Source organism: Acidobacteriota bacterium (assembly GCA_040754075.1).
In the GTDB taxonomy this organism is placed as follows: Bacteria; Acidobacteriota; Blastocatellia; order UBA7656; family UBA7656; genus JBFMDH01.
The window spans coordinates 346,029-403,699 of sequence record JBFMDH010000002.1 but is presented as its reverse complement, the minus strand read 5'-3'; the positions used below and the strand labels follow the sequence as shown (position 1 = coordinate 403,699).

Annotated in this window: 48 protein-coding genes and 1 pseudogene (2 of these 49 cut by a window edge); 17 read left to right on the top strand and 32 right to left on the bottom strand. The window is 49.7% G+C overall.

Annotation, left to right across the window (positions count from 1 at the left end):
• The 5 genes from AB1757_03725 to AB1757_03705 all read left to right on the top strand — a co-directional run.
• Positions 1–9, top strand: the 3' end of a protein-coding gene (locus AB1757_03725) for a carboxypeptidase-like regulatory domain-containing protein (protein ID MEW6126149.1). The gene continues 3,561 nt to the left of window position 1, outside the view; 9 of the gene's 3,570 nt are visible here — the last part of the coding sequence; its start codon lies off the left edge, out of view; the stop codon is at positions 7–9.
• Between the two features lie 81 nt (positions 10–90).
• On the top strand, positions 91–3,363 hold the full coding sequence (locus AB1757_03720; GenBank protein MEW6126148.1) for a caspase family protein: 3,273 nt from the start codon (positions 91–93) through the stop codon (positions 3,361–3,363).
• A gap of 402 nt (positions 3,364–3,765) precedes the next feature.
• Positions 3,766–4,200 (top strand): hypothetical protein, encoded by a 435-nt coding sequence (locus AB1757_03715; GenBank protein ID MEW6126147.1) that lies wholly within the window; start codon positions 3,766–3,768, stop codon positions 4,198–4,200.
• Positions 4,201–4,254: 54 nt separating this feature from the next.
• A complete protein-coding gene (pdxA, locus tag AB1757_03710; GenBank protein MEW6126146.1) occupies positions 4,255–5,280 on the top strand; it encodes a 4-hydroxythreonine-4-phosphate dehydrogenase PdxA in 1,026 nt (341 codons plus the stop codon).
• A 78-nt stretch (positions 5,281–5,358) separates the two neighbouring features.
• Complete coding sequence (locus AB1757_03705) at positions 5,359–6,426, top strand: hypothetical protein (GenBank protein ID MEW6126145.1); 1,068 nt, start codon at positions 5,359–5,361, stop codon at positions 6,424–6,426.
• 160 nt (positions 6,427–6,586) lie between these two features.
• On the opposite strand, the gene AB1757_03700 is transcribed toward AB1757_03705, so the two are convergent.
• The 9 genes from AB1757_03700 to AB1757_03660 form a co-directional block, all read right to left on the bottom strand.
• Positions 6,587–7,639 (bottom strand): trypsin-like peptidase domain-containing protein, encoded by a 1,053-nt coding sequence (locus AB1757_03700; GenBank protein MEW6126144.1) that lies wholly within the window; start codon positions 7,637–7,639, stop codon positions 6,587–6,589.
• A gap of 126 nt (positions 7,640–7,765) precedes the next feature.
• Positions 7,766–8,110, bottom strand: a complete 345-nt coding sequence (trxA, locus tag AB1757_03695) for a thioredoxin (GenBank protein MEW6126143.1) — start codon at positions 8,108–8,110, stop codon at positions 7,766–7,768.
• Between the two features lie 98 nt (positions 8,111–8,208).
• Positions 8,209–9,213 carry an NAD(P)-dependent alcohol dehydrogenase gene (locus tag AB1757_03690; protein MEW6126142.1) on the bottom strand — a complete coding sequence of 335 codons (1,005 nt, stop codon included), beginning with the start codon at positions 9,211–9,213 and terminating at the stop codon, positions 8,209–8,211.
• A 33-nt stretch (positions 9,214–9,246) separates the two neighbouring features.
• Entirely contained in the window at positions 9,247–10,563 is a 1,317-nt protein-coding gene (locus AB1757_03685) for an MFS transporter (GenBank protein ID MEW6126141.1), read from the bottom strand.
• Positions 10,564–10,577: 14 nt separating this feature from the next.
• On the bottom strand, positions 10,578–11,612 hold the full coding sequence (locus AB1757_03680; GenBank protein ID MEW6126140.1) for an aldo/keto reductase: 1,035 nt from the start codon (positions 11,610–11,612) through the stop codon (positions 10,578–10,580).
• A 30-nt stretch (positions 11,613–11,642) separates the two neighbouring features.
• Positions 11,643–12,377, bottom strand: a complete 735-nt coding sequence (locus tag AB1757_03675; protein MEW6126139.1) for an SDR family oxidoreductase — start codon at positions 12,375–12,377, stop codon at positions 11,643–11,645.
• A gap of 81 nt (positions 12,378–12,458) precedes the next feature.
• On the bottom strand, positions 12,459–13,352 hold the full coding sequence (locus tag AB1757_03670) for an aldo/keto reductase (GenBank protein MEW6126138.1): 894 nt from the start codon (positions 13,350–13,352) through the stop codon (positions 12,459–12,461).
• A 98-nt stretch (positions 13,353–13,450) separates the two neighbouring features.
• Positions 13,451–14,389 carry an NADP-dependent oxidoreductase gene (locus AB1757_03665; protein ID MEW6126137.1) on the bottom strand — a complete coding sequence of 313 codons (939 nt, stop codon included), beginning with the start codon at positions 14,387–14,389 and terminating at the stop codon, positions 13,451–13,453.
• 170 nt (positions 14,390–14,559) lie between these two features.
• Positions 14,560–14,985 (bottom strand): OsmC family protein, encoded by a 426-nt coding sequence (locus AB1757_03660; protein MEW6126136.1) that lies wholly within the window; start codon positions 14,983–14,985, stop codon positions 14,560–14,562.
• Between the two features lie 125 nt (positions 14,986–15,110).
• Between AB1757_03660 and AB1757_03655 the strand changes: the two are divergent.
• Positions 15,111–15,413: pseudogene (locus tag AB1757_03655) on the top strand (helix-turn-helix domain-containing protein).
• A 310-nt stretch (positions 15,414–15,723) separates the two neighbouring features.
• Entirely contained in the window at positions 15,724–17,571 is a 1,848-nt protein-coding gene (locus AB1757_03650; GenBank protein ID MEW6126135.1) for a radical SAM protein, read from the top strand.
• A gap of 170 nt (positions 17,572–17,741) precedes the next feature.
• Here the strand turns inward: AB1757_03650 and holB are convergent, their stop codons facing one another.
• Positions 17,742–18,722 (bottom strand): DNA polymerase III subunit delta', encoded by a 981-nt coding sequence (gene holB, locus AB1757_03645; GenBank protein ID MEW6126134.1) that lies wholly within the window; start codon positions 18,720–18,722, stop codon positions 17,742–17,744.
• A 159-nt stretch (positions 18,723–18,881) separates the two neighbouring features.
• On the opposite strand from holB, the gene AB1757_03640 reads away from it, so the two are divergent.
• The 4 genes from AB1757_03640 (at position 18,882) to AB1757_03625 (ending at position 21,897) form a co-directional block, all read left to right on the top strand.
• A complete protein-coding gene (locus tag AB1757_03640; GenBank protein ID MEW6126133.1) occupies positions 18,882–19,850 on the top strand; it encodes a stage II sporulation protein M in 969 nt (322 codons plus the stop codon).
• Between the two features lie 68 nt (positions 19,851–19,918).
• Positions 19,919–20,428 carry a transposase gene (locus tag AB1757_03635; GenBank protein ID MEW6126132.1) on the top strand — a complete coding sequence of 170 codons (510 nt, stop codon included), beginning with the start codon at positions 19,919–19,921 and terminating at the stop codon, positions 20,426–20,428.
• Between the two features lie 84 nt (positions 20,429–20,512).
• Entirely contained in the window at positions 20,513–21,283 is a 771-nt protein-coding gene (locus tag AB1757_03630) for a crotonase/enoyl-CoA hydratase family protein (protein MEW6126131.1), read from the top strand.
• Positions 21,284–21,474: 191 nt separating this feature from the next.
• Positions 21,475–21,897: a PaaI family thioesterase gene (locus tag AB1757_03625; protein MEW6126130.1), complete on the top strand. Its 423-nt coding sequence runs from the start codon at positions 21,475–21,477 to the stop codon at positions 21,895–21,897.
• 129 nt (positions 21,898–22,026) lie between these two features.
• Here the strand turns inward: AB1757_03625 and AB1757_03620 are convergent, their stop codons facing one another.
• The 5 genes from AB1757_03620 to AB1757_03600 all read right to left on the bottom strand — a co-directional run bounded on the left by AB1757_03620 (position 22,027) and on the right by AB1757_03600 (position 26,027).
• Positions 22,027–22,356, bottom strand: coding sequence for a hypothetical protein (locus AB1757_03620; GenBank protein ID MEW6126129.1), 330 nt, complete (start codon positions 22,354–22,356; stop codon positions 22,027–22,029).
• Positions 22,357–22,438: 82 nt separating this feature from the next.
• Positions 22,439–22,837, bottom strand: a complete 399-nt coding sequence (locus tag AB1757_03615) for a hypothetical protein (protein MEW6126128.1) — start codon at positions 22,835–22,837, stop codon at positions 22,439–22,441.
• Positions 22,838–22,910: 73 nt separating this feature from the next.
• Positions 22,911–24,233 (bottom strand): DUF58 domain-containing protein, encoded by a 1,323-nt coding sequence (locus AB1757_03610; protein MEW6126127.1) that lies wholly within the window; start codon positions 24,231–24,233, stop codon positions 22,911–22,913.
• Between the two features lie 133 nt (positions 24,234–24,366).
• Entirely contained in the window at positions 24,367–24,963 is a 597-nt protein-coding gene (locus AB1757_03605) for an NUDIX domain-containing protein (GenBank protein MEW6126126.1), read from the bottom strand.
• A gap of 116 nt (positions 24,964–25,079) precedes the next feature.
• Positions 25,080–26,027, bottom strand: a complete 948-nt coding sequence (locus AB1757_03600; protein ID MEW6126125.1) for a MoxR family ATPase — start codon at positions 26,025–26,027, stop codon at positions 25,080–25,082.
• 662 nt (positions 26,028–26,689) lie between these two features.
• Here AB1757_03600 and AB1757_03595 point away from each other — a divergent pair.
• Together AB1757_03595 and AB1757_03590 are read left to right on the top strand one after the other, a co-directional pair.
• Positions 26,690–28,078: a phosphoglucomutase/phosphomannomutase family protein gene (locus AB1757_03595; protein ID MEW6126124.1), complete on the top strand. Its 1,389-nt coding sequence runs from the start codon at positions 26,690–26,692 to the stop codon at positions 28,076–28,078.
• Positions 28,047–28,397 (top strand): septum formation initiator family protein, encoded by a 351-nt coding sequence (locus AB1757_03590; protein ID MEW6126123.1) that lies wholly within the window; start codon positions 28,047–28,049, stop codon positions 28,395–28,397. Before AB1757_03595 ends, AB1757_03590 begins: the two co-directional genes overlap by 32 nt.
• Positions 28,398–28,431: 34 nt before the next feature.
• On the opposite strand, the gene AB1757_03585 is transcribed toward AB1757_03590, so the two are convergent.
• Together AB1757_03585 and AB1757_03580 are read right to left on the bottom strand one after the other, a co-directional pair.
• Complete coding sequence (locus tag AB1757_03585; protein ID MEW6126122.1) at positions 28,432–29,220, bottom strand: alpha/beta fold hydrolase; 789 nt, start codon at positions 29,218–29,220, stop codon at positions 28,432–28,434.
• A 217-nt stretch (positions 29,221–29,437) separates the two neighbouring features.
• Entirely contained in the window at positions 29,438–30,079 is a 642-nt protein-coding gene (locus AB1757_03580; protein MEW6126121.1) for an MOSC domain-containing protein, read from the bottom strand.
• 116 nt (positions 30,080–30,195) lie between these two features.
• Between AB1757_03580 and AB1757_03575 the strand changes: the two genes are divergently transcribed.
• The 4 genes from AB1757_03575 to AB1757_03560 all read left to right on the top strand — a co-directional run bounded on the left by AB1757_03575 (position 30,196) and on the right by AB1757_03560 (position 35,186).
• Positions 30,196–31,425: a glycine C-acetyltransferase gene (locus AB1757_03575; GenBank protein MEW6126120.1), complete on the top strand. Its 1,230-nt coding sequence runs from the start codon at positions 30,196–30,198 to the stop codon at positions 31,423–31,425.
• Between the two features lie 18 nt (positions 31,426–31,443).
• Positions 31,444–32,853: a pitrilysin family protein gene (locus AB1757_03570; GenBank protein MEW6126119.1), complete on the top strand. Its 1,410-nt coding sequence runs from the start codon at positions 31,444–31,446 to the stop codon at positions 32,851–32,853.
• Positions 32,854–32,922: 69 nt separating this feature from the next.
• Positions 32,923–33,669, top strand: coding sequence for a Uma2 family endonuclease (locus tag AB1757_03565; protein ID MEW6126118.1), 747 nt, complete (start codon positions 32,923–32,925; stop codon positions 33,667–33,669).
• Positions 33,669–35,186 (top strand): pitrilysin family protein, encoded by a 1,518-nt coding sequence (locus AB1757_03560; GenBank protein ID MEW6126117.1) that lies wholly within the window; start codon positions 33,669–33,671, stop codon positions 35,184–35,186. Before AB1757_03565 ends, AB1757_03560 begins: the two co-directional genes overlap by 1 nt.
• On the opposite strand, the gene AB1757_03555 is transcribed toward AB1757_03560, so the two are convergent.
• From AB1757_03555 to alaS, 15 genes are all read right to left on the bottom strand, one after another.
• Positions 35,178–36,650 (bottom strand): glycosyltransferase, encoded by a 1,473-nt coding sequence (locus tag AB1757_03555; GenBank protein MEW6126116.1) that lies wholly within the window; start codon positions 36,648–36,650, stop codon positions 35,178–35,180. The genes AB1757_03560 and AB1757_03555 overlap by 9 nt on opposite strands.
• The gene (locus tag AB1757_03550) at positions 36,647–37,828 is read right to left on the bottom strand and encodes a HEAT repeat domain-containing protein (protein ID MEW6126115.1); all 1,182 of its coding nucleotides are present in this window, start codon (positions 37,826–37,828) and stop codon (positions 36,647–36,649) included. The genes AB1757_03555 and AB1757_03550 overlap by 4 nt, the downstream gene beginning before the upstream one ends.
• Before the next feature lie 35 nt (positions 37,829–37,863).
• Positions 37,864–38,811, bottom strand: a complete 948-nt coding sequence (locus AB1757_03545; protein MEW6126114.1) for a response regulator — start codon at positions 38,809–38,811, stop codon at positions 37,864–37,866.
• 142 nt (positions 38,812–38,953) lie between these two features.
• Positions 38,954–40,186 carry a YaiO family outer membrane beta-barrel protein gene (locus AB1757_03540; protein ID MEW6126113.1) on the bottom strand — a complete coding sequence of 411 codons (1,233 nt, stop codon included), beginning with the start codon at positions 40,184–40,186 and terminating at the stop codon, positions 38,954–38,956.
• 191 nt (positions 40,187–40,377) lie between these two features.
• Positions 40,378–42,891 (bottom strand): sulfatase-like hydrolase/transferase, encoded by a 2,514-nt coding sequence (locus AB1757_03535; protein MEW6126112.1) that lies wholly within the window; start codon positions 42,889–42,891, stop codon positions 40,378–40,380.
• 2 nt (positions 42,892–42,893) lie between these two features.
• Complete coding sequence (locus AB1757_03530; protein ID MEW6126111.1) at positions 42,894–43,769, bottom strand: tetratricopeptide repeat protein; 876 nt, start codon at positions 43,767–43,769, stop codon at positions 42,894–42,896.
• Between the two features lie 96 nt (positions 43,770–43,865).
• Entirely contained in the window at positions 43,866–44,057 is a 192-nt protein-coding gene (locus AB1757_03525; protein ID MEW6126110.1) for a type II toxin-antitoxin system PemK/MazF family toxin, read from the bottom strand.
• Positions 44,054–44,296, bottom strand: coding sequence for a hypothetical protein (locus AB1757_03520; GenBank protein ID MEW6126109.1), 243 nt, complete (start codon positions 44,294–44,296; stop codon positions 44,054–44,056). Before AB1757_03520 ends, AB1757_03525 begins: the two co-directional genes overlap by 4 nt.
• A gap of 80 nt (positions 44,297–44,376) precedes the next feature.
• Positions 44,377–46,575, bottom strand: a complete 2,199-nt coding sequence (locus AB1757_03515) for an SPFH domain-containing protein (GenBank protein ID MEW6126108.1) — start codon at positions 46,573–46,575, stop codon at positions 44,377–44,379.
• 73 nt (positions 46,576–46,648) lie between these two features.
• Entirely contained in the window at positions 46,649–47,197 is a 549-nt protein-coding gene (locus AB1757_03510; GenBank protein MEW6126107.1) for a hypothetical protein, read from the bottom strand.
• Positions 47,198–47,481: 284 nt separating this feature from the next.
• The gene (locus AB1757_03505; protein ID MEW6126106.1) at positions 47,482–49,278 is read right to left on the bottom strand and encodes a PfkB family carbohydrate kinase; all 1,797 of its coding nucleotides are present in this window, start codon (positions 49,276–49,278) and stop codon (positions 47,482–47,484) included.
• Between the two features lie 7 nt (positions 49,279–49,285).
• Positions 49,286–50,908: a nucleoside transporter C-terminal domain-containing protein gene (locus AB1757_03500; GenBank protein ID MEW6126105.1), complete on the bottom strand. Its 1,623-nt coding sequence runs from the start codon at positions 50,906–50,908 to the stop codon at positions 49,286–49,288.
• Between the two features lie 143 nt (positions 50,909–51,051).
• A complete protein-coding gene (locus AB1757_03495; GenBank protein MEW6126104.1) occupies positions 51,052–54,057 on the bottom strand; it encodes a TonB-dependent receptor in 3,006 nt (1,001 codons plus the stop codon).
• A 312-nt stretch (positions 54,058–54,369) separates the two neighbouring features.
• Entirely contained in the window at positions 54,370–55,002 is a 633-nt protein-coding gene (pdxH, locus tag AB1757_03490; protein ID MEW6126103.1) for a pyridoxamine 5'-phosphate oxidase, read from the bottom strand.
• Positions 55,003–55,023: 21 nt separating this feature from the next.
• On the bottom strand, positions 55,024–57,671 hold the 3' portion of the coding sequence (gene alaS / locus AB1757_03485) for an alanine--tRNA ligase (GenBank protein MEW6126102.1). Its footprint extends 115 nt past the window's final position; the window shows 2,648 of its 2,763 coding nt (coding positions 116–2,763); its start codon lies beyond the right edge, outside the window — the gene reads right to left on this strand; it ends in the stop codon at positions 55,024–55,026.

The window sequence follows — 57,671 nt, the reverse complement described above, 5'->3', positions numbered from 1 at the left end:
ATTTTTTAGTTTCCTAGCCTGAGCGTTGCCAAAGGCTGTGGGTTTTTGAAAAACCCACAGCCTTTCATTGCCCATCGACGGAAGTTGATTATGAAAACAGCTCTTTTGCGTTTGTCCATCCTTACGACGGCTTTGCTCTTGTCCGCCTCGTTGATTGCTGTCCTGCCAAGCTGGTTTAACGGTGTTCTTGCTCAAACCAATAAGCCGACTTCCAGAACTTCTCTGACGCCGCAAAGCAAATCCAAGCCAACGAATCAGCAGCGCGCCATCAAAATCGAGCCGGAATCTTCATCCCCGGATATATTCGCGAAACTCACCAAAGAAGATGAACACCGTTTCGCGTTAATTGTCGGGGTGAATGATTACGAACCGCCGATTCGTCAACTTTCGGCTCCCAATGAAGATGCCAATCGACTTGCAGAGGCGCTCGTCAAATTTGCCGCATTTCCCAAACGCAATATCACGTTGCTGACCTCCAATCAGATCAACCCGGCGCTGAGACCGACAAAAAATAACATCATCAGACAAATCGTCGCTTTCCAAAAAAATCTTCAAGGAAACGATCTGTTACTGATTGCCTTCATCGGTCACGGGTATGAGATGAACAATCGCGGTTACATTCTGCCGATGGATGGAATCGTGGCAAACCTGCCGACCCTCGAACAAACCGCTTTGAGTCGTGATTACATACAAGAACAAATCGGCATGATGCAGCCCAAACAAATCATCTTCATTATGGATGCCTGCCGCAATTCTCCTGAAAGTCGAGGACTGCGAGTCAATCAGGACGCTAAAGTTTACATGCCGAATTTGTACGCCAGAGACCGCATCACCAAAGTCGGATTATATGCGCAGATGTTTGCCGCAAGTCCCGGACAGGAAGCGATGGAAGCCAATGGTGAAGGCTTTTTCACCTCCGCTCTGGTACAGGGTTTGGAAGAAGCCACCAATGAGGATGGCGACGTCACTTTGGGCGAATTGAAAAGATTTATTGAACGGCGGGTTCCGCAGATTGCGCAAAGTCAATTATTAGATAAACGCATAGAAGTACAGAAACCGGAAATTACCATCGGGCCATCCGAACTATCGAGTAAATTCATTATCGCCCATAACCCTTCGCGAGTGATGATGGGATATTTGCAAGTCATCTCGAATATCCCGGCTCCTACAATTCTGGTCAAAGCCAATGGCAAACCCATCCTTGAAGAAACCCTGACCGGAAATCGTCTGGAAAAAAACCTCAATCCGGGAACCTATCAAATTGAATTGACCGCAAAAGGCTACCGCAAATGGACAAGCAACCTGACCCTGAAACGCGGCAGCAATAATCCTGTGGAAGTCAATCTCGAATCGGCGCTCGGTTCCGTGCAAATCGACCTCGGCGAGTTGAAAGCCACCGATAAAAGCTTGCAGATTTTCATCGACGAACAAAACGTCAAGTTTGCCGCCGTCAGCGATACGCCCAATCAATGTCGCATCAGAGATATTGAAGAAGGCACCCGCAAATTAAAAATCATGCGCGGCAGTGAAGTGGTTTTGGAAAGAAGCCTGACAGTTGAAGGCGGCGAAATCAAAATGCTATCGCTTGCGGCAAAAACCACGAATCTGCTCAATGTTCCGACCACCGGAATGCTGGTGCTCACAACGAATGTGCCGACCGCACAGGTCATCATCAAAGCGCAAGGCAAAGAGGCATTGAGCAAAACCATTCAAAATCGACGGCTGGAATTACAACTTGCGCCGGGCGAATATGAAATCGAAATAACCGCGGGCGGGAAATATAAAAGCTGGAAGCGCCCCATCTCCATCCGTCAGGGAACGCTGATTGACCGGGATGCCGAATTGGTATCTTCGCTTGGAACCATCTCCATTGATTTAGGTTCACTGAGCGCCGACGATAAGCAATTGCAAATCACTCTGGATGAGCGTCCGGTGACGCCGATAAAAGTGACCGCCAATAAAGTCGAATTACGCGATGTTGACGAAGCCGCACATAAAGTCAAAATCAAACATCCCAGTTTTGCCGAATCCACTTATCCGGTGAATGTCTACGGCGGTCAGTATTCGTCGATTTCCATAGCTGTCAAATCATTGGCGATTTCTCTCACGATTAACAGTTTGCCGGGAACCAAAATTTCTATTGGCAATCTCTCACCCAAAACCGTTCCTGCCAACGGCAAATTGGTTATCCCCAATCTGCCTGCCGGTCAGTATGCCGTCAAAGCCGAACTTGCGGGTCACGCGATAGCAGTGCAATCTCGTTTTTTCGATGCCGGTAAAGATTACGAATTTGATTTAAAACCGATTCGCGAATCGCGACACCCAAATCCAACGATTACTACCCCGACGGTTTCATCGCTCAGTTCAATCAAACTGCAATTTAGTGAACCCATCGGCAATGATGCACAGATTCTTGTCAACGGGCAAAAACCGAATGCCGGTAAAGTGAATCGCCTGGAGCGATTGGTTGAGATTCGTGACCTCAGCACCGGTCATTATACGATTCAAATCCGTCATCCCCAGTCGGGCACCACTGACCTTCAGGAAGTTGATGTAGAAGCGGCAACTAAAATTCAAATCCCTGTGCGTTTCGCTACGCGACTCGTTAAATTGACCGTGAAAAGCCAGGCGGGAACCGACATTTATGTGAACGGAGAATTCAAAGGGCGACTCGCGGGCAATGAGTTACCCATTCAACTTCCGCCCGGCGAATACCGCTTGAAAGCCGTCAATGATCGGTTTGAAGAATTGGAAAAACCGGTCGCGCTTGATAAAGATGCAACCTTGGAATTGCCGCTCACGCCGGTCATCTCTTCGGCGAAATTCAATGAAGAATTCACCAGTCTGCAAAACTGGACAGCGACGAAATGGCAATTAGATCAGAAGAAAAATGAAGTCTTTATGGTGGTGCAAGGAACGGAAATCGGTTTCCTCAAAGACCGGAAATATACAGATTTCACCATGCGATTCACCCTGAGTTTCGCAAAAAATAATCGCAAGGGAGCCGTCTGGTTGATGCGCGCTCGCGATGAGCAGAATTATTACCTGTTTCAACTCATCGGACCCAAAGGAAGCAGCCCCGGAGTTTTCCGTAGCTTTGTAATTAAGGGCGGCGCGATGGTCAAACAATTTGAAGAGCGTGTGCCGATTAAACTCGACATTCAGGATGACCAGATTCATATCTTCGTTGAAGCGGTCGGTTCAAAAATCGTTCACCGAATTTCATCCACCGGGTCGCCGACCGAAAAACCGGTCACCTTCAGCGAACTGGATGACAGCAGTTTTTCATCCGGCAGGCTTGGCTTTATGACCAGGGAGGGCGAAGAATTCTGGATTCGCGCCATTAGTGTAGTTCCTCAATAACCCGGCATTAAGGGTAATCAACATTACAACCTGAGATGTAAGCAATCATAGAAAAACCGGTAAAGGTGAATTGCTTTTATTCGCCTGAATAAACCTGTCGCTCTCAATCCATGATTAATCATTTTTTCAAACCCCTGGGTAAATTAAAGAAATCGTCCACAAATTTTGCTTTCACTTTTAGATTTTTGCCTTTTGCCTTTTGCCTTTTGACTTTTGCCTTTTTTATGGGCTAGTATCTAGTCATTCTGAACGATACCTCGCTAAACATTAGCTTGAAGAAAGAATATTTCTAAGCGTCGCTAAGGGGGTACGCATCTTTTTAGCTCGTTAGCAGTAAATAATCTGATGCGTGACGACGTCACCCATCGTTTAGAACTCCGAATACCTTTTGAGGGATGTGTTATGAATAGAAAATTGATACGACCGACGCTGGCGGAAATCCGCGAACGTGGTGAAAGAGATTCGCGTCGTGGGGGCGGTTCAGGGTCTGACCAGAATCGTAAACGCGTGCCACCGGAACAGACACACGCCGAGAGTTTTTATTACAAAAAACAGATGGATAACCGAACCAAAATGGTTATGGTTTTACAGGACGGCGAAGAACTGCGCGGCACCATTGAATGGTACGACAGAAACTGCATTAAACTGCATCGCACGGAAGGCCCCAATCTCCTGGTTTTGAAACATAACATTAAATACATTTTCAAAGATGAATCCAAATCGGCAAGCAAAGATGGAGACAATCAAGTCGAAGAAAATGCGGTTGATGAAATAGAAGACGAAGAGATTGACGAAGACGAAGAAGAGTTTGACGAAGAGGAAGAAGACGAAGAATAAAGGGTCTGGTGTACTGCTGCGTATAGCAACCTCCCGCTTTTACGGCTCAACCTCGTGACCAAAACACCTGAAAGTCCTAACCAACCTCGCGTTGGCATTACCATCGGAGACCCCGCAGGCATTGGCATCGAAATCGTTTTGAAAGCGGTCGCCAGTGCCGAGGTGAGGTCTGTCTGTCAAAGCGTCATCATTGCCGATGCCGGCGAACTTCAAAGACAGGCTCGCCTGCTCAACCTGCCTTGCAATTATCCAATCGCTAAAGACGCCGCAACCCTTGCTGCAACTACCGATACCGTCGTCATTTTCGATGTCGGTGAAATTTGCGCGCACATCGAATACGGTAGATTGTCTGCAACGGCAGGACGCGCCGCTGCAAGCTTTATCGAAACGGCTGTCCGACTCTATCTCGATAAACAGCTTGACGCGATGGCGACTGCGCCAATCAATAAAGAGGCGCTGAAACTCGCAGGCGTCCCCTTCCCCGGACATACGGAAATGCTCACTGCACTTTGCGGCGCGACCCGTTCGTTGATGTGTTTTTTTGCAGGCGATTTGCGCGTCGTGTTGCTCACCATTCATCTGAGTTTAGCCGATGCCATTCAAGCAATAAATAGAGAACGGGTGGTCGATGTCATCGAACTCACGTATAGCGAAATGCAACGCTTTGGCATTGCTCAACCACGCATCGCGGTTTGTGGACTCAATCCACACGCCGGTGAACACGGGCTTTTCGGGAATGAAGAGATTCGCGAAATCAATCCGGCAATTGCGCAATGCAGGCAGCGCGGCATAGAGGTTAGCGGCGCTTATCCGGCGGATACGATTTTTGTGCGCGCGGCGCGCGGTGAATTTGACACCGTGATTGCCTGTTATCACGACCAGGGGTTGATTCCCGTCAAATGTCTGGCATTTGGCGAAGCGGTCAACGTGACGCTCGGATTGCCGATTATTCGCACCTCGGTAGACCACGGCACGGCTTTTGATATTGCCGGTCGCGGCATTGCCGAACCCGGCAGCCTCGTCGAAGCCATCAAGCTTGCCGCAAAACTTCATCAATCGAGTGCGGCAATAAATCAATAGAACATTTCGTTTTTCGCCAACAAATCGCTATCATCTTAGTTCTTAAAAATTCAATTCAAATTTTTGTGGAGATAATGAATGAGATACTTTCTGGCTTTCTCTATCATGTTGTTTACGCTCATTACCTTTTCGTTGCAACCGCAACCGATGAATGCTTCAACGGCAACCGGGGATTCATTAGTGCTGCCGGGTGAAAAACACTTCAAGAATGTTCGGCAATTAACCTTTGGCGGCGAAAATGCCGAAGCCTATTTTTCAGCCGACGGCAAAAAGCTCATCTTTCAATCAACCCGCGAAGGGCATGAATGCGACCAGATTTACACCATGAACATTGATGGCTCGAATGTGAAGATGGTGTCAACCAACAAAGGTCGCACCACCTGCGCCTACTATTTTCGCAATGATAAAAAGATTCTCTATTCGTCAACGCACGCAACCGATGCCGCCTGCCCGCCGAAACCCGATTACTCGCGCGGCTATGTCTGGGCGATTTATCCGAGCTACGATATTTATGTTGCCAATCCCGATGGCACAAATTTAAAACCGCTCACGAAAACCGCAGGCTATGATGCCGAAGCGACCATTTCACCCAACGGCAAAAAAATTGTTTTCACTTCGACACGCGATGGCGACCTCGACATCTACACAATGGATATTGATGGCAAAAATGTGAAGCGATTAACCAATGAACTCGGTTACGATGGCGGTCCCTTTTATTCCGCCGACAACCAATGGATAGTTTTTCGCGCCCATCATCCGAAAGAGGAAAAGGCCGCAGCCGATTACAAATCGCTTTTAAAAGACAATCTCATTCGCCCGACCACGCTCGACATCTGGGTCATGAAAGCCGACGGCACAGGTAAACGACAAGTGACCAATAATGGCAAAGCCAATTTCGCGCCCTACTTTTTCCCGAACGGCAAACGCATTATTTTTTCATCGAATATGGATGACCCAAGGGGCAGGAACTTTGACCTCTACGCCATCAACGTCGATGGGACGGGGCTTGAACGCATCACCTTCAACGAAACCTTTGACGGCTTTCCGATGTTTTCGCCCGACGGTAAAAAAATCGTCTTCGCATCAAATCGCAATGCCGCCAAACAAGGCGATACCAACGTTTTCATCGCCGACTGGGTGGATTAACATTTCATCAATTCAGAAAGCAAACGGAACCAACGAAAATAACGGAACAGACGGAAAAGGCATTGCGCAAAATTTCCGTTTGTTCCGTTTATTGCGTCTGTTCGGTAATCTGTACCTTCTTCCTGCCTGCACATATCCGACCGGCAAGTGATAATCAAACCTATGTCGATTTCGATTCCTGCGGCACGATGGTGAGCGTCAATTTTTGCGCCTGATTATTGATGTAGCGGACAATCGTTATACCGGCTCTGGTATCGACTTTTTCTTCGGTGAGCATTCGGTGCAGGTCATCAATTCCGGCAATCGGCTGTCCATCGAAAGCGATAATCACATCACCCTCCTGAAGCCCCGCGCGCCGAGCCGGACTGCTTTCTTCGCTCGACACAATCAACACGCCGCTTTCAATTACCAGATTCAATGACCGCACCACGGCGCGCGGCAGCGGTACGACTTGCCCGCCAACGCCTATGTAACTGCGCCGCACCCGACCTTCTTTAATCAATTTGCCGGTAATGAATTTCGCCGTATTGATGGCAATCGCAAATGAAATGCCTTGCGCGGGCAAAATCATCGCCGTGTTGACGCCGATGACTTCGCCGCGCGAGGTCACCAGCGGGCCACCGGAATTGCCGGGATTGAGCGCCGCATCGGTTTGAATGATGTTGTCAATCAGTCGCCCCGAACGCGAACGCAAACTGCGTCCCAGCGCGCTCACTACGCCAGCGGTCACGGTGTATTGAAAGCCGTAAGGGTTGCCGATGGCGATGGCGAGTTGCCCGACCTTCACCTTCTGCGAATCGCCCAAAAATACAGGCACCAGATTGGGCGCGTTGATTCTTACTACCGCCAGGTCTGTGTCGGGGTCATCGCCAATCGGTTCGGCTTCAAAACGCCGCCCATCCGAAAACGCCACATCGATTCGCCTGGCATTATGAACCACATGGCTATTGGTCAGCACAAAGCCATCGGGCGTAAACACAAACCCTGAACCGCTGCCGCCCGAAGGTTGCGCGCCGCGCCGTCCATTGGGTGATGCGTTTCCGGCGTGATGAACTTCGATGTAGACGACCGAAGGATTGATGCGTTCCGCCGCATCGATAACCGCTTTTGAATAAGCATCCAGCAACTCTTCATCCGAAGGATGGGAATCGTTGAATGAATGCGCTTGATTTGCATTATGGTTGTTTGAAATTAGCCTTAATGTTCGTTCCATAGTTTTATAGGGGTTTAAAATATTCGTTGCCGAATTGTTATTTAAAGTTTAAATCAGTCGGCGCGATGAATGCCGGTAAAAGTTCACCCACATCCATCGCGCCGGTTTAAGTTTTAAAATTTAAGCTTATGCCTTGGCAGAAACGCCCGCGTGTTTTTGAATCATCGCTTCAATTGCGCCTTTGCCGACAAACCCGACGATGCGGTCAACCTCCTGCCCGCCTTTGAATAAAATCAAAGTCGGGATGCCGCGAATGCCATAACGCGGCGGGGTGTCCGGGCTGTAATCGACGTTCAATTTCGCGACGTTGAGGTTACCCGCATACTGTTTGGCAACCTCTTCGACGGTGGGCGCAAGCGCCAGACACGGCCCGCACCATTCCGCCCAAAAATCGACCAGTGTGAGTTTCTCTGATTTTAAAACTTCTGTTTCAAAACTGTTGTCTGTAATTTCTTTGATATGTTCACTCATTTTTTTACCTCCGAAAAATCTCTACCATTCATTCTACCGTTGATTCGATGAACGATGAAAGGTGAAGGATGCGTCAGCCATTCACCTGCATCAATCCATCAAAACTTAATTACAATCTTGCCGAAATGTCCGCCGCGCCCCATGAGTTCGTAAGCTGCGGGCGCTTCGTCAAACGAGAAAACTTTATCGACCACGGGGCGCAATTTGTGTAAAGCGATTGCCCGATTCATGGCTTCAAACATCTGCCGCGAGCCGACAAAAATCCCCTGCACGCGCAAGCCGTTCATCAACACTGCGGTTAAATTGACTTCGCCCGCGCCCGCCAACACACCAATCAAACTGATCGTGCCGCCGCGCCTTACGGCTTTGACGGATTTCATAAAGGTGCCCGCGCCGCCGACTTCAACCACCTGGTCAACGCCTCTGCCACCGGTGAGTTTTGCGACCTCTTTTTCCCAATCGGGCGTGGTTTTGTAGTTGATTAAATCATCCGCGCCTAAGTTTTTGGCGCGCGCCAGTTTTTCGTCGCTGCTCGAAGTGATGATGACTCGCGCCCCGGCAATTTTGGCGAATTGCAAAGCGAAAATCGAAACTCCGCCGGTTCCCATCGCTAAGATAGAATCGCCGGTTTTCAAATTGCCCCATTCAATCAACGCGCACCATGCTGTGAGCGCCGCACAGGGCAAGGTCGCGGCTTCTTCATCGGTGAGATGTTCAGGCAAATGCACCACCCCATCTTCATGGAGCGCGACATATTCGGCAAGCACGCCGTCGCGTCCGCCACCAAGGGCAGAGGTCGCGCCTTCGGGAGTTAAATCGCCGCCTACCCATTTTTCAAAAAAGCTATTGCAAACGCGGTCGCCAGGCTTTACGCGAGTGACACCTTCACCAACTGCAATCACTTCCCCGACGCCATCCGAGAGCGGAATTTGCGGCATTTTCAGGCGCGGATTGTAAACCCCTTGCGCGACCATAAAATCGCGGTAATTCAAAGATGCGGCGCGCATCTTGAGCAACACTTGTCCGGGTTTGGGTTGCGGCTCGGCTCGTTCAACCTGAACCAGTCCATCAAGCCCGAATTTTTGAACCTCGTATGCTTTCATTTTCCTTTCCCCTTTGCTGGATATTTTTTCAATCTATACTTCAACACCTGATACGGCGCGCGCCGCTTCGTCAATCTCTTTTCTTGCCAGCCCTTCTTCTCTGTCGTATCGAATGAAGCGCGGCAAAAACATCGCTAACAATGCTGACCCGGCGACGCACAACACTCCGCCTGAAACCACCGACGCCCGCAATCCGAAAAGACTCGCGACGATTCCGGCTTCCGCATTGCCAAGATATGGTCCCGTCGTGTAACTAATCATTTCAATGCTCGCCATGCGCCCGCGTAAATAATCGGGAATCGTTTGATTCCACAGGGTCATTCTGAAAAGCCCGCTAATCATATCGGCGCAGCCCGCGAGCGCCAGAAAAAACAAGCCCAACCACAAATGTTTCGCAAGCCCCGCACCAACAATTGCAAGCCCCCACACGCTTGCCGCAATGGTAATCGCCAAGCCGTGTTTGCGAATTCGCGCAGTCCAACCCGATGTCAATGTCGCACACAATGCGCCAATCGACGGCATCGAATAAAACAGCCCGACTGACGCGCTGCCGTAACTTTCAGCCATCGCCGGAAACAATGCCATCGGCATGCCGAAAAACATGGCATTCAAATCAATCAGGTAAGTGCCGAGCAATTCCTGCCGGCTTCGCGCATAACGCAGCCCATCAATCACCGATTGCAAACTCGGACGGTCAGGGTCTTCCGGCGGCGGCACCGCGCGCATCAGCAACAATGCCGCAAGCGACACTACATAGGTCACAAGGTCAACCCCATAAGCCAGCGCCACGCCGAAACTCGCAGCCAACACCCCACCAACCGCAGGACCCAGAATAAAGCTGAAATTAAATCGCAGCGAATTGAGCGCAGCTACCGCAGGCATAAATTCGGCGGCAACAATTTTCGGCGTTAAGGCTTCCATTGCCGGACGATGCAGAGCGTTCAATGCTGCAAACAATGCCGAAGCCATAAACAACACCCAGACTTTTGGGCTTGCGAGCAAGGAATTGAAAATCAACACCCCGACACAGAGCATCAACCCGACTTCCGCAATCCACAACAATTTGCGACGGTCGAAATAATCTGCAAGCGCCCCGCCGACAAAGCCGAGCGTAAGCATGGGCACAAATTCCGCCACCCCTAACATCCCGACCGCCAATGATGATTTCGTCAATTGATACATTTGAAACGGCAAGACAACGTAGCTCATTGCCGAGCCAAAACCCGAAACCAATTGTCCGGTGAACAACAACCGATAATCGCGTGAAACCCGAAGTGGCGAAACATCCAGCGTCAATGCGCCGATGATGCGTCGCCACTTACTTTTTTTCGTTATGCTCGCGTTCAACATTTATTTCTCAACCATCAGGCGCGATGATTATCAATATTTTCAAGCGTCCCGCTGAGCGCAAATTTGTGAACCGTGTCACTCTTCAGAAAATCATGCGGAAATCCGAGTTCGATTTTGCTCGCTTCATTCAAGCGCGCGATTTGCTCCGGCGTCAGTTCAAATTCAACGCAGGCGAGATTGTCTTGCAGTTGTTCGGTTTTGCGCGCCCCGACAATCGGAATGATGCTGCCGAAACGACTATCTTGTTGACGCAACCAGTTGAGCGCCACCTGCGACGCCGAACGTCCGATTTCATCAGCAATTTCCAGGACTTTTGCAGCAATTTTCAAATCGCTCTCTTTGGCTCCATTAGGAAGTCGCCCGCCGGTGTCAATCTCGCCGCCTTTGTTGTACTTGCCGGTGAGCACGCCGCCGCCCAAAGGACTCCATGCCGTCACCCCAATGTCGAAATGTTGCGCCATCGGAATCAAATCGCGTTCAGGGGTTCGCTGTCTCAAAGAGTATTCGACCTGCAAAGCGATAAACGGCGACCACCCGCGAAGTTCAGCCAGGGTATTGGCTTTCGCAACAATCCAGGCGGGGGTGTCGGATACGCCTGCATAAAGAATTTTTCCGGCTCTGATTAAATCATCAAATGAGCGCATCACCTCGTCAACCGGCGTGGTGAAATCCCAACCGTGCAACCACAACAAATCAATATAATCGGTGTTGAGCCGTTTCAAACTGGCGTTTACGGACTGCACCATATTTTTGCGATGATTGCCACTGAGGTTCACCTCACTGCTTTGATTGTTGAAAGTGTACTTGGTCGCGACCACCCATTTGTCGCGTTCACCGGTGATAAATTCGCCGACCAATCTTTCACTGGAACCGTTGGTGTAGAGATTTGCCGTGTCAATAAAATTGCCGCCTGCCTCTGCATACAAATCAAATTGTTTGCGGCTCTCATCGCGCGCTGCGCCCCATCCCCAATCATCGCCGAAGGTCATCGCGCCGAGACAAATTTCGGCAACCCGCAATCCGCTTTTACCTAGAAGTTTATATCGCATGTTGAAGGTGTCCTTTCTGCTCTCAAAAAATTACCAGGGCATCGGTTCTCTTGCGCTGAAGAAACCGCCGGTTGGCCCATCATCGGGAAGCGTTGCCAACCACACAGGGGTGTCCGCGCCTTCGGCAACCGTTTTGGTTCCGGTGTTGTTGTTGATGTCGGTCGCCGTGTAGCCCGGGTCTGCCGCGTTGATTTTAAGCGGCGTGTTTTTGAACTCTTTGGCAAAACTCAAGGTGATGGCATTGAGCGCCGTTTTCGAGGCATTGTAATCAAGAAAATTTATTCCCGAAAATTCATAACTCGTATCGCTCAATTTCGTCAGCGACCCAAGCCCGCTCGACACATTGACGACGCGACCGGCTTCACTCTTTTTCAAAAGCGGCAAAAAGCTTTGGGTCACGGCAATCACCCCGAAGAAATTGGTTTCAAAAACTTTGCGCACCGTATCGAGCGGCACATCGCTTGGCGGCGTTCCCCAATCATAACCGCCAATGATACCCGCATTGTTGACCAGAATATCGAGTTTGCCAAACTTTTCTTCGACAAACTTTTTCGTCGCTTCAATGGTTTTGCCATCTGTGACATCGAGTTGAACGGCGAGCGCGTCAATGCCTTCGGCGCGAAGTTTATCTGCGGCTTCAGCGCCCCGCGCCTGATCGCGCGCCCCGACTAAAACAGTAATTGATTGTTGCCCAAGTTGTCGGGCGATTTCATAACCGATGCCTTTATTGGCTCCGGTAATTAACGCAACTTTGTTAGTGCTCATCTGATTCTCCTTCGATAAAAAATGGTTCACAGGTTGGGTTAGTTAAAACTGTTTTGAATTTGTGTGTTTCTCCAAACTCTCTTAAACCTGACCGACCCAGCTTGCATCGGCAACGGCTTGCCAACGGGCGCGAATTTTGGCGATTTCTTCTGCGGGAAGCGCGCCGGCTTGCAGACTCGCGGCGTTCTCTTGCCAGCGATGCGGATTAGTAGTGCCGACAATCGCCGTATGCACCGGATGCGAAAGGGTAAATCGCAAGGCAATGGCAATCGCTTCATTGAGCGGCAATTTCAAAAAATCATAATCAAGTTTGACAAGTCTTTCCCAATAGGTGTGGTGATAAGCGTTTGCGGGTTTTTCGCCGGTGCGCCAGGCGGCATTCGCTACCGGGCGTTTGGCGATTACCCCCAAGCCAAGCTCTTGCGCTTTCGGCAACAACAATTCGATGGACTCCTGGTCGGCAATGCTCACAGAAGTTTGCAAGGTATCAAACGCGCCGGTTTCAATCGCAAAGCGCGCATCTTCGCCGTCGCCGCTATAACCGATGTAACGCGCCAGCCCTTGCTCTCTGGCTTCCTGCAATGCTTCAATCGCTTCGCCTTTTTGCAAGACCTCGGCTGAACAACTGTGCAGTTGAATCAAGTCAAGGTAGTCGGTCTGCAAACTCTTCAAACTCTGTTCAATCTGATTGCGAATCCCGGCTTTGCTCCAATCCTGTCGGGTAAAGCCATCGGTCACGCCGCATTTGGTAAACAGGTAGAAATCTTTGCGGCGTCCGGCAACCGCACTGCCGATGAGTTGTTCGCTGACCAGATAAGCCGCCGCGCTATCAATGACGTTCAAACCAGCATCCAGCGCGCTATTTAATAGTTTGGTGACGTTCTCCTGGCTTGCGCTTTCAAAGCCAATTTCCGCGCCGCCAAACCCCAGAACGCTTACTTTCATATCGGTTTTGCCAAATTCTCTGTATTCCATCAGTTTCTCCTTTTAATCATCTCACAATTGTCAACCAGTAAATCGTTAATCAATTAACGAATCTTTAAACGTGTGAGTTTCTCCAAATTTGCAAATCTTCATTCAACGCTTAAAACAATTTTGCCGCGTGTGCGCCCCTGCTTGTTTAACCGGAGCGCCGCTTTTGCCTCGGCAAGCGGGAAAACCTGTTCGACAAAAACTTTCACTTTGCCGGCGTCAATCAATTCGGTAAGCGCTTCAAGTTGCGCGCCGTCAGGTTGTACGCCAACCATCACCGCGCGAACCCCTTGCGCCTCGGCAGCCTGTTCGTCGGGCGGCGCGACTGCCGAAACCAGAATGCCGCCTTTTTTCAACACCTTGAGAGAACGCGCTTGCGTGTCGCCACCGATTAAATCGAAAACCACGTCCACATCGCTCACCGCGTCTTCAAATTTCACGCTGGTGTAATCAATGACTTCGTCTGCGCCCCAGGCTTTAACGAATTCCAGGTTACGCGCCGAGGCTGTACCGATGACTACTGCGCCTTGGGCTTTCGCAAGTTGCACAGCCATCAAGCCGACGCCCCCGGCTGCCGCGTGAATCAAGATTTTCTGTCCCGCCGAAAGTTTCCCTTGAGCCAATATTCCTTGCCACGAAGTCATCGCCGCAACCGGCACGGCTGCCGCCTGAACGAAATCGAGTGTTGCAGGTTTTGCCGCAATATCCGAAGCTTTGACGGCAACATATTCGGCGAACGAACCTTCACGGGAAAAAGTCGCATACCCGTAAACCGCATCACCGGCTTTGAATTTCGTTACACGGCTTCCGACCGCTTCAACAACACCTGCGACATCGACGCCTAAAATGTGCGGCATCAAATGCCCCATCCACCCTTGACCAAAGCCTTCGACCATTTTCCAATCCACCGGATTGACGCCTGCGGACTTGACTTGAATCAACACTTCATCGGTTGCCGGTTGGGGTTTTGCTACCTCTTCGTAAACCAGTCCGTCAATGCTGCCATATTCATGCATCCTCACTGCTTTCATCATTGCCATGAATGTTTACCTTTCATCAATAAAATTTGTTGAACCAATTACGCGACCAACCAGGCTTTCGGTTGTCGGTTGTATAAACGTCAGAAAAATGAGGATAGGGTTGCATTCAACCGGCAATCGCCTCATCAACGAATGGCGTGAAGCGGTTGCCGGTCAAATTCGGAGTACCGCTAAAGAAGGGTTGCTTTCAGGTGAATCGTCGTGCTGGCAAGGGCTTTGGAAATCGGGCAGTTGGTCTTCGCTACGTTTGCGAGTTCCTGAAATTTCGCCTCGTCAATACCTGGCGCTTCGACTTGAGTTTCGAGTTCGATTTGAGTAATCGCAAAACCGCTTTCCAGTTTTTCAAGATGCACTTTGGCATTGGTATGGATGCGGGTTGCGGGGGTGTTATTGTTTGCCAGTTGCGCGGAAAGCGCCATTGAAAAGCAACCGGCATGGGATGCGCCCAATAATTCTTCGGGGTTGGTTCCGGGGCCGTCGGCTGAACGCGCGCGCCAGTCATATGAACCTTCAAATGCGCCGCTTCCAAGTTTGATGCTGCCTTTGCCCTCAAGAAGATTCCCTTTCCATTCGGCTTCTGCTTGTCTTACCGGCATAAATCTTCTCCTTCACTTGCTTAAAATTTAACGCCCTCATGTTATAGCAAGATGTTCGCCGATTGTGAAGAAGGCACTTTCAGGTGCTATAGTTACCAAAAAGAAACTGAGAGAGGTTTGAGTTGATGAAGCGAAGAGTTCCGAAATGTCCGGTCGAATTTACCCTCGCGATAATTGGCGGGCGCTGGAAGGCGCTCATCCTCTATCAACTTTTCTTAGGCGTGAAGCGCTTTTCCCAGTTGCAGAAAATTCTGAAAGGGGTGTCGCAAAAAATGCTCACCCAACAACTGCGCGAACTCGAACAGGACGGCATCATTCACCGCGAAGTTTACGCGCAAGTTCCTCCCAAAGTCGAATATTCGCTGACTGCTTTGGGCGCAAGTCTCAAACCGGTCATTGAATCGATGTGCGAATGGGGCATGATGCATGGCGTCAGCAAATCCGAAAACACCTCGTTCAGTTTGCCAACACCCGAAATCGCCAACGAAGAAGCGGTTTACATCACAACCGCTTCCAATGAGCAGGTCATCGCTCACAAAAAAGTTTTAACCGCGTCGCAAAGCGAAAAATCCCTGCCCGGAGATTAACTGCGCCTTTATCTGCTTCCCGAAATAAAATGAACCGAGCACTGGCAATTCATCGGTGTTTGCATGTAACATACAGGTCGCGATTAGCCCGATAACAAACTACTCAATAAATATTCCAATAAATAAATGGACAAACTAAAAGGAGGATTGGATGGGCAATACTAACGCAACTCAAGGCGCGACCAGTAATGGTCACTTGAACGGTCACGCCGCAACGACTCCCAAAGATGGTGGGAAGTTGATTGTTTTAACTGCCCCGCTTACGGAAACCATCGATCACGCAGGCTATTTCATTCAAATGAGTATGGCATCTTTGCCCATCTGGCTCGAAGGCATTCTCAATAAAAAATACCCGACCTGGCGTGATGTTGAATACAATGACGACGGCACCGCGCGTTATATGCCCGCAGGCGTCCGAGTGTTGGAAAAATCCATTTCACGGTGGTTCAAAGCGGATGATATTGCCTGTTGTTACCCGCAGGATTTGGATAAATTCATCGGCGAAAACACCCGCGTGGTTGCCGTATCGACGCATAACCCCTTGGGGGTTACCTTTGCCGCCGGGGTTTACACTTCGATTTTCGGTTCATCGAAAGAGCCTATCAATTCACATTACTCAAAAGACATGTTTGCCAAAATTAAAGGCAGCCCCTTTCGCGATCAATTCAAAGTAATCGTCGGCGGTTCGGGCGGCTGGCAAATCATTCAAACCGACACTTATGAAGAACTCAGCATCGATTGTGTCGTCGAAGGGCGCAGCGAATCCACAGACGTTTTGGATTTATTCAACAAAGCGATTGCCGGTGAAACGTTGCCGCGTCAGGTTGATGTCGTGCATCCGAAAGACCGCAACGAAATTCTTTTCCCCGATAAACGCACAACCTTCGGCGTCGTCGAAATGACTACGGGTTGCGGGCGGCGTTGTCAATTTTGCGTTCCCGATTTGAATCCGCAAATCGATATGCCGAAAGACAAAATCATGGATGCGGTGCGCGCCAACGTTCGCGATGGCAATAAGCAAATCAGCTTAGCCACCGAAGATATGTTCATCTGGGGACAGGTGCATACCGACACGCCTTTCTATTTTCCGAATCGCGAAGCCTTGCTCGATTTATATTCCGACATCGTCAACACGCCGGGCGTTGAACAACATGTGCTGAGCCATTCAACCATCGCCCCTGCGGTCGTTGACCCGCTGTTGATTAAAAAGCTTTCGGAAATTCTCCTCGATAAAAGTCCGATTCATTTGCCGATGCTCAGCACGCATCCCTTGAAAAAAGCGCTCACCCCGCTCATTGGTCTCGAAACCGGCTCGGTGCGCATGGCAAAGCAGGTGATGCCGAGCAAAGGGGTGCCCTTTTCGGTTGAAGATTGGCCCTCAGTGTTCATCGAAGGCTTGCGGGTGTTGAATGAAAATAACTGGTTTCCGGCAGTCACTTTGATTGTTGGCAATCCCGGCGAAACCGATGAAGATGTCATGGCGACATTGGATTTGATTTATGAAGTCGAGCGGCGCGGGCAATTCGCGTTCTTCATTCCTTCGATATTCACGCCGCTGCACGACACCCGCATGCAGGATAAAGAGGGCGTCAAAGAGACCATGCAGCTTACGCCTTTGCAATGGCAGTTGATTATGAAGTGCTGGAAGATGAATCTGCGTCCGGGTCAATACAGTTGGTGGGCACCAACCGCCTGGCGCGTCGGCGCGTTGGGGTTATGGGCGTGGAAACTCAGAAAGACCAACGGGCCGGGATTCAAATGGCCGCTGTTTATGTTTTCAAGCGCCATCCCGGAATGGCTGATGGATAAGATGGGTAAAATTTATGTTGGCAAGCCATTGAAAACCAAAACCCGCAAAGAACTTCTGGCAACCATCAAAACGCATCAATGGAAATACCTGCGCGAAGACAACGGCGATTTGCCCGAAGGTTTTTATGAACAACTGGTCGCCGAACCCAAAGCGGCAAAGGCTTTGCCGGTGCTTTCGGTAGGCGATTGAGTCAAGGCTCAAGCAGATTTCGTATTGCTCACTCAAATAAATTTTGTTTCGTTGAACAAGCGGTCTGAGACCAGCGAAGGGCGCGGTCAAAGACCGCTTGTTCAACGCTGGAGAAACAAAACCCGGTAATAAAAATGGCGGTCTCTGACCATCATTCGACAGGTGATACCTTAACCGGCAACGAAAGCCGCTTCGAGCGCCAGATGGCGATTGATATTGCGGGCGAGGTTTTGCAAAACCCCTTCCAGTCGTTCGACAAAATGGCTGATTTGCTCAAACGAAGACGCATCGGCAATCCGTTTCAATCGCTCGGCAATGTCAGCGTTGGTAAGCGAGTCAATCGCTTTACCCGATTTCAGATAAAAAATATCCTGCAATAAAATCAGCATTAAATCGGTCTGCTTTTCAAACTCCGGTTTGTCGAGTTTGCGCCCCAGATGTTCCGCTGCCGCAAGCAACCGAATGGCATCGTGGGTCACGAGTTGCGCTTCGATAATTTCAAGCGCCGCCTGCCGCGCTTCGCGATATTCACCCAAATCGATTTCCAGGGCGCGCCCGATGCTGCCGCGCGCCAGCCGCGCCAGCAGTCGGGTTTCTTCCATTGGGCGTTTGTAGTTGGCTTTCAAAAAGGCTTCCAACTCCTGATAAGTTAGCGGCGCAAAGTTCAACATCTGACAACGCGAACGAATGGTCTGCAACAGCGCATAAGGTTTTTCGGTAATTAAAATGATGAGCGAGGTGTCGGGCGGCTCCTCCAGGGTTTTCAAAATCGAATTCGCGGCTTGCTCTTTCAAGCGTTCGGCTTCATCAATAATGAAGACGCGACGGCGACCTTCAAAAGGTTTGAAGTATGCCTCTTTTGACATTTCACGGGTTTGCTCAATTTTGATAAATTGCCCGTCGGGCACGATGATTTTCACATCAGTAAAATCGCGCGCCGCAAATTTACGACAATTCAAACACCCGCCGCAGGAATCGCCGCCAACCGGTTGTTCACAATTGACCGCCTGTGCCAGCGCCATCGCAAATTGATGTTTGCCGATGCCGCGCTCACCCGCGAAAATTAACCCTTGCCCGATGCGCCCGTCACTCACAGCCCGCATCAACAACTCTTTTATGCGTTCGTTGCCAACCAGAGAAGAAAATTTCATGTACAAGAATCCAGGAGTCAGAAATCAGAAGTCAGAAGTATAGACGATGCGCCTTTAGTTGAGAATGAGGTTTATCTTTAAAATTTAGCCAATCGAATTATTCTGACTTCTGGATTCTGACTCCTGACTTCTGCTTTTCCGCGTGCTAATCTTGCGTCTATGCTCAAAGACCTCTTGAAAACGCGACTTGCAAAATGGAAACGGCTCGAAGATTTAACCGGACGCGCCTCGAAATACCGCTTAACCAACCTATCGGGCGAAGAGGTGCGCGAGTTCGGACAACTCTATCGTCGCACGGCGGCGGATTTGGCGATTGCCCGCGAAGAGGTGCGCGATCAACGCCTGGTGAATTATTTAAATCATCTGGTCGCCCGCGCGCACGGCGCGATTTATCGCAGCGAGTCATCGGGCTTTGGCGTCTTCAAAGATTTTTTTCGTTACGAATTTCCTGCCGCCTTCCGTCAGGCATTTGGCTATATCCTCACTTCGTTTCTGATTTTTTTATTCACCACGGCGTTCGGTTTTGGCGTGAGTTTCCTCGATGAGCGGTTCACCGAAAAGACTTACCCGGATTTGCGCCGCAAAATTATCAATCACGAAAATTGGACAGCGAGCCTCAACGAAGGCAATAAAAACCCGATATTCGCAACCGCAATTCAAGCCAATAATATTCAAGTTACTTTCATAGCCTTTGCGGGCGGCGTGACGGCTGGGCTATTGACGCTTTACGTGATGGCGAATAACGGCTTGATGTTCGGCGTCGTGATGGGGCTTTGTCTGAAATATAAATTTACCGATGTGCCGATTTTCGTTAGCGCCCACGGAGTCATCGAACTCACCGCGATTTTTATATCGGGCGGCGCGGGTTTACTGATCGGCAAAGCGATGTTGATGCCCGGCGATATGCGGCGCATTGATGCGCTGGTGACCAACGGATTATTGGCAATTAAACTGATTCTGGGTTGTGTGCCGATGTTACTGGTCGCAGGTCTCATCGAAGGTTTTCTTTCACCGGCGCCGGTTTCGCCTTATTACAAATTTGCGGTTTCAATGATGAGCGCCATTTTTTTAGTGGTCTATTTCCTCAAGCCCGACCGTCGTGAAGCAGCAGGCAGTGCCCGTCCGTAATGCGGTAGCGAGTATTTTGCGGTAGCGTGATTGTCAGTACCGCCTGTGGTAGCGGGCGGGTTTGAATTATGTGGAACGACACAGATACCCCTTTAGCCTATCTCATCACATTTCGCTGCCATGGAACTTGGCTGCATGGGGACTCACGTCGCTCAACAGACCGTTTCCATAATCGTTACCAATCGCCTTTTATTTCACCCAACAAACAATGGGAAAAGTACAATAAGCAAATTCTAAAAGGTGAACCTGTCACATTAGATCCCAGTCAACGAAAGTCTGTGGAGTTTGCTATTCGAGAGACCTGTGATTTACGCAAATGGTCGCTCCTTGCAATTAATGTTCGCACCAATCATATTCACCTTGTTGCTTCAATTGGAGAGTTAAAACCCGAACTTGCACTTAACGCTTTGAAAGCTAATGCAACGCGGCAAATGCGCCAAGATGGATACTGGCAACGGCAATGTAGTCCTTGGGCAGACAAAGGAAGTAAACGATATTTGTGGACTGAGAACAGCGTCGAACGAGCTATTGACTATGTCATTAACGGACAAGGTGATGTGCTTCCGGAATTTGACTGAAGTACCCGCCCGCTACCGCAGGCGGTACTGACTTCTCCGTCCGCTCAAGCAGGCGGTACTGACAAATTCTTATTTGGAGAATATATGCCAAACGTCATTTTTGAAACGCAGGATTCTATTGCTATTGTGACCATCAACCGCCCGCAGGTTCGCAACGCGGTTGATTCCGACACCGCGATTGAACTCTTTGACGCCTTTGCCAAATTCGACGCCGACGATTCATTGAATGTCGCAGTGTTTACCGGCGCAGAGGGCGTCTTTTGCGCGGGCGCAGATTTGAAAGCGGTTGCCGGAGGCGACAAACGCGACAACGATGAGCACAGCGAACTCGCGCCGATGGGACCAACCCGAATGCGGCTCACGAAACCGGTGATTGCGGCGGTTGAAGGCTTCGCGGTTGCGGGCGGTTTGGAATTAGCCCTGTGGTGCGATATGCGTGTGGCGGCGCGCGACGCGATATTTGGCGTTTATTGTCGCCGCTTCGGCGTGCCGCTCATTGACCTCGGCACGATTCGTTTGCCGAGGCTTATCGGTCATAGCAATGCGATGGATTTGATTTTGACGGGCCGCGGCGTAACCGGTGAAGAAGCTTTGAGAATGGGACTCGTCAATCGTCTGGTTGAAAGCGGCGAAGCTTTAGCTGAAGCCATCAAAGTTGCTCAACAGATTGCCGCCTTTCCGCAAGCCTGTATGCGTTCGGATAGACAATCGGCTTATGAGCAGTGGGATTTGAGTTGGGACGAAGCCATCAGAAACGAATTCACCCTCGGTAAAGCGATTCTCGATTCCGGTGAATCGGTGGCGGGCGCTCGACGTTTCGCGCAAGGCGAAGGCAAACACGGAACGTTTAAGTAAAAGGCAAAAGGCAAAAATCAAAAGGCAAAAGTAAAAAGTTGAGGAAGTAGTCTCTAACCACTCAAATTGCACAAGCGGTCTCTGCCAACAATTAACAGGTTGAGCAAGCGGATTGCATTCTTGCCTGATGGTTGCGATAGGCATATGGCTTGAAGCGCAATTCAAATTTTTATTTATTCAATTGAAACCCCATGAAAGAAATTCCCGAAGGTTTTGTTCTGTTCAATCGTCCGAGTCCGTTCATCCATACACTCGGTCCTGTCTACATCAAAAAAGAGGACGAATACGCAGTCATCGGTTTACGCATTGAAGAAAAACATGCGAATACGCGCGGCATCGCGCATGGCGGCGTGCTGGCATCGCTTGCCGACATTGCGCTTGGTTACAATCTGGTCTTTTCAACCATGCCGCCGCGTTCACTGGTGACGGTTAATTTGACGGTTGATTTCATCGGCAGCGCAAGAAACGGCGATTGGGTCGAAGCCCGCGTTGAAATTCAAAAGAAGGAAGGTCGAACGGCTTTTGCGAGCGCCTGTTTAACGGTTGGTAAAAAACAGATCGTTCGCGCCAGCGGTATTTTTTTGATGGGCAAACCGTTTGAGGTTCACGATTAATTGCAAAGCTGTTCGCTAAGTTGAGCAAAGGTTCTTCGTTGGTCAGAAACCCTCATTCAACAGGTTGAGCAAGCGGTCTCTGACCGCGCCTGTCGTTAGTCTGATTAAGAATTCCCTTATTAAGGAAACTTAATACATGGTTTTTAGCCACAATGTTTTAAGTTCATTGATAAGATCGTTTGCTAATTGAAGCCTCAGAGAATTGTGGCAAATAATAAGTTCATTTGGTAAATCACAAAAAATTGCAAAAGGCTTGCCTCGATAAAAGCACGCAACTCCACCAACTAAGACCTCTGGAAATTTTTCATAACCATTGTCCTTTACTGCAAAATCGGGACTCTCAGCAATCTTTAAGATGAATTGCACAACACGTTGTCGCCATTGTTCATAATCTGAAATTGAGTTGTCTATTCCTTGAATTATAGTGGTTGTTCCACCGGTAAATACCCAATCTGCCAAGTCCAACTCCTTTACTTACCTTCCATTATTGAATGCAAAATTCTTTTCAGATCGAGCAAGCGGTCTCTGACCGCGCCTGTCGTTATTGCGCATCATTCACTTCACGGTACGCATAAATCGTGACCTTGATGCTTGCGCCGATTCCGGCAACTCGTTGGAGAGTAGCGGCGCTGATTTCGGATTCAAAATTGAATGGGGCGATGCCGCTCTCATATCCGATATCCAGGATTCGCGAACCACAGGCATCCCAAATTTCCCGAACTTCTTCGGGAAGGCTTTCAACCAGCAAACAAAAATTTTTAATCGTTGTCTCCGGGTCTTTTTCAAGTCCACTAGCTGTCAATTCAAAAGCAGCGTGACGGCATTCACCTATTTCACCGTGATGTAAAACCAGAACACGATCACCGAATGCTTCCACGATTGGCGAGAGATCATCTTTTGAATCAATCACCAAATCTGTGTTCAGGTAACCGGTTTCCATACTTATATTTTTTGAACGCTGCTTTCATAAGCGCAATTCACTTCTGCCCTTTGATTTTTGCCTTTTGCCTTTCCTATAACAGCCCACGTTCTTTAACTTCGAGGTACTTGTTCACTAATGAAATCGAAAGCTGGCGGGCGGGAACATCAAGTGCAAGACCACCGGCGTGACGAATGCGTGAGAGGGCTTCTTCGCGTTGTCTTAAAATCTCTTCAGCAACGCCCTGTTCATAGACCTCGGATGATTTCGCGGGCACCGTGCGCACCAGTTCACGCAGGTCGGTATCGCCAATCGTCACAATCAACGGCAAATGGCGCGGGATGAGTTTCGACGTATGAGTTAAAAGCTCCGCAGAGGCTTCGCGGTCAACTAGGTCGGTTAAGATGACGACCAGCGAACGCCGCTTACAATTGCTGCTGAAAAAATTGAACGCCCGCGTGTAGCTCGGTTCAACAAGCTGCGGCTCCAGATGATAAAGCGATTCCAGCAGGCGATTGAGTTGGTCGTGCCCTTTGCGCGGCGGCAGATAATCAATCACCTTTCGCGAAAATGCCAAAAGCCCGATGTTATCGCCGCCTGATGCGGCTACGTAGGCGATAGAGAGCGCGGCATTGATGGCGTGATCTAATTTAGAAAGTTTGCCGATGCGCGCCGTCATCAACCGCCCGGTGTCGAGCACGATGACAATATTTTGACTGCGCTCGATGGTATATTGCCGGGTGATGAGTTTGCCGCGCCGCGCGCTTGCTGCCCAGGAGATATGGCGAATCTCATCGCCAGTCACGAATTCGCGCATGGATTCAAACTCGCGCCCCTGCCCTTTGAGTTGCATACGGCGAATGCCGGGGTCTGGGCGACGATTGCGATGCGCGTACAATTCATTTTTTTTTGCTTCACGAATGTTGGGATAAACTTTGACATCGCTTGCCGTCGGATAGCTGTATTGCTTCCACAACAGTCCAAGCTTTGAGCGAAACCTGAGAGCCGTATTGCCAAATTCGTATTTGCCGCGTGTCGTTGGCAGCAGTTCATATTTCCAGGTGCGCGCGCGACCAGGCGGCACCGTAAGCACGGCGATGCGCGGACTTACCAGTTCCATCTGCGCCGGGTATTCGTCCTTTACAATGAATTTCACCGGACGGCGCGTACGATTGCGAATTTTAACGGCAACCGGATTTTCCGCGCCCATCGCAAACCGTTCATCCATCTCGCGCTCAATTTGAAAATCCTTGCCGCTTTCGGAAATGAAATAATCCAGACTGGCAAGCAAAAAAAGTATGGCGTCATAGAGAATCGTCAAATAGAGCGCCCCGCGATTTATCCAGCCAAGCGACAAGAGCGCAATCCCTAGCGCGAGCAGATAAAAAAATAAATTGGTAAAAACAAAATTCAGCATCAGTAGTCGGTAGTCAGTAGTCGGTAGTCAGTCGTCAGTAGTCAGTAGCAGCGTTGCCTCGAAACCGGCTACAGGAGCCAATTTCAAAAGCTTCGTTTTCTGCTACGGACTACAGACTACGGACTACGGACTCTTAAAGCCAATAATCCCTGTGCGGCAGATACTGGTCGTTGATGTGTCCGTGTTGCAAAGCCGCGAGCAACTCCAAGACTTTATCAAATCGCGAGATGGTATAAATTGCCGCGCTCACCTGATAGGGCGTAAAAATCGTTTCGCGTAAACTGAGAACTTCTTTGGCGCCAATCCAGATTTCGCCGTCTACTTCTTCCGTGTTCAAAACTGTCGGCATCTCGCCGATGATTTCATAGGCGAAGGTTTTCATATGATAGACCGGCCCGGCTTTCGGGTTGGTGTAAATGTCTCTGAGCAAAGCCAGACCTTCGGGATGAATCTCAACGCCGATTTCTTCGCGCACTTCGCGACAGGCGGTAACCTGTATGTCGCCGTCAGTTTCATCAACCCGCCCGCCGGGAAAAACAAAGGCGCCGGGATAATAACGAAAATGCGCCGGACGTTTATTCAAATAGACTTCAATCCCCTGCGCGGTATCTCGCACCAACGCTACCGCTGCCGCAGGAATCGGAGAATTGCAGATTGCAGATTGCGGATTGCGGATGGTTTGCGATGGCTCCGGCGAATTTTCGTTTTTATCAACTTCTTCTTTATTCATTTGTATTTCAGGCAATGTATTCAATTCATCGTTTACCGATTAGGTTGTGAATTGAAACATAAAACAAAAAGCAAGATAGTTCTCGCAATCGGCAATTCGCATTTCGCAAGCCGCAATTATCGCGGAACTTCGATGCCTGAAATCACTTCGTCGAGAACTTCGTCGGCTGACGTGCCTTCGATTTCGGCTTCCGAACGCAAGACCAGGCGATGGCGAAGGACGGGCTTGGCAATCTCTTTCACATCATCGGGGGTGACGAATTCGCGCCCGCGAAGCGCCGCCAGGGCTTTCGAGCAGAGCAACAACGCGACACAGGCACGCGGGCTTGCGCCCCAAGTGATGTTTAATGCCGAACGTGTGGCGCGCACAATTGACACGATGTAACGTTGAATGCCGTCTTCGACAGTTACCCCTCGCACCTGCGAACGCGCTTGCAAAAGCAGCGCCGGGTCTTGCAGCGGAATGATGTTTACATCTTCAAGTCTTCGCGCATTAAATCCCGCGTTCCAGTTGGCGACGACTTGCACTTCCTGCAACTCTTCAGGGTAATTCACCAGAATCTTCAATAAAAATCTGTCGAGTTGGGCTTCCGGTAACGGATACGTCCCTTCGTATTCAATCGGGTTTTGTGTCGCCAGTACCGTAAACATCGGCGACAGTTTGTGCAGCTCGCCGTCAATCGTCACCTGGCGCTCTTCCATTGCTTCAAGCAGCGCGGCTTGGGTCTTGGGCGGTGTGCGGTTGATTTCATCTGCAAGCAACAGGTCGGTAAAAATCGGCCCATAGCGTAGATTAAAAGTCGAAGTCGCCATGTTGAAAATATTGGTGCCGGTGACATCCGCAGGCATCAAGTCGGGCGTGAATTGAATGCGCCCGAAATGCAAACCGATGATGCGCGCCAGGGTTTTAACAATCAAGGTTTTCGCAGTGCCCGGCACGCCTTCAATCAAAGCGTGCCCTTCGGTTAAGAGAACGATTAAAATTTGTTCGAGTACGTGGTCTTGTCCGACGATGACTTTGTGAATTTCGCGTCTGATGTGTTCAACGAGATGGTTTACGTACAATGCGCTTGCCCTCCGAATTTTTTGCAGTCCCAAGCATAATGATTCAAAGCCTGAGTCGCAATTGAAAGCGAATTTTTCTTGATGGGGATTTGCAGTTGCCTAGCCCGGTGTCCGGCTATGAAAAATTTATGAAAGAATCAGTAACCGAAAATCCGCGAAAGGTGACCGGGCTAAAATTTCAACCGGGGTTTTCCGGCGGATATTGCGGATTGAGCCGATAGGCGCAAATTATCCGCTGCATCTGTTGGAAAATTCAAACCGGTTTATAGACCGGCGGTTTGCGATTCGAGAATTCCAAACTCAATCTTCGGTTGAACAGTTTAAATCAAAGATTTTCCCTCACATCTGCTCACAGGTAGGCTTAATTGCTCAACAGCTTTTCGCCAATACAGAATTTCAACAGCTGAACTTCACCTGTTTATAACTTTTACCGGCGTTTTATCAATGAGACATTTTACTTAACGTGAAACTTTAACTTACCCTTTTGAATTATTCAAAAGAAAATACTTGCAAGACGTCATAAAAGCTGCTACAGTCCTCACCTGTCAGCAATATCGAATCCCTCTTCGGTTCTATTGCCCTAATTTGCCCTAATAGTTTTTTCAATATTCAAATAATTTCAGCCACCTTATTTGGGAACAGGTAGGCTGCGAGTCTAAATCATGATTAAGTTTGGGACTTCGGGTTGGCGTGCAATCATCGCCGACGAATTCACCTTCGTCACTGTAAGACGGGTCACACAAGCGATTGCCAATTACTTGCAAGCCAACGCCACAAGCAAGCAAATTATTGTTGGCTGCGACACGCGGTTTATGGCAGAGGTGTTTGCCGAAGAGTGCGCCAACCTGCTTGCGGCAAACGGATTTGAAACTTATCTGTGCGATAGACCGACGCCGACTCCGGCAATCTCATATGCGATTCGCGCAAGCGGCGCGGCAGGTGCCATCAATTTCACGGCGAGCCACAACCCGCCGCAATATTGCGGCATGAAATTTTCGACTCCCGATGGCGCACCGGCGCTGCCGGAAGTTACCAAACAAATCGAACAAGAAATTAGTAAGCTCGAAGGCACAGAGATAGCGAAACCTGCAAAGGGCAACGTTAAGTCGCTTTCATTGGTTGATGATTATTTGAAAGAGATTGCCGCCAAAGTCGATTTGCAGGCGATTGCTGCGGCGGGCTTGCGCATCGCTTATGACCCGCTTTGGGGCACAGGTCGCGGCTATTTGAACAAAGCTCTTGCTGATGTTGGTTGCGATGTGAAGATGTTGCATGATTGGCGCGATGTCTATTTTGGCAATCGCAGCCCCGAACCCGACGCAGAAAATATCGAAGAGCTAAAGCATGAGGTAATCACCGGCGGCTACAACATCGGGTTATCGACGGATGGCGACGCCGACCGTTTCGGCATTTTAGACCGTGATGGCGCCTTCATCTTACCGAATCTGGTGATTGCATTACTGGCGGATTACTTAGCCGAATCGCGTGGTTGGACAAATGGTGTGGCGCGTTCGGTGGCGACCACCAATATGGTTGACCGGGTGTGTGCCAGGCGCGGCATTCCGGTTATTGAAACGCCGGTCGGATTTAAATTCATCGGGCAACTGATTAACGACGATAAAATTTATCTCGGCGGTGAAGAGAGCGCCGGGCTTTCGATTCGCGGGCATATCCCCGAAAAAGACGGCATTCTCGCGTGTTTATTGGTAGCCGAAATGGTCGCCAAACGCGGTACGACGATTCAAGCGATGCTTGAAAAAATTTATACGGAAGTTGGCAAGTTGGTGAGCAAACGCATCGGTGTAAAACTGACGCCGCAGTTGCAACAGGCTTTGCCGGAAAAACTCGCCAGTGCGCCCGAAGATTTCGGCGGGCGGCGAGTCAAAGAAATCAATCGTGTGGATGGTGTGAAATTTATTTTTGATGATGATTCGTGGATGCTGATGCGCCCATCGGGAACCGAACCGCTGGTGAGAATTTACGCAGAAGCAGAAAGCGAACAGGATTTGGAGGTGCTCATTGGGACAGGCAGTCAATACATTCTTAGCTAGTCGAGTGGATACGCTGGTTGGCGCGAGAGCCGATAAAATAGCGCGCAAACGCCGCATGACGGATGCCATCATTATCATGATTATTTTAGCGGTGTCGGCGATTTGTCTTTCGTTCTATGCACGAACCAGTGCCGAACTTGCTGCCGCTAAAGCCAAGCGCCAGGCGTCAAGCGAAAAGATCGAAGCCTTAAAAATTCAAAACGAGCGGCTGGAACGCGAGATTCGCGCCTTGCAATCTGACAAGAAAAAGATTGAAGAGTTTGCGCGTCACTATCTCGGTTTAGTTCGCGCCGGTGATGTGGTGGTCAAAGTCGAATAAGAACAACTGAATCACCCGGTTCAGATTATTTCTTTCAAAGCGATTCAATAAAATCCAATAATTCCCGATTAAATTCTTCAGGCGTTTCCAGGTTCGCCAGATGTCCTGAGCGTTCAATCACACGCAAGGTTGAATGAGGTATGCCGCGTTGAATCAATTCGGCTTCGGCGGGCGGCGTGAGTTTATCTTCCGTCCCGACAATCACCAGCGTCGGGCAATCAATCTGCGAAAGTAAATCCGTGGAATCGCAGCGCGCCGCCATGCCGCGTTGCGCTGCGGCGATGCCATCGGGTGAATTCGCCGCCTGCATCGCATGCACGCGCTTTACAAGTTCGGGGTTACTCGCAAGTGTGGTGTCACCAAGCAGTTTCGGCGTCGTTTCATCAGCGATTGCTGCCGAGCCTTCGCGTTCGGCTTTTTCTGCCGAGCGCAACCGACTGGCGCGCGCTTCATCGGTGTCTGCGGTGGCGCGGGTGTCGGCAAAGACCAGAGCCTGCACCGCCTCTTTGAATTCTCTATAAAACGCAAACAGCACATAGCCGCCCATCGAAAGCCCGACGAGCACAGCTTTTTCGATTGCCAGTTGTCGCATCAATTCGTGAATATCTGCCGCCATCTGTTCCATGTGCGATGTGCCCTGCACGACATCAGACGCGCCAAAGCCGCGCAAATCCACAGTGATGACGCGATATTGATTTTTGAGCGCAGCAACCTGCGCGTCCCACATGGTTTGATTGAGCGCAAAGGCGTGGATAAAAATTATCGGCGTTCCCTCGCCTTCATCACGATAATCAAGATTGATATTGTTGATGGCAATTTTCATGCGTTCACCTTCAATGATTTTTTTGCAAAAACTTTTGAGATAGTAACAGAAGCGCAAAGGTTAAAACACCAAGGGCGCGAAGACCACGAAGATTTGCTGAATCATCAGTGACGCGCTGCGTTTCAAATACCGCAGTCGCTGTCAGTTCGTTGTTTATTCGTTTCGTGTCTTTGGTGCCCCTGGTGTTAAGAACTTTCAGAAAGTTCTCGCCACGAGGTCACAATTTATGCAACTGCTCTTGAAAATAATCGCGCCATTCAACAGGCAAAGCTTCGACTTGAACGGCTCGACGCAGCAATTCCACATTGTATTTTTGCGTTGCATAAAGGCGTGTGATGTCACGCACGCGAACCTCATTTTTATCGCGTTCAAGCAATTCAATTGCATCGCCCGCGCCGAGTTCGCCTTCTTCAATCACCGAAAAGTAGATGCCTGAACGTTCGCTTTGCATAAAGCGTTTGATGATGTCATTGCGCCCGAATTTCGCAGCCAGTTTGTAACAAGGCATACGCGGTTGCGTCACTTGCAACAACGCGGAACCGATTTTAAAGATGTCGCCGATATTCGTATCAGCTTCAACCAGCCCTTCCGTGGTGAGGTTTTCGCCAAAACCCCCAAACGCTAATTCCATTTCCGCGAGTTCCCTTTTCCAGAATTCATAATGCTCTGCCCCGTAGGCATAAACCGCTTTATGCACCCCGCCATGTACAGTTAAATCGGCTTGCCGGTCGCCATCCAGATTATGCCGTCGCACGCCAACTCGCCCGGCAATCGGTTCTTTAAAAATGCCCGTTAAAATCGTTTGCCCATCAACCGTGATTTCTCTGGGTTGTCCGACATTGACTGAAATTATTTTCATTGGATATGCCTTCCTACACGCAAGTCTTGCACAGCGATTACACAAATGACTTTCTACAAACTATAATTTCGCCTCGCATTGAATATATTCCAAATGCCATCCAAGGAGACGAAATTATGCAGGTCAATGAACTTTATAACACGCTTGCAAATGAACTCGAAAATATCAAAGCCGCCAAGACCTTCAAATACGAAGTGCCGCTAGAGAGCGAACAAGGCGGCACCGTCACAGTGGGTCATGAAAATGTCGTGATGCTGGCATCGAATAACTATCTGGGGCTGGCGAATCATCCCAAAGTTAAAGAAGCCGCGCATCGCGGGCTTGATGAATGGGGATACGGCTTAGCGTCGGTTCGTTTTTTATGCGGCACCGAGCCGATTCATTTTGAACTCGAACGCCGCATCGCGCAGTTTGTCGGTTGTGAAACGGCGATTTTGCATTCGTCATGTTTTGCCGCCAACGAAGCGTTTTTCTCGGCGCTTCTTGCCAACGATTTCGGTGAACAGAATTATCAAGACGCGATTTATAGTGATGCGCTCAATCACGCAAGCATCATCGATGGCATACGCCTTTGTCGAATGATTGCCAAACCGACGGTTTCACGCCCCTATCGCCATAACGACCTTGAGCATTTGAAACAGATGCTCGAAGAAGACCGCGATAAAAATTACCGCATCAAAATCATCGTCACCGACGGCGTCTTTTCAATGGAAGGCGAACTCGCGCACCTGCCGGAACTGGTCAGCATCGCTAAAGAACATCAAGCATTACTTGTCGTTGACGAATCGCATTCAACCGGCGTGCTCGGTAAAACCGGACGCGGCACACCCGAAGAACAAAATGTGCTCGGCGAGATTGATGTCATCACCGGGACATTTGGCAAAGCCCTCGGCGGCGCATCGGGCGGATTTATTGCCGGTCGCAAAGAATTGATTGAATTTCTCAGGCAGAAATCGCGTCCTTATACATTTTCAAATACCATGCCGCCATCGGTGGTTGCCGGTTCGATTGCCGCGCTCGATTTAATCGAAAGCGATTTTTCCATCGTCAAACAATTGCAGGATAACACCGCCTATTTTCGCAAAGAGATTGTCGATCTTGGTTTCACTATCATCGAAGGTACGCATGCGATTGTGCCGATCATGCTCGGTGAAGCTGCCATCGCGCAGGACATGAGCCGCGAACTACTCCCCGAAGGCGTCTACATCAAAGGGCTGTGGTATCCGGTGGTTCCGAAAGGCGAAGCCCGACTTCGCGCCCAGATTTCCGCCGCTCACACCCGCGACGATTTAGACCGCGCGCTTGCGGCATTTCAAAAAGTCGGCAAACGCATGGGGGTGATTTAATTTCTCAAGGAATACCAAATGAAATTAAGGCAAAAGGCAAAAGGCAAAAGGCAAAAGGCAAAACCGGATTTATGCAAGCTTGCGGTTTGCTTTTCGCTTGTTTACATCCTGTTTATCCCATCTATCTCTGTTCATTTCGCGCAATCGTTCAATGTGCCGTTTAAACAATTTCAACTCGAAAACGGTTTGCGCGTGGTGCTTTCGGAAGACCACGCGGCTCCGGTTGTCGCCGTAGCGGTTTATTACGATGTCGGGTCGCGCAACGAAGTTAAAGGGCGTTCGGGGTTTGCGCACCTTTTCGAGCATATGATGTTTCAAGGTTCGGAAAACATCGAAAAAGCCGGGCATTTCAAATATGTCGAAAATAACGGCGGTTTTTTGAATGGTTCGACGCACACCGACTACACCAACTACTACGAATTTCTGCCATCCAATCAATTGGAAATGGCTTTGTGGCTGGAATCCGACCGCATGCGCAGTTTGAAAATTACGCCCGCCAATTTGCAGAATCAAAAAGAGGCGGTTAAGGAAGAGAAACGTTTGAACGTGGATAATCAAGCGTACTGGCCGGCGCTGACAAAGATGGACGAAGCGATTTTCAAAAACTGGGCAAACGCCCATTCGACCATCGGTTCAATGGCAGACCTCGACGCCGCAACCATCACCGATGTGAAGAATTTTTTCAAAATCTATTACGCGCCGAATAACGCGGTGCTGGCGATTGCCGGTGACATTGATTTGGCACAGGCGGAAACGCTGGTGCGCAAATATTTTTCAACCATAGCGAAACAACCCGCGCCGCCTGCTGTCGATGTCACGGAACCTTTTGAAACCGTGTTGCAAAAAAACCTTGCCGAAGACACGCACGCCGAAACCCCTGCGATTGCCATTGCCTGGAAACTGCCGCCGCGGCGCGCGCCCGACGCTTATCCGATAGCCATGCTTAAATCCATACTGTTTGATGGCGAAAGCGCCAGGCTCTATCAAACCTTGGTGAAAGACAAACAGGTGGCGCTCGAAGTGCAGGGCATGATGGATGAACGGCGCGGACCTTCGGCGCTTACGGTCTTTTCGATTCTCAAACAAGATGCCAAGCCCGAACAAATTCAATCGCTCATCGAAGCCGAATTTGAACGCATCAAATCCGCAGGGGTGAGTCGCGAAGAACTCGCGAAGGTTAAAAATCAATACCGGCTGGGACAGTTCGTTGGCGGTGAAGACGGCGAATACACCAGTGTGCAAACGGCGCTTGGTCGCGCCTTGATGCTTGCCGAATACACGCTCTTTGACAATGACCCGTCACTCATTAACACGGAACTTGAGCGTTATCTCGCAGTCACACCGGAGCAGGTGCGCAACGCTGCAAAAAAATATTTCGGCACCGCCAACCGCACAGTGCTCTACATTAAACCCGCTGCCAGGAAATGACCTGATTGACGGCAACCGGATGCAACTCATAAACTGGGAGTGGTTGCCAGTTCAAGCGGAGGAAAGCTTATGTCACAGGCGCTTAATCTCTATACGCCAAATATCGAAGACCTCATCACGGAGGATGATGAACCTGTGGATAATATCCCTTCGGAGAAACAGCAACGCTTGCTCACCCGCACACTTTACACTTCGTGGAAAGACGTTGAGGGGAAGCGCAAATTTTTAGCCTGTGCCAACGTCGGCATTTTTTATCAAGCGAAAAATCCGCCGGTGGTGCCGGATATATTTTTAAGCCTTGATGTCGAAGTCGCCGAAGACTGGTGGGCGAAAGAGCACCGCTCGTACTTCATCTGGGAATTTGGCAAACCGCCCGAAGTCGCTCTCGAAATCGTTTCCAATCAGGTCGGCGAAGAAGCCGGTGAAAAGATGCGCAAGTATGCGCGGATGAAGGTCGAATATTATGTCATCTTCGACCCGGATAAATTTCTCAGCAAAAACGTGCTGACGATTTATAAACTACATGGCTTTCGTTACCGCAAACAGCTCTCTCACAAACTCGAAACCATCGGCTTGGGATTGATTTTGTGGGAAGGCGAATTTGAAGGCGTCAAGCGCGCCTGGTTGCGCTGGGTTGATGAAGCAGGCAATCTGCTGCTAACCGGCGAAGAACGCGCCAAACTTGAACGCGCCGAAAAAGAAAAAGAACGCGCCGAAAAAGAAGCCGCATTGCTGAAAGCCGAAGAAGCGTTGCAAAAAGCTGAACGGTTGGCGGCAAGGCTGCGCGAACTCGGCAAAGACCCCGATAAAATTTAATGAAGATGAAGAAAGCGTTATCTGGCAACCTGAGCCTTGCGTTACTTTTGCTTATCGCTATCCAGATAAGCGGCGTTGCACAACGCCCGCAAAAAAACCAAACCGCTCCGACTAAAAAAACCACCGTCATTGAAGCCTGGCGCAAACAGCCGCCGCCGCAGGTTCCGCCACGTCCTTTGAAATTACCCAATCAGCGTGAAGTCAAACTTGATAACGGACTGACACTGATTTTAATTCCCGACCATCGCATTCCGATGGTTAGTGTCAACCTGGGGATTCCGGTTGGTGACATCAACGACCCGCCCAACCTCACGGGACTTGCTGAAACTACCGCTGCGCTCATCACCGAAGGCTCTGGCAATCGTACCAGTGTAGAAATCGACCGCGAAGTTGAAACCCTGGGCGCGCAACTATCCGCCGCGTCTTATGAAGATTACACGGAAATCATGACCACGGTGATTGCCGAAAACCTTGAACGCATGCTTGAGGTATTCAGCGATGCCGTTTTGCATCCGAGTTTTCCTGAAAACGAAGTTGCGCTCTACAAAAAAAATCGCGTTGAAAGTTTAACCGTGCAACGACAGGAGCCGTCGTTTCTCGTCGCCCGGCAATTTTATAAAGCCATTTATGGCGCGCACCCTTACGCCAACTCAACGCCTACGCCGGAATCTATCGCGGCGATTGACCGCGCAAAAATCGCAAGCTTTCACAAAAGCTATTACACCCCGACCAATTCCATATTGGTTGTGACAGGTGACTTTGATGCGACGAAAATCCAGGGCAAACTAGAAGCGCTTTTCGGCAAATGGCAATCCGCCGATTCGCAAACCGCGACATTGCCAGCGATGCCCGAATCCACGAAACGCAAAATTTATCTGATTGACCGCGCCGCATCCGAACAAGCCGATTTTCGCATCGGCAGTTTAGGCGTGGCGCGCGCCGACGCAGATTTTTTCCCGCTGCTGGTCGCGAACGCGATTTTAGGTGATGGGACAAGTTCCCGACTTTTTTTGAATTTGCGCGAGAAGAAAGGTTTCACTTATGACGTGTCGAGTTCGGTCGCGGCTCCGCGCCAGCGCGGCGTCTTTTTCGGCGCAAGTGAGACCCGAACCGCTGTGACTCTTGCAGCAATCAAAGAGATGCTCGCGGAATTTGAACGCCTGCGTAGAGTCCCCGTAAGCGCCGCTGACTTGCAAAACGCCAAGAATTATTTGAACGGTTATTTTTCGCTTTCGCTTTCAACCCAGGGCGGCATCACCGACCGCATCGTCACCTATCGAATGCTCGGACTGCCGAAAACTATTCTGGAAACCTATCGTGAGCGCGTTGAAGCCGTCACTGCCGAACAAATCCAGCAAGCCGCGCAAAAATATATTCAAACCAATGATGCAATTATTATTGTGGTCGGCGATGCGGCGAAACTCGGCGCGCAACTCGCCGAACTCGGCACTGTCGAGGTGCTCAATCTTGAAGGGAAATTCGTCAAACGTATAGAGCCGCGAAAACGGCTACGGTAGCGGGTTTGGCGGCGCAGCGGTCGGTTGTTGAATGGCTTGTGTAGCTTGAAATCCTTTGCGTTCCATTGCCCCCCACCCCTGTTTGCGACGGATGCCATCAATCAACCCTTCGGCTCGCCACAGGGTCATCAGTTGGCGAAACCCGAAATTTTCAATGATGGCGGCAATGAACAGTTTGCTTGCATCTTTGAGTGTTGGATAGCGACGCAACGTGAGTTCTTCAAGAATAAATGCACTGACGGAGAGCAGAATACCGAAGACCACCGAAACCAGAAAAAACAGAAACGCCGCTTTCCAGGAAATGATGTTCAAAAAAAGCCCGATAACCGTCAGAAAATAACCGGTCGCTTCAACCGCTGGACCGAACATTTCAAACATCAGAAAATAGGGAAAAGCAAAGGTGCCAATCACCCCGTATTTCGGATTGAACATCATTTTGCGATGAAACCAGAGACTATCAACGGTGCCGCGTTGCCAGCGATTGCGCTGGCGATGCAGGATTTTTAATTTCTCAGGCACTTCCGTCCAACACACCGGCTCAGGAATAAACACGATGCGATAATCCTTTTTCATTTCGCGCCAGGTTCTGTGGAGTCGCACCACCAGTTCCATATCTTCGCCAACCGTGTCGGGATAAAATCCGCCAATCGCCAGCATCGCATCACGGCGAAAAACCCCGAACGCGCCTGAGATAATCAACAATGCATTGATGAAACTGAATGCCACGCGCCCGCCTAAAAATGCCCGCATATATTCGACGGCTTGAAATTTGGCAAGCATCGAATTGGGCGCAACCACGCGGGTGATTTTCCCATGTTCGACGGAACAACCGTTGGCGATGCGAATCGTTCCACCAACCGCGATGGTTTTATCAGGCTCTTCCAGAAAAGGTTTTACGGAAAGCAGCAAAGCATCCGATTCAAGCAGTGAATCGGCATCCACGGCGCAAACCAGCGAGGCGCGCGCAACATTCAATCCGGCATTCAAGGAATCGGCTTTGCCGCCATTTTCTTTATCAATCACCACCAGGCGAATGGGGTCGCGGGATTCGTAAATCGCTTTAATCGGTTTGGTGACGATGGCATCCGATGCCACGCGACTCGAACGATACAGGCGAAACTCTTCGATGAGAATGTTCAGGGTGTCATCTTTGGAACCGTCGTTAATGACGATGACTTCGTGATTCGGATAATGCAACTTGAGCATGGCGCGCACACTGTCGCGACAGGTTGCGGCTTCGTTATATGCCGGCGCGAGAATGGCGACCTGCGGCAACAGGGGCGATTTCAACAAGGCTTCCAGTTCATCGCGTTTGAATCGCGCGCGATAATTGCGCAATCCGAAATAGCCAAGCGTCATCATTAAAAAATAGATAACCGCGATGAGACCGACATACAGAATGATGAAATACTCAAAGAAATTGAATATTTTGTAAAAGTTGATATTGAATTCCAGCAGCATCATACGACCTCACATCGGTCTATGTAGACGCGCTCAAGCATTTCAAGCGCCGTTGACGCGGTATAGTGATTGGCGGAGAGCATTTCGCGTTCAAGCACCGCCGTGCCTTTCGCGCCCAGTTGGGCGAGCGCATAGGCAGCGGCGCGGCGAACTTCTTCACGGGCATCCTGCAAACAATGTTCTAATTTTTCGAGCGCCTGTTCGATTTTTAGTCTTGCGGCAGCGTAAGCGGCAGCGATTTTGACTTCGTGGTGTTCATCTTCAAAGGCGTTGATGATACGGATTTCCAACTCTTCGCCAGCCATCGTGTAAGAGAGCGCCCGCAAGGCTTTGGCGCGGACTTCGGGTTCGGAATGGTCGAGCAGATGAAAGACATCAGCAAGCGGCAGAATATTTTTCCACGCGCCAATCAATTCAAACGTCGCCATGATTTTTTTCGCATCGTTTGAGGAAATCAATTCGGGGATGACTGCTTTGATTAAAAAGAGCGCGTGCGGTTGCAGTTCGTCAACCAGCAATGCCCGTACAAGCAGTGATTCACTGGCGATGAAGGGAAATACTTGCGCGATGCGGTCAGGCTGTTCCGACCGAATCAAGGCGCGATAGGCTTCCGTGCGCGCGCCCGGTTCGTCATCTTTCAGCGCGGCAAACAGCAGGTCGCTCGCTTCATCGCAGGTCAACTGTCCGATTCTGAGTATCGCCTCTTCGCGACGCGCCGGATTGAACGATTTACTGCGCTTTACCCATCGTCGCAAAAGCCCCAGATTCACTGCCAGTTCGGAAATGCGGTCTCGCGCTTCGCCGGTAAATGAGGTGAGAAAGTGCGCAAGACTCTGTTCGACCTCATCCGGGTAATCGCCATTCAGTTCTCGGAGTTCCGCCAAACGGTCATCGCCGAGCGTATGCGCTGCCAGCAGTTCACGAATGACCGGTAAAATTTTCCGTTCACGTTTCGCTTTGATTTCCGCAAACACTCTTTTGTAAATAACCACGGCAATCAACGCCACGATAGCGCCGGTCTGCACCGCCAAAAATGAAAGCGCAATCAGAAAGGGCAAGGTGTCAGGGGTTTTGGAAAATACTTTGGCGAAAACCATTGCGATGGCAATGACGTACACGCCTGCGACCAGCATGGTTTTAAACCAGATCATGGCTTTTGTGGTCAGTTTTGCAACTTGCATATCAGTCAGTCGATAATGGCAAAAATAACATTCGCTTATGCAGGCAGTTTTAACAGTCGTTTGAGTCGGGCAATGAGTTCCATCGGATTGAATGGTTTGGTAATGTAATCTTCCGTACCCAAAGCAAAAGCTCGCATAATATCGGTTTCCTGTTTTCGCGCGGTCAACAAGATGACCGGAATTTCAAAGGTTGTTGCATCATTTTTCAATAATTTCAAAACTTCAAACCCATCAATGTACGGCAAACTGATGTCAAAGATGGCGGCGTCGGGTTGCACGGCTTTACACAAATCAACCACCTCCTGCCCGTTTTGCGCGATGTGACATTCGATGTCGTATTTTCTTAAAATCGTTGAAACCAGCGTAACCGTCGTCGGGTCATCATCGGCGAGTACAACTTTAACCGTTGCATTTTTCGCAACCGTTTGACCCGCAGTTTCAGTGACAACGGCTGACAGGGCATTGTAAAGGCGCAGCAACAATTCTTCTTCGCGCACCGGGGTGATTAAAAATTCGCTCACATAGTCTCTGATTTTATGCGCCCGTTGCAAAAGCAGCGCGGCGTGTCCGATGCAGATAATCGGCTTTTTCACCCTCGATAAATCGCTCAGTTTCAACCATACGGCATCATTATTTTTGCTGGGAAAATTCAAGACAAACGCATCGTGTTGGCGCAGCGATTCCGATTGCGGCAACACCTCTGCCCACTCCAGAACGGTTGAAGAAATTTGCGTAGGCGTAAAGGTTTTTAAAATTTTGTCCGCTTCGGAATTTTCAAAACCGATGACCGCCATTCTTTTGCCCGCAAGCACGGATAAAATTTCGGCAGGGGTTTCAAAAACTTCGACGGGAAGATGAACGATGAGGTCAGCAACCGGTTCGGTTGTCGCAAACGCGATGGTTGCATGGCTCTCGCCGTTTACCGTAATTTCAAATTGCCCGGATGATATATCAGGTTTTGACGCTGTATCTCCCCAAAGCATTCCTTTCTCCTGATTCTCCAGCTCTTCTTTTTCCGGTTCTGTACCAAGCTCCTGAGTTGTCTCTCTCCATAAACCCATCTTGACTACAAAACTTTCTTCTGTATTTTTGTCCAACCTCGACACATTTATTTTTAGTCACATCTTAAAATCTTTTTGCCATTGCAAAACTGAAAGTGTAATTTCTGCGGCTCTCTCCATACTTCAATTGCTGATTCGATAATCCGAAATAACCTTCGACAATCAACCCAGCGCCTACGGCTTTGCGCCAATCCACGCCGAGTTTCTGCGATTTCAAACGAATCAATTCCAGCGCGTTATAGCGTTCATCCGGCGACGAACCCAAGCCAACCGATACGGTGAAATAGTTATCGGCGTTTTCAAGATAGCGGCGGACGCTGAAATTTCCCGACACCGAAGAACCGATGGAACTCGGCGTAATGAACGGGTGAAATTGAAATAGGTAGTTGCCGTGATATTTGCCGATAGACCCTGTGTAAATCATGATGTTCGCGCCGGTAAAATGCAGGTAACGAACGCCGATTGAACTATCAAACCCATCCGAGAGTTTCTGATAAACCTCTGCTCCGAACCTGAATTTTGGAAAGGCGTAAGACGACGACACGCCAACGTTCCAGTAAGCCGTGGTTCCCTGCCGGAGGCGCGGATAGGAATCGATTTCAAATTGCGTCGCATGGTCATTGAAGCGTTTGGCATGATTGACACGACCAATCATCGAACCGATTTTTGTCTGTCGGGAAACGCTCACGGACAGTTGTTGCCAGGGGTCTAAATTTTTATCGAAATAATCATAGGAGTATTCGGCTTTTACCCAGTAGGCTTTCTGCGACTCCTGCAAATCTTTCAGCAAAATCCGGGCTTCGCGATATTCCGGTTCAAGCTGCAAGGCAATTTTTACCGATTCAATAGCTTCCTTTTCGCGTTTCAAATATTTTAAAGCTTTGGCTTTTTTGTAATAAAAAATTTTATTGTTGGCGTCCAGTTGAAGTCCTGCTTCACAAAGCTGGAGCGCCTCCTGATTATGTTCCGACCACAACTCCACATCGATCAAGGCATCGCGCGCATCCGCATACGCGGGCTTTAAGGTAACCACCCGGGTTAATTCCGCTCTTGCAGATTCATACTCCCAGTCCCACAGGTGCAGCCGTCCAAGCAATAAACGCGCATCGTGGTAATTGGGATTTCGTTCAAGGATTGTCGCGCAAAGCGTTTTTGCCTCCTGACGTTTGCCATCGAAAGCTAAATCGCGGGCTTTCGCATAGAGGTCATCCAAGCTTTCCGCTTGTGAAAAAACCGGAATCGCCAGACAAATAATAATTGCCAGCATTTTAAAGAAGGGATAAAGCTGACGAACCATAGACAAATACTCACAAAGATTGAACCCAAAAACAGGCAGCATGACAGCCTTTCAGGATGAGGGGCATTCAGGAAGTCTGAGGCAAATACGCTGTAGCTTGGTAACTGAATTTATATTTATAATTTGCGCCCTGACAAAAGCTTCTAGATTTTAAGGCTCCCCTTAACAGGTTACAATACAAATTTTTAGCGTCACTCAGCGGGGTTAAAGCGATACATTTCGTTAATCTTTTCAATGCCTTCACGAATCAATTTTTCATTTTCCATTTTAATAAACGAGTTCGTTTGATTGTGTGTGCCCGCCGGGTCGTGTTCCAAATCGTAAAAGTAATCGGCGTAATTCACCGCATCGCTGATATAGAGCGACCGACCGTTGTTGCTCAAAATGCCATAGACCGCGCCATAGCTCGAACTAATCAAATACCAGGGCTGTAAGTAAGCCGACTGTTCCTCTTCGCTTTCGGTAAACAACGGTCTGCCGAACATCGGATGATTCATCAAGTTCCGATGTCCGAACAGGTAATACAGACTCGGGGTGATGTCTGTTGAAAAAGCCAGGGTTTGCGTATTCCAAACCAGCCCTTTTTGTAAATGCGGCGGCAGATGAATGATGAGCGGAATGCGAATAATTTCGGGATAAATCGTATAGGCATGTCCCCAGCGTCCATTTTCGCCGAGCGAATCGCCGTGGTCTGAGGTAAACACAATCACGCTGTTGTCATACATCTCTTTACGTTTGAGAAACTCCACAAATTCGCCGAAACATCTGTCGATTTTTTTAACCCGTGAAGCATACGGCGCATAAAATCCTGTGTAATCTCCGGCTTCGACAATGGATTGCCCTTGCCGGTTAATCACCGAAACATGAATATTTTGCGGCTGGGTATAAACGAAAAGCGGATTGGCGGTGTCGGCTCGCGCTTCGATTTTGGTTTGCAAACTTTTTAAACAGCCACATAGTTCATATTCTCTGCCGCTCTCTTCATCATTCAACTCTTCGATATACGGCTCAGGTTTGACGACTACGGAAAGAATCGTATCCATGCTGATATAGGCTTGATAGCCTTCCGACTCAATCAATTTCTGTAAAGTATTCATCGGATGAAACGGCGTGACATATTGTTTATGCACACTCATTCCGCCAACCCAGATTGACGGTTCCGAAAGCCCTGTCGCGCCGTAATGCGTAAAAGCGTTTTCCATCACGATGCTCTCTCTGGCAAAGGCATCAAGCGACGGCGTGAAATTCACTTTCGCATTGTAGGCGGATAGATAATCCTGTCTCAGACTGTCAATGGTGAAGATAAAGATATTCGGCTTTTTATGTTTCGTCGCCTGCAAATCCGAAACCAGTTTTATATCCACCGGGTCAACTCTGGTGGCTTGCGGGATGTTGGTATTTTTTTGCAGAAACCGAAAGAATGAACCGTCATCGCGCACCGGGGTAAGGATTTCGTTGATCAGGCGAAACGAAATGTCCTGACCGGCATAGCGTTCAAGGGTTGAGCGCACATCGAGATTGGCGTTTTTCGTCAGCGCCGGTAGTTGCGTCTGCGCCCGGTTCAAGCCTTTATAAAATCCCAGACTGAGTGCGGCAACCACCAGTAAAACGTAGGTCAAATCGCGTTTATTGTATGACCGCCTGGTGACTGCGTAAAAGAACGCGAATATCACCACCCACATCAGGTTGACAGTGAGTTTTTGCGCGAGAAAATTCCAGTCAAATAACGCAACTTGAACAGCAAGCAAATAGGCGACAACCATGAGCGTAACGACCCAGATGGCGCGAGCGATGGGTGAATGAATGCGTCCAAGAGTAAATGGCAGCAAAGCGAATGCAAGCCCGCTACGCACTTCGCCGGCTTCGGGTTTGTACAAGCGTAAACTGAGGCTGGCAATGAAGCCGACGATAGTGAAACTCGCAACGTAAGAATAAAGGCTGGCGAGCAAACCATAAAACGAGATACCGGCAAGCGCGACGGTTCTCAGTGAATACGCCATCATCAACATGCCGAGCAAATTGCACATCAAAAATTCGGTCTTGGCAGGCTTTTCGGATAATCGGGCGATGGCGCGAATGAAATTGAATGCCACAAACAGCGCGGTAAACAGCAACAGGTGCGAGACCAGACTCCAACTTGCGGCAATCATCAGTTCGTTTTTTGTCAAACCGCCGGATTGTTGCCCCTGCCGGATAGTGAAAATCGTTGTATAGAGCAGCGCGACAAAAAGCGCAGTGCAGACGGTCGCAAAAAAGATACGCCGGTCTTCGCTAAAATCGGTTTTCGTCCATTCAACTTTTTCAATGTGGGTTTTCCAATCAATCAGGATGAGCAATAAAACCGGAATTAACGCAAGGATGCTGAAAACGAAACTCGCAAAGTTGTTTTGAATATTGGCAAGCGCCGGATGAAGGCTGAGCGCGACACCCGTCAATACGAGAAAGCCCAAAAGCAAGCGCGTCAGGTTACGGGTTTTCTCGGCACGCAAGGCTTCGCGAAGTCCTAGGAAAATAACCACCACGACTGCCCAGAAAATAAGCGGATGAAATTTAACGAAAGCCGTAAGCGTGGCAAGGTGATTGAATTTTAAAAATTGAAAGTAGGCAAACGGAATATAGGCGAGCAGGCAATAAACCGAGGTCAACACAAAAAAGCCGAGAAAAAGCAGGCGTGAACCATAACTGATAGCTTTTTGTATGAACACCCCTAGCCTCCCAGCAATCGCTTGCGTTTGCTTTCAATATCAGGATTATCGGGGGCAAGTTCCAGAACCTTATCGTAATAAGCCACGGCATCCTCGCGGTTGCCTTCGCTTTCGGCAATCCCCGCCAGCACGATGTAAAAATCGGTGTAGCGGGGTGAAAGCTCGACGCCGCGTTCAAGAAACATTTTCGCTTCACCGGCGCGACCTTCGGCTCTCAGCAATACCCCCATCGCCAATAATCCATCAACATTGTCGGGATATTCTTCATAGACTTTGGTGATGATCGCGCGCGCTTGCGCCAGGTTGCCAAGGCGTATATGGATGCGCGTAAGACCGATGCGCAAATCCGGGTAAATCGGATATATTTCCACGCCTTTTTCATAAAGTTCTTGGGCTTTTTCAAGCTGCCCGAGCCGTTCATAGGAAAGCGCCAGGAAGAAAATCGAGTAAGTGTTACGCGGGTCTAACTCATAGCATTTTTTACAAGCCTCAAACATTTCAGGAATCCGGTTGAGGGCGCGGTAAGCTTCGCCAAATTGCGGGCAGGCATCCAGGGGAGTCGGTGAATAGAGCATATAGCGTTCCCAGGCGTCAGCTTCTTCTTTGAAATTGCCCAGGTAATGATGAATGGTTGCCAGTTGTTCCAGATAGATATGATTTTGCGGAAAGGCTTTATTCAATCGCTCAGTGAGTTCCAGCGCTTCCTGATATTTTTTTTCATGAAGTTGGAAACGGCTCTCGTCAAAAATTTCATGCGCCTGTTCGGCATTCAAAATCGCTGAATCTTTGCCAGTCATGAGCGGCGCGACATAAATCGCCCAGTAAAACAGCAATAAAACCGCAAGCGGCGCGATAATTCTGAGAGGTTTCGATTCCATTAACGCCCGGTGAATTTCCGAAAAGGATGATTAAAGTTGCGGGGCGATTTTGCAGACAGACAGGCTCAGCCAGTATAGGCGAGGCAGGTAGGCGATTCAATACTTAATCATTAAGCGATTCCAAATTGGAACCGTACAGCATCCAGTGATAGGTAGGACATTGACCACAGGCAAAATATTATTCAAATCCGTATCGCTGATAATTAAAACAGGGCGTGTCTTCCCTTGCTCCGAACCAACAACAGGGTCAAGGTTAGCAAGCCAAACGCTCCATTGCGAAACCTTCATAAATCTTCTCCAAGGTTATCGGCATATTTGAAATCTTCCATCACAGTATTTAAATCAGCCAGAAATAGTGGATCATTAACAGCCTCTTGCATCTGCGAAACTTTTTTACTCTGGTTAGATGACGCGGACTTAAAAAGTACAATAACTTCTGCCTCTTCATCGACAAGTACATAATCGGGAAGGCGAATTTTGATTTGTTTGTCAGCAGGGATTCTAACTTTATGTTTGATGGCTTCCATTTTGATTCCTTTCCGCAAAAAATATGCACAGATTAAAATGAATCTGTGCATATAAATTTTTCTATCAGTTAGCTTGAACCTTACTTGTTTTTATTGCCATTGCCGGAACCGTTTTCAAAATTCATCTGGTTTTTGAAAAGGTTCAACAATAACAATGTTCCAAGGTTGCTGCCGCTATCGCCCGTTCCGCCCGATGCCATTACATCCGGGGTGATGCGAACGCCTTTTTCACCGATGACTTTCAAAGTCTCAATCAAGGCAATGCCTTGCGGTCCGATGGCATTCACCTGTTCGGCATACGCCACACCCTGCGCTTCGCCCATCAAGCGAACTTTTTCGGCTTCGGCTTTACCGGTTGAAAGAATGTAGTGCGCTTCACCGTCGGCTTCGGCTTTGCGTTGTTCGGAACGTTTGCTGGCGATTTCCACACCAACTGTCGCCTCCATCAAATTCTTTTGATTGTCGGCGTGGGCTTTGGTTTTTTCCAACTGAATGCGTTTCTCTTCGGCTTCGCGCTGAGCGTTGTACATGGTCTGTCGCTGTTCTGCGAGAATTTTTTCGGTCTGCGTTTTCATCAACTCTTCCGGCAGACGTATGTGACAGATCAAAACATTCACTACATCAACATGATATTTGAGCAAATGGGTTCGCACACGGGCTTCGGCGCGTTCCTGTTCTTCGTGACGGTTTTGCAGGTAAGCCATCGCCGAGCTTTCCGACGCCTGATTGCGGAAAATCGAGTCAATCAACGGATGCATGACGTTTTGAATCAAGCGGTCAATCGAACCGATTTTCGCCACCATAAACGGCGCGTCTTCGGGTTTGACGCGAAACACCACGCGAACTTCAAGTTGCATGGTGAAACCGTCTTTCGAGATGACTTCAAAGGGGTCGAAAGAACTGGCGATTTCGCCCGCTGTCCATTCCACAGTCTGGTTCGTCGTGGGAATGATAATCGGCGATACGGCAAGCGTGTTGACATAGTAACGACCCGGGCCGACGACGGTTTCCTGAATACCGCGATAACCTTCGGGCACAACGTAGGCTTCGTGCGCGCCTTCATCAAGGCGTTGATCGGCAGGGTCGCCTTTCATCAACTCTTCTTTGATCTCTTCAACGGTTCGCGCCGCGTCCCCATCTAATTTGTCGAGATGGGCAGCCGCTTTATCAATCTGCTCCTGCTCTTCGCGTTCCAATCGTTCGCGGACTTTTTCAGCCATCCGACGACGCACTTCATCCGAGGGGTCTTTGCCAACGTTTGAAACAATCACCGCGACTTCGCCGGGTTTCACCTCTCCGGCTTTTTCGGGAATCACTTTGAAAAGCAACGGATTGATGTAATAAGTACCCGGAAGAAGGATGTCTTTTTGTGGTCCGCGTTGACCGCCGCGCCGAATGAATTCATTACCGTCATTAAAATTGTCGTGACCTTCGACGGGCGTGGCAACATAATCGCGCGGGTCAAGCGGTGCGCCGTCCAGGGCTTCAACCAAACCGACCTGATTCTCATTGATAATCGTCGCATCATACAACCGCACCGAAAGCAATCCGGGTTTGCGTTCCTGTCCGCCGCCGAGCGGGATTGATTCTGTCAGAATGCGATAGGTTCCGGGCGTGAGGATTTCAACCTGTGGCCCTTTTTGACCACCCGAAGCGATGAACTGTTCGGCATCCTGGAAATTACGGTGCCCGTCAATGGCTTTGGCGCAAAGCCGTCCGGCATCAAGCGGTGCCCCGTCTGCGGCGTAAACCACGCCGACCTTGCCTTGCGGAATCACCGTCATTTTGTTGAGCGACACACGGAATAGGTAAGGGTGAATCGGCCACAATCCCGGCGGCAGAGTGCGAAGTTGTATGCCTTTTACGCCGCCTTGTTTAATAAAGGCGATGGGGTCCTGGAAATTGTTATGAGCGTTTTGCGCGCGGTCGGGCGCAAAGATTCTGCCGGGCGGCATCGGTTCGCCGTCAATCGCTTCAACGACGCCGATTTCGTCGGGGCCAATTTCTATCAACGGGAATTTCTGCACTACTCGTTCAAAAGGCCATTTGATTAAATGCAGTCCGGGTTTTAAAACATCGGCTTGAATACCGACTTCGCCTTCGGTAGCGATGACGCGACCCGGCGGCATTTTCGCGCCGAAATAGCGACGTTCTTTAACGGCGATTTCACGCGCCCCGACGTTGACGAAGAATCGTCGCAGGATAAACACCAGAAACAGAAAAGCGATAAATCCTAAAATCGCCAGTGGCACATAAGCAGCAAAATCAAAGTTTCTCATAAGCATCCTTTTCGTCTCCGCAATCTCACAAAACGGATTGCGGCATTTTCAATCCGGGTTGACTGAGGTTACATCAGGTCAACTGATTGCGAAGTTCACCGAGGCGGGTTTTTAAACCAAACCCATCGCCTGAACGTTTCGCAGTTGACGAGAGCAACCAATACTCGCTCTGCATCAGAGTGAGCAATTTTTTTGCAGATAATTTCGGCAGCAATCCTTTTTTCCAAAAATCTACCGCGAGTTCAATACTTTTTCCGAAAACTGCCGCATCATCGGCAAGCGCGGCAATGTGTAACATCTGCGTCAAGTTTTTTGTGTTTGGTGAATTTTTAAACTGTTCCATTACGATTTCAGCAAGCCGTTGAGAGGCGCGAAGTTCACGGCTTTTTGAAATGTGGCTGACGAGCGCCTCTAATTTTTCCTGACTCGCAAAAATTTGTTCGATGAGAGTATCTAAAATTTCCTGATAACGATTGGCATTGCCGCGCGCTTCATCAAGCGCGCTTAAATCAAATTGCGCGGCGCGGCGCGTGAGGTCTTCGCGTTTTTGATTGTCAAGATATTCGCGCTCTTGTTGTTGAATCTCTTTGGCGGTTTGATTGTCGAATAAACCTTTGAACATGGCGGCTGAATTATATGCCTGTCGGTTTCGGAAGACTAAGAGTTATTTACTAAAAAAACATCAGCAGTAAATTGCCGATGCCGGTAAACGCCTGTGCGATGATTTCACACATTTCATTTCACCTCCGTTTTCATCGCCGCTTCAGGCGTGAAGCCTTAGTGAAACCTGACTGGAAATTTTGCGAGCAGAAAAATGGAAAAGTTGAGGAAGCGATCTTTGACCGCGTCGTTGGGCTTGTTTAACCTCAGTAAATCGTTTTGCAACCCGCTCTAAAGAGATAATTTTCAATAAAAGGTTGTGCGGATGACCGGTTGAAAAAGCGATTTCTGATGCGCGCAGACTGCATCAATCGGGCAACTGGCGCAATCGGGTTCGCTCATTTCGGGACAGCGGTGACGATTATCGAAAAAGAATTTATCCAGTGCGCCCATCGAACAGCCGCTCACTTGTTGCAATTCATTCATCGCGCGATAAACCGCTTCGCGAATCGCCCACTCTTCAGCGGGCAGTAAGACTTCGCGTCGTTCAAGACGCTCGCGTAAATCACGGTCAACGACTTTCACCAATCCAATGCGCAAACAACTTCGTTGAATGTGATAATCAACAATCGGCGGCACCAGTTCATCGCCTGACTCACGCAAAAACTTTTCCGGTCGTTGTTGCAAAATAATCGCCAGCAATGCCGATTTTTTTCTTAACGGGTCTTCTTTGTAACCGCCAAGGTAATCGAGAAAAGCGAGAAACGTTTGCAAAGGTTTGTTGCTCGCGTTGGCGCGTTCAATAATTTCAGCGGGCGTGAGTCCCAAGGTTTGCAAATCGCGCCCGTAAGTTTGCGCCAGTTTCAACCGTTCATCAAAAACCGACAGCGGATTGCTCGCGTCATCGGCACGATAGAAGGTTTCAAGCGTTGCGGCATCAAGCGCGGCATGTCCTGCGGGTGAAAGCAAATCAGCCTGCTCGTTCATCATCCGGTAATAGGTCGCCCACAGATAATCACTGCCTTTCAGCTTTCGACCATTTATCGAAGCAATCATCGGTTCAAAGTAGCGCCCGTCCTGTTCGCTCCAAAAACCGAATTGCTGCAAGGTCGCTGTGAAAAAATAGTCAAGCGCCTGCGGGCTTCCGACTTCGGGAAAATATTCGCCGACGAAATCATAAGCCGTTACTTCCGAAATCCCGCGAATGAATGATGCAATATTTTTTATCTGCTCCAAGTCAATCTCTACGCGGGCATCCTGCCCAGTCACAGGCGGCGCATTAAATAAAGCATCGGGTCCGATTTTCGTTACCATTTCTGCCGCTGCAACCACGCCATATCGCGCCGCCATTACCGGATGCGCGCCTTCGGCAAGCAGCGCGAGCGTCGTGCCACAAAAAGTATCGCCCGCACCCGTCGGGTCTAATTCATCAACCCAGACGCCCGCAACATCAGTTGCGTATTCGCCTTGAATAACCCGCACACCTTGCGCGCCGCGTGTAATGAAAAGCGTTTTACCGGCTGCAGTTCGCGCCCGGTCGAGCGTGCCGAAAATGCCGCGCGCTTCATCTTCATTGCAGAAGAAAAAATCCACAAGGCTCAGTGACTCGCGCACCGCTTCGAGTTGCTGATTCACCGCTCCTTGATGGGTGCCGCAGGCAATAACGCGACCAAGCGATTTGAAGTGGCGCAAAAATTCTACCTGATGTTGGGTATCAATCATCGGGATGCAGTAGACCAGGCCTTCAGGCAAATCATCCGGCACGTAATCGAGCGACAGATATTTTTCGGCTCGCCACCAGATGTTCAGATATTTGGTTTGTCCGTTGCCGAGGTGCGCGATTTCAAAGGTCGGCAACTCTTCGGGAGGAAACGCGACGCCACGCCAATCCAGGCGCTCATCAGCAAGTTCAAGCTCAGGCGGCACAGGACTGGGACGCGGCGCAATCATGGTCACACGCCGCCCCATGCGATGCGCCGCAAGCGATGTATAAAGCCCTGAGCCTCCGGCTGAACGTTCGGTGCGCCCCGCAAAATGCAGAATATCGAGCGACGCGCCGCCGATGACGATTAATGAGTTATGTAGAAATGATGACGGTTTCATTAGCCAATTATAACAACATTCCCGCCAGCGCAGCCGTGAGCCACGAAGCCATTGCGCCACCAAACATGGCTCTCAGGGCGAAGCGCGCGAAATCTTTTTTGCGACCGGGAACCAACGCGCTCAAGCCGCCGATTTGAATGCCGATGCTTGAAAAATTGGCAAAGCTGCAAATTGCATAGGTGGTTAAAATCATCGAGCGTTCACTGATTGCCCCGGCGCGAATGTAGCCGCCCAATGTCCCGTAAGCGATAAATTCGTTGAGCGAAAGTTGAATGCCGATGAGGTTGCCGACCTGCGCCGCTTCCGACCATTGCACGCCAATTAACCACGCAACCGGGCGCATAATCGTGCCAAACAGGGTTTGCAGCGACCCCGGGAAAATGCCGACGTATTCGCCATTCACCGGCGTGAGTCCACGAACCGCATAGTCGATGTGCTCGCCGCCTAGTAGTCTCCCGTCAATCCAGTAATCGCAAAGGCTGAATAGTGAATCGAGCGCCGCAACCAAAGCGATAAAGCCAATCAACATCGCGCCGACATTCGCGGCTAATTTCAATCCATCGCCGATGCCGTTTGCCAGTGCCTCAAAGACATTCGCGCCCACATGGACTTTGGGAATTTCAACATCGCCTGCGGTTTGCGGATGTTCCTTTTCGGGAAACAGAATTTTCGCGATGACCAGTGCCGCCGGCGCAGACAACACAGACGCCGCAAGGATATGTTGAATCGGAATGCCGAATGCGCCGTACACCCCAAGCGTGCTACCCGCCATGGTCGCAAACCCCGCAAGCATCACCGTCACAACTTCGGAATTGGTCAAGCCGTCCATATACGGGCGAATCAACAGCGGCGCTTCGGTTTGCCCGATGAAAATGTTTGCGGTACAGACCAGGGTTTCCGCGCCGCTCGTGCCGGTCGTCCAGCAAACGAAACGACTGACAGCCGCCAGCACGCTTTGCATAATCCCCAGGTAGTAGAGCAACGCCATCAAGGCGCTGAAAAAAATGATCACCGGCAACACTTTGAAGGCAACCAGAAACCCAAGTCCGGGCCAGTTAGTCTCGGCATTCGGAAAGTAATATTGCGGGTCGGCAAGGTTGCCGAATAAAAACCTTGCGCCGTAATCCGACAGATTCAGAAAGCTGGTGATTTTATCGCCGATGATTTGAAACAACTGGTTGCCGTGAAGGTTCTGTTTTATCAAACTGGCAGTCGCAAAAATGATGAGCAACGCGCTTGCATATTTTTGCGCGTTGGGCAGCAATTTAAATCGCCCGTTAATCAAGAGAATCGGAATGAGCACAAAAAATCCGATGATGAGAAATCGCGTCGGCAATAGCAAAGAAAGCGCCCCGACAAGCAAAGCGCCAACGACGACAAAAATTCGCCATTGCCATTTCTGTTGCTGGTTTTCAGCCGTCCGTTCAAGCAGGTAAACAATCACCAGAAGCGCAAGCAACGTCATCCCGACGAAACTCAACGCATCCTGACGAAAAATGATGATTGCCAGAATCAACAGCAAGGCGATGCCCCAAATGACCGGGCGCAGTTTTACGTCACGCCGATTGAACGAAACCAGCCAGGCGAGGCTGAGAATGATGAAAAACCCAATAAGCGAAATAACGCGCAAGAATGTGGCTCCGAAATTCGTTTTTTTGTGATTGAATTGCAACAGGGAACGCGCGGCGCAATATAACAAAACCCCGAAGCGTCTAACAACCGCAAGACGTTTCGGGGTTTTCAGTTGACCATTTAAATCACAGCAAGCGCAAATTAGAAAGTGAACCTCAGGGCAAGTTGCACTTGTCTGGGGTCGCCAACACCAACGCGCAGGAAGCCGTCGAAGTTGAACAGTCCGGGGGTTGCCAGCGGGTTGATGTTGTTTTTATTGTTAAAGGTGTTGAACATTTCAAAAATCGGAATCAGCGAATAGCGTTCACCCCATTTGAACGGGCGCGTCAATCGCCAATCGAAGGAGAAAAATTCATTGTCTTTGCGAATGCTGTTGCGTCCCAAATCAACGCCGTTTACAACACGCGGGTTCGGCGTAATCGGTTGCGCCGAACGCGCTTGAATACGCCCGTTGAACTGGAATCCTGCGCCGATTTCGGCAAACGCGACAAAGTTAAATTTGTGGCGAATGTCGCGATCCGACAGCGAATAATCTTTCGAGAAATCATTGTGGTCAAAGACGCGGTCGGTGAACGGGTCGCGTTCATTGGAATCATCATCGAGGTCTTTTGACCAGGTGTAATTGGTTTCCATCTGGAACCCGTCGCTGAAGCGTTTTCTGAGTCCGATGGTGAACCCGCGATAAAGCGATTTCGCAGAGCTTGAAGCGACCATGACTTCACCGAGTTCCGGTGAAAAGATTCCCGAAAAATTGGCATTGAAAAAGCGCGTCAGATGTACGCCTTTCGAGTGGGTGAAATCGAGATACAATGCGAGATTTGCAGCCAACTCCTGCTCGAATGCAACATTGGTGGTATAGATGCGCGGGTTGGCATAATCGCGGCTGAAGACGCGAACCCCGCTAAAACAGGGAAAAGGATTCGAGCCGCAGCTTTGCGCCGTCGGTGTCACCAGTCCAGGCCAGGTCGGCGGGGTTGCGCCGCTTGCGATAATCGGGGTGTTGAGAAAGATGGTTTGTTGTTGCACGCCGTTTGTGGTGATTGAGCCGACCTGTGACAACATATTTTGCCGGGCGTTATAAATTCCCCAACTGGCTCGCAAAACCGATTTGGCATTGCCGGAAATATCCCAGGCGAAACCAACACGCGGTTGAAACATCTTCTTCTGGCTCGGCAAGGTGCCGTCCGAGGGAAAGCGCGGGTCGCTCAGGAAAATGCCATAAGCGGTGTCTTGCGGCGCGACCGACATTTGCGGAAAGATTTGGGCTTCCCAGCGCAGTCCGTAATTGAAGGTGAAGTTCGGGCGTATCTGCCATTTATCCTGAGCAAATATCGCATAATCTTCATTGTCGATTTTCGAGGCACCGGCTTCATCGGTTGCCGGTCCTGAACGTCCTGCGCCTTGCAAATAAAGCAGCAGCGGACCGCCGGTTGCCGTGGTGCCTGCCGGACAACTCGCGGGCGCGGTAACATAGGTGCCGTTTGAGCAGGCGACGGTTCGCGGGCCGAATCCACCCGATGCCGCAGGCGATGCGTAGCGCAGGAATCCGGCTACGCTATCGAAAATATAACGACCGGTGAAAAAGCCGCGAAATACCTGGTCATTGAGACTGTGAATCCATTCGCCGCCTACTTTAAAAGTATGCGCCCCGGCAATAACCGAGAAGTTATCTTTGAGCTGGGAGCGCCAGAACACTTCGTCAACGCCGGGTTGCAAAAAGAAGGGATTGCCGAAACGAAACGTCGTTGCAAAACCCATCGCGGTATCCGCAGGAATGTTGGAAGGCGTAGCCGAACGTGGACGGGTTTCACGCGCATAGGTGAAATGCGCTTCGTTCAATGTGGTCGCTGAAATCGAACTGAACAAATTGACGTTGACGACATTGATTTTCGATGGTCCTTCGGTGCCGTTGGCGGAATTGCCATAGGTATCCACGTCGAAAGTCTGGTTGGCATTTCTTGAGCGGTCAAAATTATACGAGAGCGCCAGTTTGTTGGCTGAATTCAAACTGAAATCCAGTTTGCCGAGAATCGCTGAGTTGCGGATTTTATGGCTGACCGGATTGCCCTCTTCCTGTCCGACCGAAGAACGGAAAAAGTTGAGCAACGCCAGACGTTGACAATCCGGGTTGCTGTTGATTAAGGCTTCGTTGTTGCGAACCGTCGGCGCTTGTACGGAGCAAGGGGTTGCGCCAATTTGCACGCTCAAATTGTCGCGATTGAGTTTTTCAAATATTTGCTCGAAGGCAAAAAAGTAAAAAGCGGTGTCTTTGACAATCGGGCCGCCGATGGTGCCGCCGAATTGTTCGCGGTGAAAATCATTGAGCTTTTTGCCATCCGAAGTTTTTGCGGTCAACCCTTCGAGCCGTTGAAAATGAAACAGGCTGCCGCGAATATCATTGGTGCCGGATTTGGTAATGACGTTGATGACGCCGCCCGCCGTGCGTCCGAATTCGGCGCTTGCGCCGGTGGCGACGACTTGAAACTCTTTGACGGCTTCCAGGGTGATGTCAATTGCAGCGCGTTGACCGCCCGCCTGTTCACCAAAAAATCCGTTGTTGTAATCGCCGCCATCAAGACTGACATTGTTGAAAATGCCGCGTTGTCCGGCGAAATTGATTTCATCGCCATCCGGTCCCTGAGTAATGCTGACGCCGGGTGTGAGAGTCAACAGGTCTTCAAATTTTCTGCCTAAGATCGGCGTGGTGTTGACAGCGAGTTCATTGAGGGTGGTACTGGATTCGGTTTTGACCACATCAATGGTCGGCGCAGCGGTAATGATGACCTTCTCTTCGAGTTGCGAAATTTTCATGTTTAAGGTGAGAGAGATCGCTTTACCGACGGTGAGTTCGAGATTCTCTTGCACGAGGGTTGCGAAACCCTGTTTCGAGATGGTGACGCTGTAGCGTCCCGGTTGCAACTGCAAAAACACAAATCGTCCATCCGCATCGGTCGATAAGGTTCGCGAAAAATTGGTATCCGCGTTTTTGACTTCAACTTTCGCATCGGCAACCGATGCGCCTTGCGGGTCTAAAACCGTTCCTTGAATCACCCCTGTGGTGATTTGGGTTTGCGCGAAAACGCTGGCTTGAAATCCCAGCGTAAAGGTCAAAAGAAAAGCAACTATCCATTTTGACTTTTTGAACATCTCCATAGATTGTCCTCCATGCTTTAAATAGGAGCGGAAATTCAAATCTTACGATTGCCAGTACATAAAGTGTTGAAAGGGGGGATCAACCGCAAACCTGAATTTCATCCTTACCGAGTTAGTTCTTGAGTGAGCAAAATTACAACCCGCCTCTTTGAACGGGTCGCGTTAATGATTTCCAGTTTATTAACCTTCATAAAACCGCATAGCTAGGGAAAGCGATAATACTGCCGGGTGAATCGGAATCGTTATATTTGAAGGAGAGGAAAATATCAAGCTGTAAGAAAAATTTAAGCTGCTCGCAAAGAAAATTTAAGGCGACAACCGCTCAATCAACCAACTGCCATCCGCTTGTCGGGTATAACGAAAGCGGTCGTGCAATCGTCCTGTGCGATTTTGCCAGAACTCTATCGCCTCTGCCGCTACCCGATACCCGCCCCAGTAAGCCGGCAACGGGACTTCGCCATCGGCGTATTTTTCCTTGAGCTGTTGCATTTCATTTTCTAAAACCGCCCGCGACTCAATCACGCGGCTTTGTTTGGAAGCCCATGCGCCAAGACGGCTTTCCAGCGGGCGGGTGCGGAAATATTCTTCGGACTCTTCGCGCGAAGTTTTCGTCACCCGCCCGGTGATGCGCACCTGTCTATCAAGTTGTTCCCAGTAGAAATTCAGGCAGGCAATGGGGTTTTCAGCAAGTTCGTCGCCTTTCTGGCTGTCATAGTTGGTGAAGAAAACGAAACCTTCTTCATCAAAATCTTTGAGCAATACCACCCGCGCCGACGGCACATTTTCGCGGGTCGCGGTTGCCAGCGTCATGGCATTGGCGAATTTGTGTTCGGTGTTTTGTGCCTCTTTGTACCATTTGTCGAATTGTGCAAACGGACTCGCGGCTAAATCTTTTCGTCTCAGTGACGGTTCATTATTAATGTTATTCAGTTCAGTCATTTCGTTCTTTTCACCTAAAAATTATTTACCGTTCAACATTTGTTCAACGACCTTGTAACTGGCTTCCAGAGCCGATTCCAGGTTTTCGACCTGCGCGCCGCCGCCGGTTGCCATATCCGGGCGACCGCCGCCTTTGCCGCCGACAAACGCCGACACTTCGCGAACAATCTGCCCGGCGTTGAGTCGTTTGGTCAAATCATCCGACACGCGAACCACCAGCGAAACTTTGCCATCGCCCTTTTGTCCTAAGACGACAACCCCGCTCTTGATTTTTTGCGACAAGTTATCGGCAAGCTGGCGCATACCATTGGCATCGAGGTTCGACACTTCAGTTGCAAGCGCCTTGATGTCGGCAATCTGTCGCGCATTTTCCGTAGCCGAAGCCGCCGCCGATTGGGCAATCTTTAATTTCAACTGCTCGATTTCGCGTTCGTACTTGCGCACCTGCTCCTGCAATTTATCAATCGCCTGCGGCAGTTCATTGGGCGTCACTTTCAAACTCTGGGTGAGTTCGGTGACGACCTGTTCATCGGCTTGAAATCGCGCGATTGCCGCATCGGCGGTAACCGCTTCAAGTCGTCTGACACCTGCGGCAATCGACGAATCGCTGATGATTTTGAAAGGACCAATATCGCCCGTGGCGCGAACGTGCGTGCCGCCGCAAAGTTCAGTTGAAAATCCCGGCACGCTGACGACGCGCACCGTAGAGCCATATTTTTCGCCGAATAGCGCCATCGCGCCCGATTTCACCGCTTCATCATAAGATTTGAGTTCGGTCTGGGTCGGGCGATTGAGCAGTATTTCGCGGTTGACGAGTTCTTCAATCTCAGCAATTTCTTCGGCGCTGAGCGGCGCGTAATGCGAAAAATCGAACCGTAATCTATCGGGCGCAACCAGCGAACCGGCTTGTTTGACGTGCGGACCCAAAACCTCGCGCAACGCCGCGTGCAATAAATGCGTGCCCGTGTGATTGGCTTTGATCTTCCGGCGACGCTCGGCGTCAACCCGTGCCGTCACACTGTCTCCTACGTTGAGTTGACCGCTTTCTATTTTTACTTTATGGAAAATAAACCCCTGTGATGGAGAAAAAGTATCTTGTACAGTTGCTAAAATATTCTCACCTTCCAATATTCCAGTGTCACCAACTTGACCACCTGCTTCAGCATAAAAAGGTGTGCTGCTAAGAAGAACCTCTCCATTTTCCCCGGCTAATAGAGGCTTATTGTTAATAACAGGTTTATTGTCATACGCGAGAGGCCCTTCAGGTGCATCGTTATCGATAGCTCGCAACTTACCGTCAACAATAATAGCAAGAACACGCGCATTTGAAGTCTCAAGCTCTTCGTAGCCGATAAATCGTGGCGCAAAGTTGATTGTGAGTCTTGCAGCTAACCCATAAATGGGGCTTGTTCTTTTAGCTATAGTCGTCGCTTCCTGCGCGCCGCTTTGTTGCAATTCGGCAATCGCCGCGTTGAACTGTTCGGTGAATTCGTTCTCTTCAATGTCCCAACCGCGTTGACTGAGTTTGACGCGAATCAAATCGGTCGGCACCCCATAAGTGTCGTACAACTTCGCGAGTTCACTCATCGGCGGCATTTCATCTTTGTATTTATTGAACACCTCGGCGCTGCGCGGTTCGGCAATATTTAAAATGCGGCTATAGCTGCGTTCTTCGCGCTGAACGATTTCCACGATAGCCGGACGCGCCGCGATGAGTTCAGGGTACGGCTCTTTCATTAACTCAATGACAAACTCGCACACTTTATGGAAAAACGGCGGTTGCAACTTGAGTCCCGTGATGCCGTGATAGATGGCGCGGCGCAAAATTTTTCTGAGCACATAATTTCTGCCGACATTGCCCGGCGCGATGCCATCGGCAATTGAAAACGAAGCCGAACGCGCGTGGTCAGCCAGCACCCGCATAGCAAAACCTTCGGGCGAATCATAGACATAAACTTTTCCCGCAAGCTCTGCGATGAAATTGATAATCGGCTTGATGAGGTCGGTTTCGTAATTTGAACTGACGCCTTGAATGACTGCGGTGATGCGCTCAAGTCCCATGCCGGTATCCACGGATGGCGCGGGTAATGGGTCAAGCACATATTGATTTTCGGTTCCCGGTTTGACGTAGCGGTTGTATTGCATGAACACGTCGTTCCAGATTTCCATGGTGATGTCGCCCGTGCCATTGACATATTCGGCGCGATTGAACTCAGGGTCTTCCGGGTGTTCGCCTTGATAGTAATGAATTTCCGAACAGGGTCCGCAGGGTCCGGTTTCGCCCATCTGCCAGAAATTGTCTTTGCGTCCGAATCTGAGGATGCGCTCAGGCGGCGCGCCGACCTGTTCCCAGTAACGCGCTGCTTCGTCGTCTGCCGGAACTTCATCGTCGCCGCCGAACACCGTAAACCACAAACGCTTCGGGTCAAGACCAAAAACGTTTACCAGCAAATCCCACGAAAAATAGATGGCTTCTTTTTTGAAGTAATCGCCGAATGAAAAATTGCCGAGCATCTCAAAAAAGGTATGATGGCGCGTGGTGCGTCCGACTTCGTCGAGGTCGTTATGTTTGCCGCCCGCGCGTATACATTTTTGCGAAGACGTAGCGCGTTTGTAGTCGCGTTGTTCCGCGCCCAAAAATACATCTTTGAATTGATTCATCCCGGCAT

Bases quoted from the DNA above. Each gene is read 5' to 3' on its own strand.
- AB1757_03720 (MEW6126148.1), top strand. From the start codon at position 91: ATGAAAACAGCTCTTTTGCGTTTGTCCATCCTTACGACGGCTTTGCTC.
- AB1757_03715 (MEW6126147.1), top strand. From the start codon at position 3,766: ATGAATAGAAAATTGATACGACCGACGCTGGCGGAAATCCGCGAACGT.
- AB1757_03705 (MEW6126145.1), top strand. From the start codon at position 5,359: ATGAGATACTTTCTGGCTTTCTCTATCATGTTGTTTACGCTCATTACC.
- AB1757_03700 (MEW6126144.1), bottom strand. From the start codon at position 7,639: ATGGAACGAACATTAAGGCTAATTTCAAACAACCATAATGCAAATCAA.
- trxA (MEW6126143.1), bottom strand. From the start codon at position 8,110: ATGAGTGAACATATCAAAGAAATTACAGACAACAGTTTTGAAACAGAA.
- AB1757_03690 (MEW6126142.1), bottom strand. From the start codon at position 9,213: ATGAAAGCATACGAGGTTCAAAAATTCGGGCTTGATGGACTGGTTCAG.
- AB1757_03685 (MEW6126141.1), bottom strand. From the start codon at position 10,563: ATGTTGAACGCGAGCATAACGAAAAAAAGTAAGTGGCGACGCATCATC.
- AB1757_03680 (MEW6126140.1), bottom strand. From the start codon at position 11,612: ATGCGATATAAACTTCTAGGTAAAAGCGGATTGCGGGTTGCCGAAATT.
- AB1757_03675 (MEW6126139.1), bottom strand. From the start codon at position 12,377: ATGAGCACTAACAAAGTTGCGTTAATTACCGGAGCCAATAAAGGCATC.
- AB1757_03670 (MEW6126138.1), bottom strand. From the start codon at position 13,352: ATGGAATACAGAGAATTTGGCAAAACCGATATGAAAGTAAGCGTTCTG.
- AB1757_03665 (MEW6126137.1), bottom strand. From the start codon at position 14,389: ATGGCAATGATGAAAGCAGTGAGGATGCATGAATATGGCAGCATTGAC.
- AB1757_03660 (MEW6126136.1), bottom strand. From the start codon at position 14,985: ATGCCGGTAAGACAAGCAGAAGCCGAATGGAAAGGGAATCTTCTTGAG.
- AB1757_03650 (MEW6126135.1), top strand. From the start codon at position 15,724: ATGGGCAATACTAACGCAACTCAAGGCGCGACCAGTAATGGTCACTTG.
- holB (MEW6126134.1), bottom strand. From the start codon at position 18,722: ATGAAATTTTCTTCTCTGGTTGGCAACGAACGCATAAAAGAGTTGTTG.
- AB1757_03640 (MEW6126133.1), top strand. From the start codon at position 18,882: ATGCTCAAAGACCTCTTGAAAACGCGACTTGCAAAATGGAAACGGCTC.
- AB1757_03635 (MEW6126132.1), top strand. From the start codon at position 19,919: ATGTGGAACGACACAGATACCCCTTTAGCCTATCTCATCACATTTCGC.
- AB1757_03630 (MEW6126131.1), top strand. From the start codon at position 20,513: ATGCCAAACGTCATTTTTGAAACGCAGGATTCTATTGCTATTGTGACC.
- AB1757_03625 (MEW6126130.1), top strand. From the start codon at position 21,475: ATGAAAGAAATTCCCGAAGGTTTTGTTCTGTTCAATCGTCCGAGTCCG.
- AB1757_03615 (MEW6126128.1), bottom strand. From the start codon at position 22,837: ATGGAAACCGGTTACCTGAACACAGATTTGGTGATTGATTCAAAAGAT.
- AB1757_03610 (MEW6126127.1), bottom strand. From the start codon at position 24,233: ATGCTGAATTTTGTTTTTACCAATTTATTTTTTTATCTGCTCGCGCTA.
- AB1757_03605 (MEW6126126.1), bottom strand. From the start codon at position 24,963: ATGAATAAAGAAGAAGTTGATAAAAACGAAAATTCGCCGGAGCCATCG.
- AB1757_03595 (MEW6126124.1), top strand. From the start codon at position 26,690: ATGATTAAGTTTGGGACTTCGGGTTGGCGTGCAATCATCGCCGACGAA.
- AB1757_03585 (MEW6126122.1), bottom strand. From the start codon at position 29,220: ATGAAAATTGCCATCAACAATATCAATCTTGATTATCGTGATGAAGGC.
- AB1757_03580 (MEW6126121.1), bottom strand. From the start codon at position 30,079: ATGAAAATAATTTCAGTCAATGTCGGACAACCCAGAGAAATCACGGTT.
- AB1757_03575 (MEW6126120.1), top strand. From the start codon at position 30,196: ATGCAGGTCAATGAACTTTATAACACGCTTGCAAATGAACTCGAAAAT.
- AB1757_03570 (MEW6126119.1), top strand. From the start codon at position 31,444: ATGAAATTAAGGCAAAAGGCAAAAGGCAAAAGGCAAAAGGCAAAACCG.
- AB1757_03565 (MEW6126118.1), top strand. From the start codon at position 32,923: ATGTCACAGGCGCTTAATCTCTATACGCCAAATATCGAAGACCTCATC.
- AB1757_03560 (MEW6126117.1), top strand. From the start codon at position 33,669: ATGAAGATGAAGAAAGCGTTATCTGGCAACCTGAGCCTTGCGTTACTT.
- AB1757_03555 (MEW6126116.1), bottom strand. From the start codon at position 36,650: ATGATGCTGCTGGAATTCAATATCAACTTTTACAAAATATTCAATTTC.
- AB1757_03550 (MEW6126115.1), bottom strand. From the start codon at position 37,828: ATGCAAGTTGCAAAACTGACCACAAAAGCCATGATCTGGTTTAAAACC.
- AB1757_03545 (MEW6126114.1), bottom strand. From the start codon at position 38,811: ATGCTTTGGGGAGATACAGCGTCAAAACCTGATATATCATCCGGGCAA.
- AB1757_03540 (MEW6126113.1), bottom strand. From the start codon at position 40,186: ATGGTTCGTCAGCTTTATCCCTTCTTTAAAATGCTGGCAATTATTATT.
- AB1757_03530 (MEW6126111.1), bottom strand. From the start codon at position 43,769: ATGGAATCGAAACCTCTCAGAATTATCGCGCCGCTTGCGGTTTTATTG.
- AB1757_03525 (MEW6126110.1), bottom strand. From the start codon at position 44,057: ATGAAGGTTTCGCAATGGAGCGTTTGGCTTGCTAACCTTGACCCTGTT.
- AB1757_03520 (MEW6126109.1), bottom strand. From the start codon at position 44,296: ATGGAAGCCATCAAACATAAAGTTAGAATCCCTGCTGACAAACAAATC.
- AB1757_03515 (MEW6126108.1), bottom strand. From the start codon at position 46,575: ATGAGAAACTTTGATTTTGCTGCTTATGTGCCACTGGCGATTTTAGGA.
- AB1757_03510 (MEW6126107.1), bottom strand. From the start codon at position 47,197: ATGTTCAAAGGTTTATTCGACAATCAAACCGCCAAAGAGATTCAACAA.
- AB1757_03505 (MEW6126106.1), bottom strand. From the start codon at position 49,278: ATGAAACCGTCATCATTTCTACATAACTCATTAATCGTCATCGGCGGC.
- AB1757_03495 (MEW6126104.1), bottom strand. From the start codon at position 54,057: ATGTTCAAAAAGTCAAAATGGATAGTTGCTTTTCTTTTGACCTTTACG.
- pdxH (MEW6126103.1), bottom strand. From the start codon at position 55,002: ATGACTGAACTGAATAACATTAATAATGAACCGTCACTGAGACGAAAA.